At 64.9% G+C, this 57,671-nt stretch carries 43 protein-coding genes, 1 tRNA gene and 1 pseudogene (2 of these 45 cut by a window edge); 32 read left to right on the top strand and 13 right to left on the bottom strand.

All coding sequences use genetic code 11. The annotated features are described in order from the left end of the window. A protein-coding gene (locus tag U4Y88_RS06970) for a DMT family transporter (protein WP_310634305.1) crosses the window boundary here: on the bottom strand, positions 1-867 show its 5' portion. The gene continues 27 nt to the left of window position 1, outside the view; the window shows 867 of its 894 coding nt (coding positions 1-867); the start codon lies at positions 865-867; its stop codon lies beyond the left edge, outside the window. 411 nt (positions 868-1,278) lie between these two features. On the opposite strand from U4Y88_RS06970, the gene acs reads away from it, so the two are divergent. From acs to U4Y88_RS06955, 3 genes are all read left to right on the top strand, one after another. After that, positions 1,279-3,261: an acetate--CoA ligase gene (acs, locus tag U4Y88_RS06965; RefSeq protein ID WP_321783144.1), complete on the top strand. Its 1,983-nt coding sequence runs from the start codon at positions 1,279-1,281 to the stop codon at positions 3,259-3,261. A 164-nt stretch (positions 3,262-3,425) separates the two neighbouring features. Next, the gene (locus U4Y88_RS06960; protein WP_405045160.1) at positions 3,426-3,749 is read left to right on the top strand and encodes a DUF4212 domain-containing protein; all 324 of its coding nucleotides are present in this window, start codon (positions 3,426-3,428) and stop codon (positions 3,747-3,749) included. After that, positions 3,746-5,764 carry a sodium:solute symporter family protein gene (locus tag U4Y88_RS06955; RefSeq protein WP_321783142.1) on the top strand — a complete coding sequence of 673 codons (2,019 nt, stop codon included), beginning with the start codon at positions 3,746-3,748 and terminating at the stop codon, positions 5,762-5,764. Before U4Y88_RS06960 ends, U4Y88_RS06955 begins: the two co-directional genes overlap by 4 nt. A gap of 54 nt (positions 5,765-5,818) precedes the next feature. Here the strand turns inward: U4Y88_RS06955 and U4Y88_RS06950 are convergent, their stop codons facing one another. Further along, positions 5,819-7,375, bottom strand: coding sequence for a tetratricopeptide repeat protein (locus U4Y88_RS06950; protein WP_321783140.1), 1,557 nt, complete (start codon positions 7,373-7,375; stop codon positions 5,819-5,821). Positions 7,376-7,930: 555 nt separating this feature from the next. Continuing rightward, positions 7,931-8,021: transfer RNA gene (locus U4Y88_RS06945), tRNA-Ser, on the bottom strand. 311 nt (positions 8,022-8,332) lie between these two features. Here U4Y88_RS06945 and U4Y88_RS06940 point away from each other — a divergent pair. Continuing rightward, entirely contained in the window at positions 8,333-9,004 is a 672-nt protein-coding gene (locus U4Y88_RS06940; RefSeq protein ID WP_321783138.1) for a nitroreductase, read from the top strand. Positions 9,005-9,112: 108 nt separating this feature from the next. On the opposite strand, the gene U4Y88_RS06935 is transcribed toward U4Y88_RS06940, so the two are convergent. Further along, complete coding sequence (locus U4Y88_RS06935) at positions 9,113-9,529, bottom strand: HIT family protein (RefSeq protein ID WP_224012413.1); 417 nt, start codon at positions 9,527-9,529, stop codon at positions 9,113-9,115. 288 nt (positions 9,530-9,817) lie between these two features. On the opposite strand from U4Y88_RS06935, the gene cfa reads away from it, so the two are divergent. Then, complete coding sequence (gene cfa, locus U4Y88_RS06930; protein WP_224012414.1) at positions 9,818-10,996, top strand: cyclopropane fatty acyl phospholipid synthase; 1,179 nt, start codon at positions 9,818-9,820, stop codon at positions 10,994-10,996. A gap of 128 nt (positions 10,997-11,124) precedes the next feature. Here the strand turns inward: cfa and crcB are convergent, their stop codons facing one another. The 5 genes from crcB to U4Y88_RS06905 form a co-directional block, all read right to left on the bottom strand. After that, on the bottom strand, positions 11,125-11,505 hold the full coding sequence (gene crcB, locus U4Y88_RS06925) for a fluoride efflux transporter CrcB (protein ID WP_224012415.1): 381 nt from the start codon (positions 11,503-11,505) through the stop codon (positions 11,125-11,127). 113 nt (positions 11,506-11,618) lie between these two features. Next, on the bottom strand, positions 11,619-12,377 hold the full coding sequence (locus U4Y88_RS06920) for an SDR family oxidoreductase (RefSeq protein WP_321783136.1): 759 nt from the start codon (positions 12,375-12,377) through the stop codon (positions 11,619-11,621). 181 nt (positions 12,378-12,558) lie between these two features. Next, complete coding sequence (gene styD / locus U4Y88_RS06915) at positions 12,559-14,037, bottom strand: phenylacetaldehyde dehydrogenase StyD (RefSeq protein ID WP_321783134.1); 1,479 nt, start codon at positions 14,035-14,037, stop codon at positions 12,559-12,561. Positions 14,038-14,063: 26 nt separating this feature from the next. Next, entirely contained in the window at positions 14,064-15,113 is a 1,050-nt protein-coding gene (locus tag U4Y88_RS06910) for a hypothetical protein (protein ID WP_321783133.1), read from the bottom strand. Next, the gene (locus U4Y88_RS06905) at positions 15,058-17,037 is read right to left on the bottom strand and encodes a primary-amine oxidase (protein WP_321783131.1); all 1,980 of its coding nucleotides are present in this window, start codon (positions 17,035-17,037) and stop codon (positions 15,058-15,060) included. Before U4Y88_RS06905 ends, U4Y88_RS06910 begins: the two co-directional genes overlap by 56 nt. A 228-nt stretch (positions 17,038-17,265) precedes the next feature. Between U4Y88_RS06905 and U4Y88_RS06900 the strand changes: the two genes are divergently transcribed. The 9 genes and pseudogenes from U4Y88_RS06900 to U4Y88_RS06860 all read left to right on the top strand — a co-directional run. Beyond that, positions 17,266-18,276, top strand: a complete 1,011-nt coding sequence (locus tag U4Y88_RS06900; RefSeq protein WP_321783129.1) for an AraC family transcriptional regulator — start codon at positions 17,266-17,268, stop codon at positions 18,274-18,276. Positions 18,277-18,617: 341 nt separating this feature from the next. Beyond that, on the top strand, positions 18,618-20,084 hold the full coding sequence (locus U4Y88_RS06895; RefSeq protein WP_321783127.1) for an APC family permease: 1,467 nt from the start codon (positions 18,618-18,620) through the stop codon (positions 20,082-20,084). Positions 20,085-20,253: 169 nt separating this feature from the next. Next, complete coding sequence (locus tag U4Y88_RS06890) at positions 20,254-21,468, top strand: porin (protein ID WP_321783125.1); 1,215 nt, start codon at positions 20,254-20,256, stop codon at positions 21,466-21,468. A 147-nt stretch (positions 21,469-21,615) separates the two neighbouring features. Further along, complete coding sequence (locus tag U4Y88_RS06885) at positions 21,616-22,359, top strand: (Fe-S)-binding protein (protein WP_224012423.1); 744 nt, start codon at positions 21,616-21,618, stop codon at positions 22,357-22,359. Then, on the top strand, positions 22,356-23,825 hold the full coding sequence (locus U4Y88_RS06880; RefSeq protein WP_321783123.1) for a lactate utilization protein B: 1,470 nt from the start codon (positions 22,356-22,358) through the stop codon (positions 23,823-23,825). The genes U4Y88_RS06885 and U4Y88_RS06880 overlap by 4 nt, the downstream gene beginning before the upstream one ends. Further along, entirely contained in the window at positions 23,812-24,399 is a 588-nt protein-coding gene (locus U4Y88_RS06875) for a LutC/YkgG family protein (RefSeq protein WP_321783121.1), read from the top strand. The genes U4Y88_RS06880 and U4Y88_RS06875 overlap by 14 nt, the downstream gene beginning before the upstream one ends. A 67-nt stretch (positions 24,400-24,466) precedes the next feature. Continuing rightward, positions 24,467-26,764, top strand: a complete 2,298-nt coding sequence (locus U4Y88_RS06870; RefSeq protein ID WP_321783119.1) for a cation:proton antiporter — start codon at positions 24,467-24,469, stop codon at positions 26,762-26,764. After that, entirely contained in the window at positions 26,761-27,594 is an 834-nt protein-coding gene (locus U4Y88_RS06865; protein WP_321783117.1) for a hypothetical protein, read from the top strand. Before U4Y88_RS06870 ends, U4Y88_RS06865 begins: the two co-directional genes overlap by 4 nt. A 59-nt stretch (positions 27,595-27,653) precedes the next feature. Next, a pseudogene (locus U4Y88_RS06860) lies at positions 27,654-27,905 on the top strand (hypothetical protein); the annotation flags it as partial. Between the two features lie 240 nt (positions 27,906-28,145). Here the strand turns inward: U4Y88_RS06860 and U4Y88_RS06855 are convergent. Beyond that, positions 28,146-29,630: an NYN domain-containing protein gene (locus tag U4Y88_RS06855; RefSeq protein ID WP_321783115.1), complete on the bottom strand. Its 1,485-nt coding sequence runs from the start codon at positions 29,628-29,630 to the stop codon at positions 28,146-28,148. A gap of 387 nt (positions 29,631-30,017) precedes the next feature. On the opposite strand from U4Y88_RS06855, the gene U4Y88_RS06850 reads away from it, so the two are divergent. Then, positions 30,018-31,313 (top strand): alkaline phosphatase family protein, encoded by a 1,296-nt coding sequence (locus U4Y88_RS06850; protein ID WP_224012429.1) that lies wholly within the window; start codon positions 30,018-30,020, stop codon positions 31,311-31,313. Between the two features lie 4 nt (positions 31,314-31,317). After that, complete coding sequence (locus U4Y88_RS06845) at positions 31,318-32,649, top strand: cytochrome-c peroxidase (protein WP_321783113.1); 1,332 nt, start codon at positions 31,318-31,320, stop codon at positions 32,647-32,649. Positions 32,650-32,734: 85 nt separating this feature from the next. Here U4Y88_RS06845 and U4Y88_RS06840 read toward each other — a convergent pair whose 3' ends face one another. Continuing rightward, complete coding sequence (locus U4Y88_RS06840) at positions 32,735-33,655, bottom strand: IclR family transcriptional regulator (protein ID WP_321783111.1); 921 nt, start codon at positions 33,653-33,655, stop codon at positions 32,735-32,737. Between the two features lie 143 nt (positions 33,656-33,798). On the opposite strand from U4Y88_RS06840, the gene U4Y88_RS06835 reads away from it, so the two are divergent. The 4 genes from U4Y88_RS06835 to U4Y88_RS06820 all read left to right on the top strand — a co-directional run bounded on the left by U4Y88_RS06835 (position 33,799) and on the right by U4Y88_RS06820 (position 40,646). Continuing rightward, positions 33,799-36,162 carry a cytochrome P450/oxidoreductase gene (locus tag U4Y88_RS06835; protein ID WP_321783109.1) on the top strand — a complete coding sequence of 788 codons (2,364 nt, stop codon included), beginning with the start codon at positions 33,799-33,801 and terminating at the stop codon, positions 36,160-36,162. A 69-nt stretch (positions 36,163-36,231) separates the two neighbouring features. Continuing rightward, positions 36,232-37,599, top strand: a complete 1,368-nt coding sequence (locus U4Y88_RS06830) for an MFS transporter (RefSeq protein WP_321783107.1) — start codon at positions 36,232-36,234, stop codon at positions 37,597-37,599. Between the two features lie 313 nt (positions 37,600-37,912). After that, a complete protein-coding gene (locus U4Y88_RS06825; protein ID WP_321783105.1) occupies positions 37,913-39,442 on the top strand; it encodes a class I adenylate-forming enzyme family protein in 1,530 nt (509 codons plus the stop codon). Positions 39,443-39,488: 46 nt separating this feature from the next. Then, positions 39,489-40,646, top strand: a complete 1,158-nt coding sequence (locus U4Y88_RS06820; RefSeq protein WP_321783102.1) for an acyl-CoA dehydrogenase family protein — start codon at positions 39,489-39,491, stop codon at positions 40,644-40,646. Between the two features lie 75 nt (positions 40,647-40,721). On the opposite strand, the gene U4Y88_RS06815 is transcribed toward U4Y88_RS06820, so the two are convergent. Next, positions 40,722-41,624, bottom strand: a complete 903-nt coding sequence (locus U4Y88_RS06815; RefSeq protein ID WP_224012436.1) for a LysR substrate-binding domain-containing protein — start codon at positions 41,622-41,624, stop codon at positions 40,722-40,724. 316 nt (positions 41,625-41,940) lie between these two features. Between U4Y88_RS06815 and U4Y88_RS06810 the strand changes: the two genes are divergently transcribed. The 10 genes from U4Y88_RS06810 (at position 41,941) to U4Y88_RS06765 (ending at position 52,791) form a co-directional block, all read left to right on the top strand. Continuing rightward, a complete protein-coding gene (locus tag U4Y88_RS06810) occupies positions 41,941-42,846 on the top strand; it encodes an SDR family NAD(P)-dependent oxidoreductase (RefSeq protein WP_321783406.1) in 906 nt (301 codons plus the stop codon). Next, positions 42,846-44,147, top strand: a complete 1,302-nt coding sequence (locus U4Y88_RS06805) for an acetyl-CoA hydrolase/transferase family protein (protein ID WP_321783100.1) — start codon at positions 42,846-42,848, stop codon at positions 44,145-44,147. The genes U4Y88_RS06810 and U4Y88_RS06805 overlap by 1 nt, the downstream gene beginning before the upstream one ends. Positions 44,148-44,204: 57 nt before the next feature. Beyond that, positions 44,205-45,404, top strand: a complete 1,200-nt coding sequence (locus U4Y88_RS06800) for an acetyl-CoA C-acetyltransferase (RefSeq protein WP_321783098.1) — start codon at positions 44,205-44,207, stop codon at positions 45,402-45,404. A 39-nt stretch (positions 45,405-45,443) separates the two neighbouring features. Further along, positions 45,444-46,628 carry a phenylacetate--CoA ligase family protein gene (locus tag U4Y88_RS06795; protein ID WP_321783096.1) on the top strand — a complete coding sequence of 395 codons (1,185 nt, stop codon included), beginning with the start codon at positions 45,444-45,446 and terminating at the stop codon, positions 46,626-46,628. Continuing rightward, positions 46,625-47,794, top strand: coding sequence for a lipoyl protein ligase domain-containing protein (locus tag U4Y88_RS06790; RefSeq protein ID WP_321783094.1), 1,170 nt, complete (start codon positions 46,625-46,627; stop codon positions 47,792-47,794). Before U4Y88_RS06795 ends, U4Y88_RS06790 begins: the two co-directional genes overlap by 4 nt. Further along, positions 47,791-48,591, top strand: coding sequence for an enoyl-CoA hydratase/isomerase family protein (locus U4Y88_RS06785; RefSeq protein ID WP_321783092.1), 801 nt, complete (start codon positions 47,791-47,793; stop codon positions 48,589-48,591). The genes U4Y88_RS06790 and U4Y88_RS06785 overlap by 4 nt, the downstream gene beginning before the upstream one ends. A gap of 65 nt (positions 48,592-48,656) precedes the next feature. Next, positions 48,657-49,526, top strand: coding sequence for a MaoC/PaaZ C-terminal domain-containing protein (locus tag U4Y88_RS06780; protein ID WP_321783090.1), 870 nt, complete (start codon positions 48,657-48,659; stop codon positions 49,524-49,526). 56 nt (positions 49,527-49,582) lie between these two features. Continuing rightward, on the top strand, positions 49,583-50,371 hold the full coding sequence (locus U4Y88_RS06775) for a citryl-CoA lyase (protein ID WP_224012443.1): 789 nt from the start codon (positions 49,583-49,585) through the stop codon (positions 50,369-50,371). A 144-nt stretch (positions 50,372-50,515) separates the two neighbouring features. After that, positions 50,516-51,361 (top strand): FAS1-like dehydratase domain-containing protein, encoded by an 846-nt coding sequence (locus U4Y88_RS06770; protein ID WP_321783088.1) that lies wholly within the window; start codon positions 50,516-50,518, stop codon positions 51,359-51,361. Between the two features lie 41 nt (positions 51,362-51,402). Then, the gene (locus U4Y88_RS06765) at positions 51,403-52,791 is read left to right on the top strand and encodes an MmgE/PrpD family protein (protein WP_321783086.1); all 1,389 of its coding nucleotides are present in this window, start codon (positions 51,403-51,405) and stop codon (positions 52,789-52,791) included. Positions 52,792-52,869: 78 nt separating this feature from the next. On the opposite strand, the gene U4Y88_RS06760 is transcribed toward U4Y88_RS06765, so the two are convergent. Continuing rightward, positions 52,870-53,862: a ferritin-like domain-containing protein gene (locus tag U4Y88_RS06760; protein ID WP_321783084.1), complete on the bottom strand. Its 993-nt coding sequence runs from the start codon at positions 53,860-53,862 to the stop codon at positions 52,870-52,872. 592 nt (positions 53,863-54,454) lie between these two features. On the opposite strand from U4Y88_RS06760, the gene wecB reads away from it, so the two are divergent. Beyond that, entirely contained in the window at positions 54,455-55,648 is a 1,194-nt protein-coding gene (gene wecB / locus U4Y88_RS06755) for a non-hydrolyzing UDP-N-acetylglucosamine 2-epimerase (protein ID WP_321783082.1), read from the top strand. A 153-nt stretch (positions 55,649-55,801) separates the two neighbouring features. After that, positions 55,802-57,671, top strand: the 5' portion of a protein-coding gene (locus U4Y88_RS06750) for a cellulose synthase (protein ID WP_321783080.1). The gene runs 452 nt beyond the window's last position; 1,870 of the gene's 2,322 nt are visible here — the first part of the coding sequence; it begins with the start codon at positions 55,802-55,804; its stop codon lies off the right edge, out of view.

Genomic DNA, 57,671 nt, shown 5'->3' with positions numbered 1-57,671 from the left:
CGTCTTGACGCTCGCGAGCGCGATGCCCGCGATCACGCAGGCGAGCGCGACGCCGTGCGCGGGCGTCGGCCGCTCGCCGAGGAAGACCATGCCGTAGAGCGCGGCGGCCACCGGCAGCACGGCCGTGAACACGCCCGCGATGCTGCCGGGCACGTGACGGATGCCCATCATCCAGAGCACGAACGAGAACACGCTCGCCGAGAGCCCGTACCAGATCACGAGGCCCCAGACGCCCGCAGGCACGCTCGCGTAGTCGAACGAGAACGCGCCGGCCAGCCCCACGGGCAGCATCAGAAAGAAGCCGAACAGATGGGTGTACGCGCAGATTTCGAGCGGCGCGAGCGTCTGCGTGAGACGGCGCGAGAGGATCACGTAGAGCGATTCGCAGCAGACCGCGCCGAGCACCATCAGATTGCCCGCGAACGAGCCGGGATTGTGCGCGTCGGCGTCCGCGTGCGCGAGATTGACCACGGCGATGCCCGCGATGGCGAGCACGATCGACGCGAAGGCGCGCGCGTCGGGACGCTCGCGCAGGAACAGCCACGCGAACAGCGCGACCACGGCCGGAATCGTGCTCGTGATGACGCCCGCGGCGACGGCGCTCGTGCGATGCACGCCGCCGAGCATCAGCAGCGTAAACCCGAATGTACCGAAGAGGGCCTGAAGGAACAGATTGATCCATTCGTCGCGCTTCACGCGGCGCATGCGCGCGAGGCGCAGCAGGGGCCAGAGCACGGCGAGCGCGATCACGAAGCGCAGCAGCGCGAACAGCGGAACAGGCAAATAGGCGACGATCGACTTGCCGATGCCGACGTTACTGCCGACCAGCAGCATGGCGGCGACGAGAAAAAATGAATGGCGGTTCAAGCTGGAATCCGGGCGCAGAGATCAGTTAGCATTCTAAATGCCCGCTTAATGCCTCGCCAGGGTGGCCGGTGAAGGCAGCGAGGTGTGCCACAAGGCGATGCGGCGCGCGACGCCTTGGGGCAAACCCCTGCGACGCGCAGGGCCGCACGTAAGTAGCGGGTAAGTTGCCACGCTTAACCTTTGAACGCATGGGCCTCGCGCGCGGGCCCGTGCAAACCGCCGGCTGCGAAGTTCGTGCGCGTTTCACGCGCCCCGGCTTCGCCGCTTCGAGCGGTAGTAAACAACGCGCCGCCGCGCGTCCAGGCTTGCCTGGATCGCAGCGCGGCGGCACATGGAGACGGCGCGTGCAGGCATCGAAGATGCTGGGCGCGTCCACGAGTTTGACGTTTCATCTTCACCAAGGGGTTGTCGATGTCTGCGATTGAATCGGTTCTTCAGGAACATCGTGTGTTTGCGCCGTCCGCGCAAACGGTGGCGGACGCTACGGTGTCCGGCATGGAGGCTTACAAGGCGCTGTGCGCCGAAGCCGAACGCGATTACGAGGGTTTCTGGGCGCGCCTCGCGCGCGAAACGCTGACCTGGCAAAAGCCCTTCACGAAGGTGCTCGACGAGTCGAAGGCGCCGTTCTACACCTGGTTCGAGGACGGCGAACTCAACGCCTCGTACAACAGCCTCGACCGTCACGTGGAAGCGGGTAACGGCGAGCGTGTCGCCATCGTCTTCGAAGCCGACGACGGCACCGTCACCAACATCACGTATCAAGACCTGCTCACGCGCGTCTCGCGCTTCGCGAACGCGCTCAAGAAGCGCGGCGTGAAGAAGGGCGACCGCGTGGTCATCTATATGCCGATGTCGGTCGAAGGCGTCGTGGCGATGCAGGCCTGCGCGCGCATCGGCGCGACGCATTCGGTGGTGTTCGGCGGCTTCTCGTCGAAGTCGCTCAACGAACGCATGGTCGACGTGGGCGCGGTCGCGCTCATCACCGCCGACGAGCAGATGCGCGGCGGCAAGGCGCTGCCGCTCAAGAACATCGCCGACGAAGCCATCGCCATGGGCGGCTGCGACGCGGTGAAAACCGTGATCGTCTATCAGCGCACCGGCGGCAAGGTTGCCTGGCACGAAGGCCGCGACCTCTGGATGCACGAAGTCTCCGCGGCGGAAAGCGACGTCTGCGCGCCGGAACCGGTCGGCGCCGAGCATCCGCTTTTCATCCTCTATACGTCGGGCTCGACGGGCAAGCCCAAGGGCGTGCAACACAGCACGGGCGGCTATCTGCTGTGGGCCGCGCAGTCGATGAAGTGGACCTTCGACTGGAAGCCCAGCGACGTGTTCTGGTGCACCGCCGACATCGGCTGGATCACGGGCCACAGCTATATCGCCTACGGCCCGCTCACGATCGGCGCGACCCAGGTCGTGTTCGAGGGCGTGCCCACCTACCCGAACGCGGGCCGCTTCTGGGACATGATCGCGCGCCACAAGGTCAGCGTGTTCTACACGGCGCCCACGGCCATCCGCTCGCTGATCAAGGCCTCGGAAGCCGACGCCAAGGTGCATCCGAAGAGTTATGACCTCTCGTCGCTGCGCATACTCGGCACGGTCGGCGAGCCGATCAATCCGGAAGCGTGGATGTGGTACTACGAGAACGTCGGCGGCAAGCGCTGCCCGATCGTCGACACCTGGTGGCAGACCGAAACCGGCGGCCACATGATCACGCCGCTGCCGGGCGCCACGCCGCTCGTGCCGGGTTCGTGCACGCTGCCGCTGCCGGGCATCATGGCCGCGATCGTCGACGAAACCGGCCAGGACGTGCCGAACGGGCAGGGCGGCATTCTGGTCGTCAAGCGTCCGTGGCCGTCGATGATCCGCAACGTCTGGGGCCAGCCCGAGCGCTACAAGTCGGGCTACTTCCCCGAGGAACTCGGCGGCAAGCTCTATCTCGCCGGCGACGGCAGCGTGCGCGACAAGGAAACCGGCTACTTCACGATCATGGGCCGCATCGACGACGTGCTGAACGTCTCGGGCCACCGTCTGGGCACGATGGAAATCGAGTCGGCGCTGGTGGCCAATCCGCTCGTGGCCGAAGCGGCCGTGGTGGGCCGCCCCGACGACACGACCGGCGAAGCCGTGGTGGCGTTCGTGGTGCTCAAGGCCAACCGTCCGCATGGCGACGACGCCGTGAAGCTCGCCAACGATCTGCGCGCCTGGGTGGGCAAGGAGATCGGGCCGATCGCCAAACCGAAGGACATCCGCTTCGGCGAGAACTTGCCGAAGACGCGCTCGGGCAAGATCATGCGCCGCCTGCTGCGCTCGCTCGCGAAGGGCGAGGCGATCACGCAGGACGTTTCCACGCTGGAGAACCCGGCGATTCTCGATCAGCTCGGCGAGTCGCTTTAAGCTCACAGAAGGCGCGCGGCGGCCCGCTTCGACCCGCTTCGACGGGCCGCCCGCAACGCTTCCCCCGGTCGCACCGAGTTGCCCCCAATTGCCGGTCATGCGCCTTTTTGCTACACAGGCGCATGGCCGCGCCACACACCACTCCCCGGAACAACGTCAATCCCTTGCCTGAGCCGCCCGCGGTCAGCGAGGCGATGGCGCACGCGCATCGGCGCTACTGGCGTTTCAATCTCGCGCTGATCGCCGTGCTCATGACGATCGGCTTCGCGGTCTCGTTCGTCGCGCCGCTGTTCGCGCGCACGCTCGACGGACTGCGCTTCGCCGGCTTCAGCTTGCCGTTCTACCTCGGCGCGCAAGGGGCGATTCTGATCTACGTGGCGCTCGTCGTCGTTTATATCGTGCTGATGCAGCGCGCCGACCGCGTGCTGCAAGCCGCGCGCGAAGCCGACCTGGCCATCCGCCAGGCCAGCCAGGCGCCGCAACGATGAAGCTCGCGCACCGGCTTATCCGCTCCTACGCGCTCTATACGCTCGGCTTTCTCGCCTTCGTCTTCGTGATGGGGCGCATCGAGCGCGTGACCGGGCCGGGCATGTGGATCGGCTACGTGTTCCTGTTCGTGCCGATCGCCGTCTATGCCGTGATCGGTCTGCTCTCGCGCACCTCGGACCTCGTCGAATACTACGTCGCGGGACGCCGCGTGCCCTCGGTCTTCAACGGCATGGCGACGGCGGCCGACTGGCTCTCGGCGGCCTCGTTCATCGGCCTCGCGGGCTCGCTCTACGCGACCGGCTACGACGGCCTCGCGTACCTGATGGGCTGGACCGGCGGCTACTGCCTCGTCGCCTTCCTGCTCGCGCCGTACGTGCGCAAGCTCGCGCGCTACACCATCGCCGATTTTCTGGGCACGCGCTTTTCGAGCAACCTCGTGCGCGCGCTCGCCGTGCTGGCGACGATCCTGTGCTCGTTCGTCTATCTCGTCGCGCAGATCCAGGGCGTGGGGCTGATCGCGGTGCGCTTTATCGGCGTGGACTTCGCCATCGGCATCTTCTGCGGACTCGCGGGCATTCTCGTGTGCTCGTTCCTCGGCGGCATGCGCGCGGTGACGTGGACGCAGGTCGCGCAATACATCATCCTGATCGCGGCGATCCTGATTCCCATCTCGCTGATCGCGCATCGCGACGGACTCGGCTGGGTGCCGCAACTCAATTACGGCAACGTGATGCAGCGCGTGGAAACGCTCGAACGCGACGTGCGCGCGTCGAGCGCCGAGGCCAATGTGCGCGACGAATACGAGCGGCGCGCGGCGCTGTGGCAATCGCGCATCGATGCGCTGCCGGGTTCCTATGTCGAGGAGAAATCGCGCCTCGTCGATGCGCTCGTGGATCTGCGCCGCCATAACGGTCCGCTGCGCGATATCGATTCGCTGGAGCGCGAGGTCGCGCGCTTTCCGCGCGACGCCGAGGCCGCGCGCATGGCGTGGACGCGCGCGCGCGACGACCTGCTCGCGCTGGCGACGCCGCCCGTGCCGATGCACGAAGCGTTTCCCGCCGAAAGCGACGAAGCGCGGCGCGTGCATCAGCGCAATTTTCTGTCGCTGCTGCTGTGTCTTTCGCTGGGCACGGCGAGCCTGCCGCACATTCTCACGCGCTACAACACGACGACTTCGGTGGCGTCGGCGCGGCGCTCGGTCGGCTGGACGCTGTTCTTCGTCGCGCTGTTTTATCTGACCGTGCCGGTGCTGGCGGTGCTGATGAAGTACGAGATTCTTTCGCATCTCGTCGGGCAGCATTTTTCGGATCTGCCGCATTGGGTGATGCAGTGGCGGCGCGTGGAGCCGTCGATGATCAGCGTGAGCGACGTGAACGGCGACGGCATCGTGCATTGGGGCGACATTCAGATGCAGGCCGATATGGTCGTGCTCGCGGCGCCCGAGATCGCGGGGCTGCCGTATGTGATGTCGGGATTGATTGCATCGGGCGCGCTCGCGGCCGCGCTGTCGACCGCCGATGGCTTGCTGCTCACGATTTCCAACGTGCTTTCGCACGATGTCTACTACCACATGGTCGATCCGAATGCGTCGAGCCAGCGGCGCGTGACGATGTCGAAGATCCTGCTGCTGGGCGTGGCGTTGTTTGCTTCGTGGGTCGCTTCGCTGAACGCGGGGAATATTCTGTTTCTGGTGGGCGCGGCGTTTTCGCTGGCGGCGTCGAGTTTATTTCCGGTGTTGGTGCTGGGCGTGTTCTGGAAGCGCACGACGCGGCTCGGCGCGGTGGCGGGGATGATCGCCGGGCTGGTCGTGTGCGTGTATTACATCGTCTCGACGTATCCGTTTTTCACGCAGTTGACCGGGTTCGAAGGCACAAGGTGGTTCGGCATCGACGCGATTTCTTCAGGCGTGTTCGGCGTGCCGGCCGGGTTTCTGGTCGCGATCTTAGTGAGTCTTGTCGATCGGAAGCCGGATGAGTATATGGTCGCGCTGGTGGATTATATTCGGCATCCTTAGGAGTTGATGGTCCGGCAAATCGAAGCGACGCGGAGCGAACGCGCCACGTCCGATTCATCGAGCCGCTGCGGAATCGTTCCTAAGCTCCATCAACGCTTGATGGACTCGCTCCATTAACTCCTCCCAATTTCCTGCTTCCCGCTGCCGGAAAATACGTGCGCTCGGATACCACGGCGAATCATCGCGCTCAAGCAGCCAGCGCCAACAGGAATCGTGGCGAGACAGAATCCAGACGGGTTTATTCAATGCGCCCGCGAGGTGCGCAACCGAGGTATCGACGGTTATGACCAAATCCAGACACTCGATGATTGCCGCCGTTTCGGCGAAATCAGATACGTCCCGCATCACGTCCAATGGCCGTATCTCTTCGGGAAGCTCGTAAATTTGTTTCTCTGCCGATTCGCCTTTTTGCAAACTGAAGAAGTTCACATTGTCGATACCTAGCATCGATGAAAATAAGGCAAGGCGCATGGATCGGCGCTTGTCGACTGCATGGCAATGGGGCTCATTCGGCCGGGGATCGCCACTCCATACAATCCCAACATTCAACTCGTTCGATGGAATTTTCGATTTCCAGAATCCAACCCGATCACGCGGCGCTCGCAGATACGGCGTGTGATTCGGGATCGTTTCAATCGTCGTATGGCAATTGAACGGCAAGCTCATGATCCAGCACCAGTAATCATGCGCTGAGATGGTCCCTTTGCCATCTAACGCAAATACTTCGTCAACGCCATCGAGACTTTCGAAGAGTCTTTTCTGTGACGGTGCGCAGGCAATATCGACCCGACTGGCGCCGCGCTCCTTCAAAACCCGTGCGTAGCGACAAAACTGGATGATGTCGCCAAAGCCGTGTTCCGGCCAAATGAGCAAGGATTTACCCGCCAACGATTCACCATTCCAATGAGGATAAGGGAACGCGGGTGGGCCGCCGCGGCTGCCCGGCTTCCGATCGCGAAGGCGATATTCGAAGTGCGCAAATCCACGAGCATAGTCGCCAAGACTTAGCAGCGCAGACGCCATGTGCTGATTGGCATTGAGATGCTCTCGCTCGATCGCCAGCGCGGATTCGAGCATTGGAATACTTTCACGCACTCGATGTTGGCGCAACATCGCCGCCGCAATGTTGGCAGCGATGTCGGCCGAACCTGGGTTGTGAATCAACGCTTGGCGAAACAAGGATTCGGACTCGGCAATAGCGTCCCGCTCATACAGCATCAAGCCGAGATTAGTCGCTGCCAGCCAGTTCCTGCTGTCACTTTCCATAATGGAGCGAAATTCAATCTCTGCTTCTTGAATGCGTTCTGTTTTCCAGTAAAGGACGGCTAGATTGTTCCGGGCCGCGTTATATGATGGCAATGCCGCCGTTGCGCGAAGAAAATATTCCTCGGCTTCGTCAAAACGCCCCATGTCTCTCAAGACCAATCCAAGGTCATTCAAGGCGGGCGGCCATTCGTCTTTGATATGAAGTGCGTCGCGAAATGCGTGTTCGGCCGCATGTAGATCATGGCTCGCATATCGTTTGTATCCATATTCCAGATGACGATCAGCCAAGGCATCCACGCCCGCTTTCGATATGTCCAGAAAAGTAGGGAAGTCGGGTGGCGTCATTGATATATCCCCCTCACGCTTACATTGAATTCAAGATCTGGAGCCGCGTAGGTTCAAATTTCTTGTGTACGCGCCGCACGCGCGAAAGTTAATGCTTTCAGCGGAAGAGGGATGCTTGCGCGCTTCTTCAGAGCCAAACATCAGATACGTCTGAATTGAGGCGTGAGTGATTCGTAGCGCATTCGTGATGAAGCGCGGTTTGATGTTTGGCAATGCGCCAGCAGGGGGAAGGGGGTTCAGATCGAGGCTTGGTGGCTCGGTGCTTCGATTGATAGGCAGATGCCCGTGGCGCGCGGTTGGCGGCGCAATTAACCGTTTGCTTTGGCTTCGCGCTCGACGCGGGTCGCTGCGATGATCGTCGGCCATTCTTTGCCGGTCATCGCCCTGTAGTTGGCAGGCGCGGCTTCCAGCTTGCCGTTCACCTCGGCGCGCTGGGTCGGCTTACTGCGGACGCGATGGGCGGCAAGCCTGTGCCCGTTGATGGGCAAATTGGCCGGCCGGAAAAAACAAAAACCCCGCAAGTCCTTGAACTTACGGGGTTTCGGGAATTTTTCCTGGCGGAGAGAGGGGGATTCGAACCCCCGATAGGCTATTAACCTATACACGCTTTCCAGGCGTGCGACTTAAACCGCTCATCCATCTCTCCGGCGGGACGCGAATTATAGCAGAGTCTGGACGGCGGGGGGAGGGCGTCGCCGGGGCGTCGAAATTTGCCCTTCGCGATCCCGTCAAAACAACGAGGAACCCACAACAATCGCGCTCACCTTCTGCAACGCATTGAGGAATGGCTTTGTCCCGCAGCGACTTCGGGCTGAACTCGTCCACCGATACGCCGACGCTCACCGTCGTCGCCATCCGCCACACCTTCTGACGTCCTATACAAGCACCGCCGAGGCGCTCAGCACGCGCGCGGCGCTTCGTCGATAATGCTTCGTCGATCCATCGAGGAGTCCGCGCGTGAAGGTCAGCGAAGCCGTCAACAGCCGCAAATCGGTGCGTCAGTTCTTGCCCGATCCCGTCGATCCGCAGGTGATTCGCGCCGTGCTCGCCACCGCGTCGCGCGCGCCGTCCGGCGGCAATCTGCAGCCGTGGCACATTCACGTCGTGGGTGGCGAGAGGCTCGCGGCGTTCAAGTCGATCATGGCCGCGCGTATCGCCGAAGCGCCCGAGGGCGAGCGCGGCGAGTACGACGTCTATCCGCGCGAACTCACGCCGCCGTACCGCGACCGGCGTTATCAGGTGGGCGAAGATCTCTATCGCAGCATCGGCATCGCGCGCGACGACCGGCCAGGCAGGCTGCGTCAGTTCGCGCGCAATTTCGCGTTCTTCGACGCGCCGCTCGCGCTCTTTTGCAGCGTCGACCGGCAGATGGGGCCGCCGCAGTGGTCCGATCTCGGCATGTTCCTGCAGACGGTCATGCTGCTGCTGCGCGAAGCCGGCCTGCATAGCTGCGCGCAGGAATGCTGGGCGCGCTATGCGCGGACGGTCGGCGACTTTCTCGCGCTGCCGGATGAGCGCATGCTGTTTAGCGGCATGGCGATCGGCCACGAGGATGTCGCGGCGCCGATCAACCAGTGGCGCTCGGCGCGCGTGCCGCTCGACGCGTTCGTCCAGTTCGACGGCATCTGAACGTCGCGAACCGCCGCGCAATACCGCGATTTAAGCTATTTGAAAGCTGATTGCGTCACGGCGTGACGCAATGCCTGTTTTCGGTGCGTCAGGGCGCGGATGATGCGATCAAAGCGCCGCGCGGATGCGTTCGGCGACCGCTTCCAGTTGCGCCTTGTCGGCCATGTCGCGCGCGTGCATGCGCAGTTCTTCGCCGTTGCGGCGCGGAATCAGGTGGAAATGCACGTGCGGCACGGTCTGGCCGGCAGCCGCGCCGTTGAATTGCGCGATCATCAAACCGTCGGGCGTGAGCGCCTTGCGCAGCGCCGCGGCGAGCGTGTGCACCATCGCCATCGCCGCGTTCAGCGCCTCGGGCGACAGCTCGTAAATCTCTTCCGCGCCTTCCTTCGGCAGCACCAGCACGTGGCCTTCCGATTGCGGCATCACGTCCATGATCGCGACGGCGGCGTCGTTTTCGGCCAGTTTGATGGAGGGAATTTCGCCGCGCAGCAGCTTCGCGAAGATGTTGTTGGTGTCGTATGCCATGGGTTTTCCTCGGGTTTTCTTCGAACGTCTCGTGCGAGCGCGCCGCAGCCGCGCCCGTTTCTCCGGGCCGATCTCTTGGCCGATGCCGCAGCCGATCTCGCGCCCCAGCCGCCGATTATCGCCTGGCCGACGCCCGAAAGCGGGCTGTCCGCGTCCCTGCACTTTTTTTGAAGCGGGTGCATCATAGAGGTTCTCGCAGCGAGCGCGACGACGAAGTCTTGATAGCAACCTCTTGCATGTGGCCGGAGTGAGGCGCAGGGCGCCGGTTCCGGTCTTGACGGAGCACGTATGGCAACGACCGATCTCGAAGCAGCCCAACCCGCCCGCGAGGCCACGGGTTCGGGGGCCTGGCGATTTACCGCCCAACTCCTGGCGCGCGCCGACGTCAAGTTCAACGGCACGCGGCCGTGGGACATGCGCATACACGATCCGCAGGTGCCCGAGCGCGTGCTGGCGCTCGGCAATCTCGGCCTCGGTGAAGCCTATATGGACGGCCAGTGGGATTGCGAGCAGCTCGACGAATTCTTCTCGCATGTGTTGCGCGCGCATCTAGACGACCAGATCGATCCCGCTCGTCTCGTCTTTCACGCGCTCAGGGCGCGCCTCATGAACCGACAGACCGCGCGTCGCGCGTGGAAGGTTGGTCAGCAGCACTACGATATCGGCAATGCGTTTTACGAGGCCATGCTCGACAAGCGCATGACCTACACCTGCGGTTACTGGCAGGGCGGCGCGAAGACCCTCGATGAAGCGCAGGAAGCCAAGCTCGACATGATTTGCCGGAAGCTCGGCCTGCAGCCGGGCATGCGTCTGCTCGACATCGGCTGCGGCTGGGGCAGTCTCATGAAGTTCGCCGCCGAGCACTACGGCGTCTCGTGCGTGGGCGTGACCATTTCGAAGGAGCAGGCCGCGCTGGGCGCAGCCAGTTGCGAAGGGCTGCCGGTGGAGTTCCGGTTGCAGGATTATCGCCTGCTCGACGAGAAGTTCGATCGTGTCGCCAGCGTAGGCATGTTCGAGCACGTCGGGCCGAAAAACTACCGCACGTATATGGAAGTCGCGCATCGCTGTCTCGACAGCGAAGGGCTGTTCCTGCTGCACACGATCGGCAAGAATCGTCGCGACACCACGCCCGATCCGTGGATCGACAGATACATTTTCCCCAACGGTGAATTGCCGACCATCGGCCAGATCGCCGATGCCTCGGGCGGCTTGTTCGTCACCGAGGACCTGCACAATTTCGGCGCCGATTACGACCGCACGCTGATGGCGTGGCACGCGAATTTCGAAGCCGCGTGGCCGCGTTTCGAAGCGGAAATGGGCCAGCGCTTCTATCGCATGTGGCGTTACTATCTGCTGTCCTGCGCGGGTGCATTCCGCGCGCGCGATATTCAACTCTGGCAGTTCGTGCTGTCGCGCAATGGTCGGATGGGCGGTTATGCGCGCCCCGAATTGCCGACGGCGGAGTAATCCGCTACGTGTGAAAAAGGCCTTGTTTCAAGGCCTTTTTCGAATGCAGTCGTTTGAAAGCAAACCGCATGCGCCAATGGCGAGGCGGTTTTTTTTATTCGTCTGAGCGCCGAACACATTGAATGCATTTAACGCATGACAGCCGCGACCGTTGCGATGCCGAGTATCGTCATCAGCACCGAGGCGCACACGTGAATGACGATCTCGCCCGCCGCCCAGCCGAAGCGACCTTCCTGAAGATGCGCGACGACTTCGGCGGAGAAGGTCGAAAACGTCGAGAGGCCGCCCATGCAGCCGGTGATGACGAACAGGCGCCATTGCGGCGAAACCTCGGGCAGACGCATGAACGCCGCGACCGCCACGCCGATCACGTAACCGGCGATCACGTTGGACGCGAGCGTGCCGAGCGGCAGCGAGGGAAAGAGCGCGTTCAGCCGCAGGCCGAGCACCCAGCGCAGCAGCGAACCGAGCGCGCCGCCGATGCCGACGGCGAGTATGGACAGATACATGTCAGGGGTCGTGGTGAGCGCAATGAACGGCGCGCACGGCGTAGCGGCGCGCTCCGGCCTGGACCCCAAAGTGTAGCAGCGCGGCTCTGCCGCCGTGCGTGCCGTGTGCCGCGTCAGACGAGCCCGCCGTTGGCGCGCAGCGTCTGGCCGTCGACCCAGCCGCTGTCCGGGCCCGCGAGGAACGACACGACCGAGGCGATGTCCTCGGGTTGGCCGAGGCGTTCGAGCGGCGGCATGCTCGCGAAATGGCGAATCTGTTCCTCGGTCTTGCCTTCGAGAAAGAGGGCGGTGGCGACCGGCCCTGGCGCGACCGCGTTCACCGTGATGCCGCGTCCGCGCAGTTCCTTCGCGAACACGCGCGTGAGCGCTTCGACCGCGCCCTTGGTGGCGTTGTAGATGCCGTAGCCGGGCAGATTGAGCGCGAGCGCCGTGGTCGAAAAGTTGATGACGCGTCCGCCGTTCGCGAGTTTCGTGGCGGCTTCGCGCATCGTGTTCAGCGTGCCGCGCACGTTGATGTCGAACATTTCGTCGTAGAGCGCGTCGGCCGAATCGGCGAGCGTGGCGATCTTCATCACGCCCGCATTGTTGACGAGCACCGTGGGCTGGCCGAGTTGCGCGAGTGTCGTCTCGAACAGCGCGCGCACTTCGTCGGACTTCGCGATATTGGCTTTCACGGCGATCGCGCGGCCGCCCGCCGCCGTGATCGACGCGACCAGGGCGTCGGCTTCGCGTGCGCTCGACGCATAGTTGACGACGACCGCATGGCCGTCGCGGGCCAGCCGCGCGGCCACGGCGGCGCCAATGCCGCGCGACGCGCCGGTGACGATGGCCACGCCGCGCGCGGTGGTGGAGTTTGTGGTTGCGGTGTTCATGCTCGATCTCCATTCGATGGGTGTCCGCCGCAGCGGGAATGGAGTCGATCATGCGGGAATTCGCGCCGCCGGTCATTGCGCGGCGGCGGGTTTCATCATTCCATTTCGATTAACAATCGACCGGGCGCACGCGAAGGTTAGTGAACATTGAATCTGCCTGCACACGCGCCCGCGTCGAAGTTCAATACGCGATGCAGACCGATTTCGTCTCGGTGTAGGCGTCGATGATCGCGCGGCCATGTTCGCGGCCGATGCCCGACGACTTGAAGCCGCCGAACGGCAGCGCCGGGTCGACCATGTTGTGCGTATTCACCCAGACCGTGCCCGCCTGCACGCCATCGACCACACGCAGCGCGCGATCGAGCTGATTGGTCCACACGCTCGCACCCAATCCGTACTCCGAAGCATTGGCGGCCGCGATCGCTTCCTCGACGTCGTCATACGGCATCGCCACGAGCACGGGGCCGAACACTTCCTCGCGCACGACCGTGAGCGGCCGGTTGCCGGCGTTCGCGATCACGGTCGGCTCGACGAAGAAGCCCGCGCGCTGACCATCGCCGCCGCCCGCGAGAATCTCGCCGCCTTCCGCGCGGCCCTGCGCGATCATGCCCGCCACCTTGTCGCGATGGCGCGCGGACACGAGCGGCCCCATCTGCGTGGCCGCATCGAAACCGGAACCGAGTACCGTATTGCGCGCGACGGCCGCGATGCCGCCGACGATCTCATCGAAGCGCGCACGCGGCACATAAAGGCGCGAGCCCGCGGTGCAGACCTGACCGTGATTGAAAAAGATCGCGCCTGCCGCACCTTCGATCGCGCGTTGCGGATCGCAGTCGTCGAGCACGATCACGGGGCTCTTGCCGCCGAGTTCGAGCGAGACGCGCTTCAGATCGCTCGCGCACTGCTTGCCGATGATGCGGCCCACTTCGGTCGAGCCGGTGAACGTGACCTTGTCCACTTGCGGATGACGCACGAGCGCTGCGCCCGCCGTCTCGCCCTGGCCCGTGACGACGTTGAACACGCCTGGCGGAAAGCCCGCTTCGTGCGCGAGTTCGGCGAGGCGGATTGCGGTGAGCGGTGTTTCCTCGGCCGGTTTGAGCACGACGGTGCAGCCGCAGGCGAGCGCGGGCGCGATCTTCCACACGGCCATCAGCAGCGGGAAATTCCACGGCACGATCGCGGCGACCACACCGGCAGGCACGCGCCGCGTGGACGCGTTGTAGCGCACGCCCGGCGGAAACGCGAGCGAGAGATCGACGGTGCTGCCTTCGATCTTGGTCGCCCAGCCCGCCATGTAACGCAGCCATTGCACGCTGCCGCCCACTTCGAGCATTTTCGAAAAGCCGAGCAACTTGCCTTGATTGAGCGTTTCGAGCGCGGCGAGTTCGTCGCCATTTTGCTCGACGAGATCGGCGAGCTTGAGCAGCAGACGCTCGCGCGCGGCGGGCGGCAGACGTCGCCATGTATCGGCTTCGAAGGCGCGGCGCGCGGCGCCGACTGCTGCGTCGATGTCGGCATCGCTGGCGTCGGGCACCTGCGCGATTTCATTGCCGCTGGCCGGATTGAAAACGGCGAAGCTGCGGCCGTTGCCGCTCTCGACGAAGCGTCCGTCGACGAACATCTGCGTGCGGATCGTATGCGTGAAATCCTGGCGGTCCATCTTGTCTCCTTGATTCGTTGATGGGTTCAGCGAAGTTCGATTGCGCCGCGCGTGGCGAGCGCGGATGGCGTGACGTAATGCGTGCTGGCGGCGCGACGGTTGGCGAGTGCATAGGCACAGGCGAGGTTGAGCGCGGCGCCGAGCAGATAGAGCGTGTAGAAGCCCTGGCTAAAACCCCAGGATGTGGTGGCGAGCGCGGTGCCCGCAAGCATGCCGCCGTGATGAACGATTCCTGGACAGCCTGCGTGCGCGGCGCGTCGCAGACGCGACGAGCGGATCAGCGCGGGCAGCGTGAGCGCGTCGAGCAGCGCGAAAGCTGGCGCCGCGAAGATCGCCCAGGTCGAAAGCGCGTCGAGCGTGAGCGCGGCGAGCAACAGGCCGCGCAAGATAAAGAGCGCAAGCAGCGCATGCCGATGGTCGACGCGATCCGCGATCCAACCCAACGCGATGACGATGCCGAACGAAGCGGCTGCATGCGAAAGCGAAAACGGCCCGGCGGCGCAGATCGAAAAGAGTTGAAAGCGCGCGAGCACGCCGCTCGATAAACCGGCGACCAGGGCGGCGGCGAGCATGGCCGCATTGCCGCCCAATGCGATAGTCAAATCACGGCGTTCAATTGAACGATTGGGAATCCTTTGCAAATGCTTCGCTCGCAAATCATTCCACGTTGGAATCAGCGACGCGACGCCTATCAAAACCAGCATCGCGGCAAACGCGATCGAGATGGCATTCGCTTGCGCCGATGCCGCGCTCATCGCGATCATCGTCGTAATGAGCGCGGCGGCGATGGGCGTGACCGGTCGCGATGCGAATCGCCGTGCAAGTACCGCAGGCAGCAAGGCCATGGCCGCGAGCGCAAGTGCGCTGGCGGCGAGCGCGCCGACATGCGCGCCCGCGTGCATCGCTATCACCATCACGCCCGCCGCCAACGAGGCAGCGCCGCCCATCACCGCGCACCATGCGCACGCGTCGGCGAGTGTGCCGCGAACGCTCATGAATGAGAGACGGCGCATGGCTCGCTTACTTCTTGCTGCCGCAGCAGGTGGGAGCGCTGTCGGGCGCGCCGTCCTGCACACTATGCGGATCGCGTCCGCCCGGCAGATCCATCGCCGGATTGCCGTCGAAGAAGTTATTCGGCTTGAGCATGAAGCCCGCGTATTCCACCGGCATCACCGGGAAATCTTCAGGCTTGCACACATGCGTATGACCGAAGCTGTGCCACAGCACGATGTCCTCATTCTCGACATTGCGATTCGCCTCGATATAGCGCGGCAGACCGTCGCCGCCCGCATGCTGATTCGGATAGTCGCCGCTCGCATAGCGCTGCGTGGTGTCGTACGGCGTGACCCACACATGACGCGTCGCGAAGCCGCCGCGCTGGCGCACCTTCGAGTTCGGATCAGCGAGCATCAGCGGCGAGTCGTTGACGATGAGCTTGTAGCCCGGATTCGCGCCCACGCGATTCTTCACATTCGGATTCACGACTTTCCAGAAGCGGCCGGTCTGACCGTTCGCATTGCGCGCCGCTTCCTGCTCGGTCTTGAGCACGCGCTTCGTGGTGTCGAACACGTTGCCGTACGGATTGCCTTCGCCCATCGGACGCGGCACGAATTCATGCTCCGTGACCGCATTCTTCTCGCCGTCGACCATCATGTGCAGACGCGCGTTGAAGAAGTGCTGATGCGTCGGGCCGCCGAGATTCTCGGTCACCATGCCGCCCCACGGATACGCGCCGCCATCGGCGACAGCCGAGGTCTGGATAATGCCCGTGAGCTTGCATTCCAGTTGGATCGTGCCGTCCTGATAGAAGTACCAGTAAAAGCCGTAATCGTAATTGCCGACCGTCGCGAAGAACGAAATCACGAGACGGCGCGAGCGGCGCATTTCGAAAACGCCGGTACGAAATTCATAATGCTTCCAGAGCGTGCCGTAATCTTCTTCGTGCAGGCACACGGCGTTTTTCATCGTGAAGCTATTGCCGAAATCGTCGGCGGACGGAATGTCGAAATAGCGGATCGTGCCCAGACAATCGCAGCCGAGTTCAAGTTGATTCGCGAGTTTGCCGAGCCCGTATTCGCCCGCATCGAACGCGCTTTTCCAGTAGTGATTCGTCGTGGGATCGGAGTAGGGCACGCACATCTCCGTCACGCTCGCGCGATAGATGATGGGGCGCGGTGCGTTCTTGCCATCGTCCCAGGTGATCTGGTTCAGCACGAGGCCTTCGCGCGGCGTGAAGCCCACGCGGAAGCTCCAGTTCTGCCATTTCACCTGCCAGCCGTCGATCGTGAAGCTCGGCCCTTCGGGCTGGCTGATCGAGAGCGGCTTCACCGTGTCGCGCGGCTCGCCGAGACTCGGCGTGTCGTAGTTGTGCTTTGCGCGCGGAATCGGAATGATGCGGCCATCGTCGACGAGTTCGATCACCTTCTGTTCGAGCAGATCGACCACGGCGACCACGCCTTCGATCGGATGCGCATAGCCGTTGTCGGTCACGTGCTCGCGGTAATAGCTCACGCAGCGCACGAGACGACGGCCGCCTTCGTTGGGCCGGTCGAACGCGCCCGCCGAAAACGGGTCCACCTGCACGCGTTCGAGATCGTCTTCGGTGAGGCCGCGCTTGAGCACGGCTGCGCGCCATGCCGGATCTTCTTTCACGATACGCTCGGCATTGATGAAGTCTTCGATCATCACGGGCGGCTGGCCGAACGGCGCGCTTTGCAGCGAGAGCGGCGTGCGCGATTCCACTTTTTTCTCGCGCAGATCGACGACGAATTCAATCGTTTGCGAACGCGTGCGATCGATGGCGATCACGAATGCACAGCGCGAAAAATAATCGCCTTGCCGCCAGGCGAGCACTTCGGCCTTGGGCGGATCGCGCAATTCGGTCACGGGAAAGCGGCCAAATTCGTCGAGCTGTTCGGCGGCCTTCACGATGTCACAGGCGAGCTGCATTTCAGCGAGACTCAGTGGGTCGAGCGGATGCGAATTCGAGGTCGTGTTCATAAGCATTTCGTAAGGATGTCGTTGAGCCGGAACAGCGCCGTTTGCGTCGCGTGCATTCGTGTATGAAGCACTGAATGCAGGGTGATTCGTTGTGCGAGGCCATGGGCGATGTCGTGCATCCATCGTAGAAACGCCGTATTTTTTTCGCGCTTGCAGAACGCGCCAAAGGGGCGATAGAGTGCGCCATACGTAGAGCGAACGAGAGCCGTCAGGCGAACGGAGCGAGACATGAAAAGAGTGCCTGTGAATAGCGGTTTTCCGATGATTCGCGGCGCCGTGATGGGCCCCATCGTGCGTGCGCTCGACGCCGCCGGCGCCCCTTGCGACGCGCTGCTCGGCGAGTTCGGACTGAGCCGCCGCCAGTTGTCGGACCCTTATGAAATCCTGCCGCTCGGGCGCTATGTCGAGGTGTTCGAACGCGCCGCGCAGGTGCTCGACGAACCGTGGCTTGGCCTGCGTCTGGGCAACGAATTGCAGCTCACGGAACTCGGTCCGGCCGGGCTCGTGTTCATGTCTTCGCCCACGCTCGGCTCCGCAATCCGTAGATTCACCGATGCGCTCGCTTCATGGCAAAGCGCGACGCTCGTCGACCTCGTCAGCGACAACGAATGGCCGATCTGGAGCTATCGCATCGCGCACGCGAACATCTGGCCGCGTCGTCAGGATGCCGAATACAGCGTGAGCGCGATGTGCCACATGATCCGCCTCGTGCGCGGCGCGCAATGGACGCCGGTCGAGATCCATTTCGAGCACGCCGCGCCCGCCGATATCAAGCCCTATATGCGGATTTTCCGCGTGCCGGTGCGGTTTCAGCAGCCGTCGAGCGGGGTGATCCTGCATCCGCACGACCTCGACGCGCCGCTCAAAAGCGCGGACAACCAGCTCGCGCGCCTGATGGAGCGCCACGCCACCGACCTCATTTCGCGCGATACCGTGCCCCACAATCTCGTCGATCAGGTGCGCGATCTCGTCACGCGGCGGCTCGCGCGCGAGAAGCTCGTGGTCGCCGACATCGCGCGCGATCTCGGTCTCTCGAACCGTTCCTTGCAACGCCATCTCGCGGAAGCGGGCACGTCGGTGCGCGAGATCATTCGCGACGAGCGCCAGCGCAACGTGGCCGTGCTGCGCGATCAGGATGGCATGACGAACGCGGCGGTCGCGCGCGCGGTGGGTTACGCCGACGCCACCGTGCTCTGGCGCGCCACGCGCAACTGGGCGCGGCCGGACAAATCACGCTGAATTGCCGGCTTCACGCCCTGTTTACAAATAGAAAGCTGACGCGCCTGTACGCGCGCGTCGATGTTTCCGTTCATTGATTCGTCATCCGAATCAAATTCGGTATTTTTGCCTCGTTAAGTAAAAACCCGCAGGTGCGTTGGCGCACTTTATCGAAAATTTGGCGCGGAAGGCCAGGTCGCCATATTTTTTAGCTGCCTACCATGCGCTCCAATCGAATCGAAAAATGAATCCCGGATGCAATCCGGGTTCAATCGGCGAGCTTCGATTCGACGAGCGCCAGGGCACACGGTTTTCATCGTGTCGTATGGCGAATATCAGACCAGACACCCGCAGAGGCAACGATGAATGAACCGTTTTCAACCGCCGGCCTCGTCGGCGACGACGCCGCTGACGCCGCTGACGCCTCGGCGCCCCAGCGCAGCCGCCTCGGCCTGTGGCAGATCGTGTTTCTCGTGATTTCGGCGGCCGCGCCGCTCACTGGCATGCTCGGCGCAGTGCCGCCCGCCATCAGCCTCGGCAATGGCGCGGGCATTCCAGGCGCCTTCGTGATCGCGGGCGTGGTGCTGCTCGTGTTCAGCGTGGGTTTCGCTTCGATGAGCCGTCACATCGTGCGCGCCGGCGCGTTCTACGCCTACATCACGGCGGGCCTCGGCCGTCCGCTCGGCATGGCGGGCGCGCTCGTCGCGCTGCTGTCGTACACCTGCATCCAGATTGCGCTGTACGGCCTGTTCGGCTTCTTCTGTACCGTCGTGTTCGGCCCGATGCTGCATAGCGCGCTGCCGTGGTACGCGTATTCGCTCGCGTGCCTCGCCATCGTGCAGATCACGGGTTTGCGCGGCATCGATCTCAACAGCCGTCTGCTCGGCGTGCTGATGTGCCTCGAAATGGGCATTCTGCTGGTGCTCTCGCTCGCCATCGTGATCCATCACGGCGGCCCCGACGGCCTCACGCTCGCGCCGTTCGCGCCGCAACACGTGTTCAGCGGCCACATGGGCATTGCCGTGATGTTCGCGCTCGCGTCGTTCATCGGTTTCGAAGCGACAGCGATTTACGGCAAGGAGTGCCGCGATCCGAAAGTGACGGTGCCGCGCGCGACCTATGTGTCGGTCTCGCTGATTCTGGTGTTCTTCGCGTTCGTCACGTGGGCAATCGTGTGCGCCTATGGCCTGAAAGACGTGGCCGATGTCGCGACCAAACAGCCCGGTGATTTCTGGTTCATGCAGTCGGCGAAATATCTCGGCGGCACCATGACCACGGCGATGAGCCTGCTGCTGCTCTCCAGCATCTTCGCGAGCCTGCTGTCGTTTCACAACACGATCGTGCGCTACATTCACGCGCTCTCGGTGGAAGGCCTGCTGCCCGCGAAGCTCGACCGCCTGCACCCGAAGTACGGCTCGCCGTATCTCGCGAGCTATCTGCAAACGCTTTCCGTGCTGGTGCCGATCGGCGTCTTCGTGCTCGTGGGCGCGGACCCGTTCAATATCGTCTTTAGCTGCACCTCGGCGCTGGGCACCATCGGCATCGTCATGTTGCAGGCGGTGACGAGCTTCGCCGTGGTCGCGTACTTTCGCGCCACGAAAAAGGACACGCGCTTCTGGCACGCGTTCGCGGCGCCGGTGCTCGGCGGTATCGGCCTCTTGTGGATCGGCTTCGTGCTGATCGGCAATCTCGACGCGCTCTCAGGCTCCGATAGCGCCGTCGTGCGCGCATTCCCGTGGATCGTGCTCGCGGTCGCCGTGCTCGGTATCGCGCTGGCCTTTGCGCTCAAGCGCGCGCGGCCCAACATCTACGCACGCTTCGGGCAGTAGGGCGCGTCGGTCTCTTCACACGCTTCGTCAACGCTTCATCCAGCACTACCTCCAGCAGTCAACACTGGCAGCAGCTACGCGGGCGGCGCGTGCGAACGACGCGCGCCGTAGCCCGGTCGCGTCCGGCGCATGACGGCCCGCGCGATCTCTCACTTCAAAAGACAACGACATGGCAGATATTTTCGTCAAGCGCACGGCGCTGGCGCTGGCTTCGTGCACCCTCGCGATCGGCGCGCACGCGCAGTCCACGGTCACGCTCTACGGCACCGTGGACGCCGGCATCGTCTATTCGTCGAACCAGCAAACCACGCACGCCGACGGCAGCACCGACGGTCATTCGAACTGGCAACTGGGCGGCGGCAATCTCGTGCCGTCGCGTTGGGGCCTCACGGGCAGCGAAGACATCGGCGGCGGCACCACGGTGAATTTCACGCTGGAAAACAGCCTGTTTACGCAGAACGGCGCGATGCTGCAAAGCGGCACGCTGTTCAACCGCAACGCGTGGGTCGGCGTCGCGAATGCAAACTACGGCACGCTCACGCTGGGGCGCCAATACGATCCGTTTTCCGATTACCTCGGCGCGTATGCGTCGAGCAATAACTGGGCGACGCTCTACGGCTCGCATTTCGGCGACGTCGATAACCTCAACGAAGCGTTCAACTTCAATAACTCGATCAAGTATCTGAGCCCGAGTTTCGGCGGCCTGACCGTGGGCGGCCTGTTCAGCCTCGGCGGTGTGGCCGGCGACTTCTCGAAGAATCGCGGCTGGTCGATCGCCGCGAATTACACGCACGGGCCGCTTTCGCTTTCAGCGGGCTATCTGCAATTGCATAATCCATTGCAGGCCGCGTTGGGCGGCGAGAGCGGCTATATCGGCGACTTCAGTTGCGCGAATGCCGATGCATCGTACTGCGAACTACAGAATGCGGAGAAAATCGACATCTGGGGCGCGGGCGGCTCGTATGTCGTCGGTCCGGTGACGCTGGCGCTGAGCTACACGCACACGCGTCTGTCGCAGAGCCAATACTTCGCGAGCACCGCTCAGCCGCAGGGCGCGAATATCTCGTTCGATATCGCCGAACTGAATACGATGTGGCAATACTCGCCCGCGCTGCAATTCGGCTTCGCCTATATTTTCAACGACGCACACCCAGGCGACAGCTCGTCGACGCGCATCCATCAGATCAACCTCGGCGCGGTCTATAACCTCTCGAAGCGGACCGCGCTCTATGCGGTCGCGATCGGCCAGAAGTCGACGGGCGCGGGACTCGGGATCGACGCATCGAGCGGGGCGACGCGCAACCTCGCGCAGATCCCGAATCTCGTGAACTCGGACAGCGACAAGCAACTGGCGGTGATCGCCGGGATTCGCCACAACTTCTGAGCGAGACGGCAGGCGGCGGGAGAAGAGGGCGCCGCCTCGCGTTGCACTGCGCCAGACGGCGCGCGCGGCGGCGCCTGGCCGCTTCGCGCGCCGGGCCGGCGGATCGGCGCTAGAATGGTCCGGTCCGCTTTCCGCGTGAGCCCTCGCATGAAAGTTGCCCTGTTCGTCCCGTGTTTCATCGACGCGTTCTACCCCGAAGTGGGGATCGCGACGCTCGAATTGCTGGAGCGGCTCGGCTGCGAGGTCGAGTATCCGCTGGAGCAGACCTGCTGCGGGCAGCCGATGGCCAACAGCGGCGCACAGGCCGACGCGGCGGGCGCGGAGCGCGTGTTCGTGCGCGCCTTTGCGGGCTACGATCATATCGTCGGGCCCTCGGCGAGCTGCGTGAACCACGTGCGCGACCACCTCACCGCCATCGAGCAGACCGACGAAGTGCGCCACGTGCGCGCCAACACGTATGAACTGGTCGAATTCCTGCACGACGTACTCGGCGCGCGCGATTTTCCGTGGGCCGAATTCCCGTGGCGCGTGGGCCTGCACAATAGCTGTAGCGCGCTGCGCCATCTGCACGAAGCGTCGATATCCGAGATCGCCGGCGCGCCGTTTTCCAAACCGCTCGCGCTGCTGCAACACGTAAAGGGCATCGAATTCGTGCAGCCCAAACGGCCCGACGAATGCTGCGGATTCGGCGGCACGTTCGCCGTGACGGAAGAAGCGGTGTCGGTGCGCATGGGCCAGGACAAGATCGTCGATCATGTGAGCGCGGGCGCGCAGTACATCGTCTCCGGCGACATGTCGTGCCTCATGCACCAGCAGGGCTGCGCGGAGCGCATGAAAGCCGACGTGCGCTTCATTCACATTGCGCAGGTGCTCAACGGAGCGCGCGCATGAGTGCCGATCCCGCCACGAAATCGAACGCGAGCGCGCCCGACACGCCGCGTCAAGCCAATGCAAATACGGGAAAGCGCGTCGAGCACGCGAAGCTCGCGGGCTCGTTTCTCGCGCATCCCGAACACGTCGACTTTCACGACAAACGCCTTTGGGATTTGCGTACGAAACGCGACGCGCAGGCGCACGCGATACCGGAATGGGAAACGTTGCGCACGCTCGCTTCGCAGATCAAGGCGCACACGCTTTCGCATCTGGCCGATTATCTCGACCAGTTCACGCGCGTGGCCGAAGCGAATGGTGTGAAAGTGCATTTCGCCGATACGGCGGGCGAGCACAACGAAACGGTTTTCCGTATCCTGAACGAGCGCGGCATCACGGCGCTGGTCAAGAGCAAATCGATGCTCACCGACGAATGCGACATGCGCCCTTATCTGGAGCAGCGCGGCATCGCGGTGATGGAAACCGATCTCGGCGAACGCATCCAGCAGCTCGACAAGCAGCCGCCGAGTCATATCGTCGTGCCCGCCGTGCATAAATTGCGCGACGACGTGGCTCAGGTGTTCGGCCGCACCATCGGCACCGACCCGCAGAACAACGACATTCATTATCTGGCCGAAAGCCAGCGCATGAACACGCGTCCATGGTTCGTGCGCGACCGCACGGCGGGCATGACGGGCTGCAATTTCGCAGTGGCGGAGACCGGCACCGTGGTGGTCTGCACGAACGAAGGCAACGCCGATCTCTCGGCCAACGTGCCGCCCATTCATATCGTGTCGATGGGCATCGAAAAACTCATTCCGCGCCTTTCCGATCTGGGCGTATTCATTCGCATGCTCTCGCGCAGCGCGCTCGGTTCGCCGATCACGCAATACACCTCGCATTTCCGCGCGCCGCGCGAAGGCGCGGAACTGCATTTCGTGCTCGTCGATAACGGCCGCAGCGCGCGGCTCGCGATGCCCGACTTCTGGTACTCGCTCAAGTGCATCCGTTGCGGCGCGTGCATGAATACGTGCCCGGTTTATCGGCGCAGCGGCGGGTTGTCGTATGGCAGCACCTATGCGGGTCCGATTGGCGCGATCATCAATCCGACCTTCGATCTGAAGCGATTCAGCGCGCTGCCGTTCGCGTCCACGCTCAATGGCAGTTGCACCAATGTGTGCCCCGTGAAGATCAATATTCACGAGCAGATTTATCAATGGCGCGAGGTCATCGCCGCGCAGCATGCGGTGCCGTTCGTCAAGCAGGAAGTGCTGAAGATGGCGGGCAAGCTGCTCGGGAGTCCGAAGCTCTATCGCGCGGCGGTGAGTTCGCTCGACGGCGCGCTGCGGCGGCTGCCGAATTTCGTGCTCTATAACCCGCTGAATATCTGGGGCCGTCAACGCACGCTGCCGCAGGCGCCGTCCACGACGTTCCATGCGTGGTATCGCAAACACCGCGGCAAGGGAGGCGGCGATGGCCAGCCGTGAGAGCTTTCTCGCGCGCGTGCGCGCCGCGCAACCGGCTGCGGAGCCGCTGCCCGACGTGCCGCTTTTCGACGCGCCGCCCGGCGACATTCGCGAGCGCTTCACCGCCGGTCTCACGCTGATGGGCGGAAAGACAGCGCAGGCCGCATCGGGCGGCGACGTGCGCGCGCTGATTCACGAACGCTTCGGCGCGCAGGTGTCGATCGTGTCGAGCACGCCCGAGGTGCCGGGCACGCGTGCGATCGATGCGCAGACGCCGCCCGCGTCGCTCGAAGACGTGCAGGTGGGCGTCGTGCGCGCGCGCTTCGGCGTGGCGGAAACGGGTTCGGTCTGGCTGAGCGAACGCGAGTACGGCGTGAACGCGCTCGGCTATCTCGTGCAGCATCTTTACGTGCTGCTCGATCCCGCCGCTATCGTGGCGGGTTTGCAGGACGCGTATCGGCGCGACGATTTTCGTCACGCGCGCTACGCGGTGCTGGTCACGGGGCCGTCCGCGACCGCCGATATCGAGGGCGTGCTGATTCAGGGCGCGCAAGGGGTGAGATCGCTGACCGTCGTATGGCTGCCCGCGCACTGAATCGCGCCGGGCCGCGCGCGCACGACATCGACGCGATCTTGCAGGCCGGGCAGTCACGCGAGCGACGATGGTCATCCACATTCTTCTACTGAGCGGTTTTCTGCTGGCGAGTATCGCGCTGGTGCAGGCCGTGAGCCTGCGTTTCGCGCTGTCCGAGTCGGTGCTGCTCGCGGCCTGGGGTTTCGCGCTGGGCGGCATCTATATGCTGAGCGGCGATCTGTGGCCGCAACTCGCGTCGAGTGTCGTCACGCCCACGTTTGCGCCGCGCCTGCCGCCCGAAGCCTATCTCTGGATCTTCCTGCCGCTGCTGCTGTTCCAGGCCGCGCTCAGCGTGAACGTGCGCGAGATGCTCGGCGACGCCGCGCCCATTCTGCTGCTCGCGGTCGTGGCCGTGTTCGTGGCGACGGCGATGGTCGGCGGCAGCATCGGCCTCACGGGACTCGGGCCGGTCACCGACGGCCTGCTGCTCGGCGCGATGGTCGCCACCACCGATCCATCGGCGGTGCTCGCGGTGTTCCGTGAAGTGGGCGCGCCCGCGCGCCTCGTGCGGCTCGTGGAAGGCGAGAGCCTGCTCAACGACGCGGCGGCGATCGCCATCGCGAGCGTGCTGATCGCGGCCATCACCGGCGATGTCGCCGCGGCCACGGCAGGCGCGGCGCTGCGCACGCTCGCCATCGAACTCGTCGGCGGCCTCGCGTTGGGCGCACTGGCCGGACGCGCGATCGCGTATCTGCTGCCGAATCTGGGCGGCGAGGGCAAGGCCGAAATTTCGCTGAGCTTTGCGCTGCCGTATCCGCTCTATCTGCTCGCCGACCAGGTGCTGCACGTCTCGGGCGTGGTGGCGGTGGTGGCGGCGGGCCTCGTCATCAGCGGGCTCGGGCGCACGCGTCTGTCGCCGCGTAACTGGGAGCATCTGCAATTGATCTGGGAGCAGGTCGCGGCGATGGCGGGCGCGGCGATCTTCTTGCTCGCGGCCATGCAGATTCCCGCGACATTGAGCGCGGCGCACTGGGGCGATCTGCTCGCGCTCGTCGTGGTGGTGGTCGCGGCACTGCTGGCGCGTCTGGTGGTCGCGTTCGGCATGCTGCCGCTATTGAGCAAGCTGAAGCTCACCGAGCCCGTGAGCGCCGCCTACAAACTCGTGATCGCGTGGGGCGGGTTGCGCGGCGCGGTCACGCTCGTGCTCGCGCTCGGCCTCGCGCAGAACGAGGCGCTGCCCGAGAGCACGCGCCGCTTCGTGGCGATCCTCGCCACCGGCTTCGTGCTCGTGAGCCTGATCGTGAACGGCTCGTCGCTGAAGCTGTTGATCAAGCGCCTGAAGCTCGATCTGCTGTCGCCGCAAGAGGCCGCGCTTCAGCAGCAGGCGGTGCAGTTGTCGTCGATCCGCGTGTCGGAGGAAGTGCACGCGGCGGCGCGCACGTTCCGCATTGCCGATGCCATCGCCGAGGAAGCGTGCAGCACCTTTCGCCGCAGCATCGACCTGTGCGCGACGGCGTTCGATATCGAGGTCGCGCTGTCCGAGCGCGAGCGGCTCGCGATCGGTCTCGTCACGCTGGCTTCGAAGGAGCGCGATCTGATTCCGCGCTATGGCAGCGGCATCATCACCGTGCGCAATCTCGACGCGATGATGCAGAACACCGACGCCATGATCGAGGAGTCGCGCGTGGCGGGCCGCATCGGCTATCAGCGCGCGGCGGCGCGCATTCTCGAAGACACGCCGGGCCTGCGCCTTGGGCGCTTTCTCGCGCGCTGGCTGCATATTACGCAGCCGTATTCGGATGCGCTCGCCGATCGTTTCGAACTCCTGATGTGTCGCCGCGTGGTGCTGCACGAGCTTTACGGGTTTTCGGAAACGAGCCTCACGCCGCTGCTCGGCGCGCGGCTCGCGAAACTGCTCGGCACCATTTTGAAAGGGCGTATCGAAGCGGTGGAGCGCGGGCTCGACGACGTGCGCCGTTGCTTTGGCCACGGCGCGGACGTGCTGGAGCGCCGCATGATGCTGCTCTATGCGTTGCGTGAAGGACGCGCGCGCGTGGTCGATATGTACGAGGACCGCTCGATCTCGAAGGAGATTTACGACTCGATCCGCCGCGAACTGGATGTGGCGTGGAAGCTTGCGGTGCCGCGCGCGCATCCGGGCGTGCTGCTGCCCTCGGGCGGGGCGCTCGCGCACGAGGACGCCGCGCCGGTGCCGATCGACGAAGCGGATGCTGTGCGCGATGCCGCCGCCGCTGCTGCGCCAAGCGAGCCCGTCGCGCAAGTGTCGGGCGACGAAAATACGAACGAAGTCGTGAACGCAAGCGCGCAGGAAAGCACGCAGGAAAGCACGACGACAAGCGCCGCCGAACCGCGAGCCGAGCCATGACCGAACTCGGCTCCGCTGCGCTCGTCTTCGTGCTGCTGCTTGGCGGCGCCGGGCTCGGCGTGTTGCTCAAGCCGTTGTTGCCTGAGGAGCATCGCAAGCACGAGACCGTGCAGCTCGTGCAACTGGTGGTCGGCATGCTGGTGACGTTCGCGGCGCTCGTGCTGAGCTTGCTGACCGCGTCGGCGAAAACGAGCTACGACACCGCCACCGACGACATGCGCGCCTACGCGGCGGAACTTATCCAGCTCGATTCGCGTCTGCGTGACTATGGCGAAGGCGCGGATGCCGCACGCAAGGCGCTGCGCATCTACACGGCGGCGGCGATCGCGTCGACATGGCCGCAGGAGAGCGCGCCGCCGGGCAACTATTATCCGCGCGTGCCGGCCGCGCGCGCAGACGAACTGGAGAGCACGCAGCTCGGCGCGATGCTGAACACGGTCGCGCATCAGATTGCGCTGTTCGAGCCACACGACCGTTATCAGGCGGCGCTGGCGACGCGGCTCGGCGACCTGTTCGCGCGCGTGCGCGACACGCGATGGCGATTGATCGAGGAGGCGCACGGCACGATTTCGCGACCGTTTTTCGCGATGCTCACGCTCTGGCTCATCCTGATCTTCCTGAGCTTCGGGCTGGTCGCGCCGCATAACTCGCTGGCCGCCGCGATGATCGTGCTGGGCGCGGTGTCGATTTCGTCGTCGGTGTATGTGATCGTCGATCTCGACACGCCGTTTTCAGGGCAGATCATCATCGAGAGCGACGCGATGCGCGACGCGCTCCGGCATATGGATGTGCCGCGCGAACCGGGTGTGCTGTTGCCGCGTGCGCAATGATACGCGGCGTTGCGCTAGACTCGCGCGCATCGATTGGAATCAGGAACAGGAGGTCACCGATGCCGCGCAAGACACTCAACGCATCGCGTTTGCAGGACGAAGTGAAGCGCCGCCTTCAGCGCTTGCAGGAAGTGGTGGAGGACGGCGTGAAGATCGTCGTGCCGCGCCCGCAATGGCAAGCCGCTGACCGCGCGGGCTGCAACTGGACGATGAAGCATTTCGGCAACGCGGCCGGTTTCGAGGCGAGTATCGCCAGCGTGCTCGCGCAGGTGCAGGCGGAGTACAACCTCGCGGCGGAAGGCGAGGAGACGGACGACGACGAGGAGGCTTCGCGCCGCGCGGCTGCCGATCCGTTCGGCGGCGCGGGCGCGTCGAATGCGCCGGTCAATCCGTTTGGCGAGACGACGCGCGCCGCGAAGGCGAATCCGTTCGGTGAGGCGGCTTCCGCGAAATCGGACGACGATCCGTTCGGCGCGCCGTCGAGTTCCGACGACAGCACGAACGAGCCGCCGCGCAAGCGCCCGGCGAACCCGTTCGGCGACTGACGCCGCTTAACTCTCCGGCGTGGCCGCCTTGCGCGGACGGCGCGGGCGGGCCGGGGTTTTCTTCGGCGCTTTCTTCTTCTTGGGCGCGTCCGCTTCGGCCGCTGGGGATTCGGCGGACTCGGCCGTCACCCTGGCTTGCGGCGCGGCGTGGTCCGTCACAGGCGCTTCGGCGTGCGCGCCTTCATGGGCGCCGTCGTGCGCGATCTCGGCGGCAGGCTTGGCGGCCTTCTTGCGCGCGGTGCTCTTGCGCGAGGCGGTCTTGCGGGCGCGGCGGGGCGCTTCGGGTTCCGTTTCGGCCGGAGTGTGCGATTCGGCTTCGGCTGCGCCGGACGCGTCGCTGTCGAACGGCGGCGTCTCGAACAGCGGCATCGCCGCGTCGTCCTCGCGCGTGTCGGCGAACAGATCGCCGTGACGCGTCCCGGACTCGAACACCTGCACGTCTTCGTGCTCGCTCGCCTCGAACGCCACCGTGGCGTCGTTCGATTCATGCGATGCGCGTGACTCGTCGGCCTGCGTCTGCGCGTTGCGGCCGTTGCGGCGGCCCTTGCGGCGCGAGCGCGATTCGTCGTTGCGCGGCGCGGGCGTTTCCTCGGCGGCGGCCGTCGCAGAAGCCGGCGCGTCAGTAGCGGTGGAAGTCGCGGCGGCAGCGGGCGCGCTCGTGCGCGTCACATAGGTGCCCGACTTCTCGTCGCGGCCCACTTCGAGCAGGCCGCGCGCCTGCGCTTCCTCAAGCAGATTGCCGAACGCGCGAAAGCCGTAGCGCGCCTCGTTGAAGTCGGGACGGCGGCGCTTGATCGCGCTCTTGAGCACCGACGCCCAGATCTTGCCGCTGTCGCCGCGCTCGTAACCGAGCGCATCGAGCGTTTCCACGGCGAGCGCGATGGCCTTGGCCTTGCGCTCCTCGCCGCGGTCCTCGGCGTTGTCGGTCTTGGCCTGACGCTCGTCGCCGCCCTGGCGTTTCGCGTTCGCGCCGCCGTCGCGGCCCTTGCCGCGCGACTGCTGCTCGCGCACGAGTTCGCGCACCAGGTCGTCGTAGAAAATGAATTCGTCGCAATTCGCGACCAGCAGATCGGAGGTGGAGTGCCGCACGCCCACGCCGATCACCTTCTTCGCGTTCTCGCGCAGCTTCGAGACGAGCGGCGAGAAGTCGGAGTCGCCGCTCACGATCACGAAGGTGTCGACGTGCGATTTCGTGTAGCAGAGATCGAGCGCATCCACGACGAGGCGGATATCGGCGGAATTCTTGCCGGACTGGCGCACGTGCGGGATTTCGATCAGCTCGAAACTCGCTTCGTGCATCGAGGCCTTGAAGCCCTTGTAGCGTTCCCAGTCGCAATAAGCCTTTTTCACGACGATGCTGCCCTTGAGCAGCAGGCGTTCGAGCACCGGCTTGATATCGAAGCGGTCGATCTTCGCGTCGCGCACGCCGAGCGCGACGTTCTCGAAGTCGCAGAACACCGCCATGCTGACGTTTTCCTGAGGGGAGGCCATGTGATTCGTTTGTTCCATCTACGGTACGAACGCACATGATAGCCCCTCGCGCGCAGGCGGGCGAAAAACCGGCGATGGGCCGTGCGCAATCGAGACGATTTCGGTATCAATCTGCGATATCGATTCGATATCAATCGGCGGCGTTGATCCGCTATCACTCCGCTGTTCGGCGGGCCATATCAGTTCATCTATGAAACGACGCGGGACGTTCAATCCGTTGCGCGCGCAAGCATGATGCTTTTCTGTGGTTTTTGCACGACCGTGCCTGAAAGCCCGCATTTTTCATGGATTCGTCATACACCTTACTTAAGCTTTCGCGGCCCATTCGGTCTGCATCGGATGGGTACCAATAAAACCGATAACGACTCGACACAACAGAGGACTCCCATGGCTGTTTGCTTCAAGGGCAAATTCGGCGCGTTCTGCGCGACCGTCTTCGCCGCGCTATTCGTTGCGCTTTTCGTGAGCGCGTGTGGCTCGTCGGTGAATTCCAGCGTCGCGGGCACGACCCAGCAGATCCGCCACGTTTTCGTGATCACGCTCGAAAACGAGAACTACACGACGACGTTCAACGCGAGCACCAAGGCGCCGTATCTGGCGAATACGCTGACCTCGCAGGGCGCGCTCGTGCAGCAGTATTACGGCACGGGTCACGTCAGCCTCGACAACTACATTTCGATGATCAGCGGCCAGGCGCCGACGCTGCAGACCGACAACGACTGCACGACCTATGAGGACTTCAACCTCACGGGCATGACCTCGGACGGCCAGGCGATCGGCACGGGCTGCGTGTATCCCGCAAGCGTGAAGACGCTCGCCGACCAGCTCACGGCCGCGAACCTCACATGGAAGGGCTACGAAGGCGACATGGGCAACGACCCGGCGCGCGAAGCGGCCACCTGCGGTCACCCGACGCTGAACACGACCGACCTGACCAACACCCAGGAAGCGCCGAACGCGACCGTGCCGCTCGGTGATTCGTATGCCACGCGTCACAACCCGTTCATGTATTTCCACTCGATCATCGACTCGCCGGACTGCGAGAAGAACGTGGTGAACCTGGACAACCTGACGACCGACCTCAAGACGGTCGCGACCACGGCGAACTTCAACCTCATCACGCCGAGCACCTGTGACGACGGCCACGATTCGCCGTGCGCGAACGGCGCGACGGGCGGCCTCGTTTCGGCTGATGCGTTCCTGCAAAAGTGGGTGCCCATCATCATGGCGTCGCCGGCTTATCAACAGGACGGCCTGCTGATCATCAATTTCGACGAGAGCAGCTACGCGTCGGTGAGCATGCCGAGTTCGACCGAGGTGGACTTCACCTTCGCGGGCGACACCTGCTGTAGCCAGCAGGAAGGTCCGAACCTCGGCACGTTCCCGCAATCGGCGACGATGGGCACGGTGCCCGCCGCGTATCTGACTAAGCTCGGCATGACCGTGCCGTCGGGCGTGACCGGCAACATCGACCTCGTGCTCACGAAGACGAGCTACGGCGGCGACCGCACGGGCGCGGTGATGCTCTCGAAGTTCATCAAGCCGGGCACGGTGTCGACGGTGCAGTACAACCATTATTCGATGCTCAAGAGCATCGAGGACATGTTCGGTCTGAGCCACCTCGGCTATGCGGGGCAGTCGGGGCTGGTCGGTTTCGGCAAGGACATTTTCACGAGCCTCTAAGCCGATGACCGTTTTCCACGCACGTCAGGCGGCGCGTCGCGCCGTCGCGACTGCGCTGGCCGCCGGCGCTACCGCGCTGGCGGCTTTTGCTGCACCGGGTACCGGTGTAGCGCACGCGCAGTCTTCGCACTCCCAGTCTTCGCAATCGCAGCCCGCGCTCAGCGACGTTGCATCGCTCGGCAAGCTCATCTTCAACGATCCGTCGCTGTCCGCGTCGGGCCGCATGTCGTGCGCGAGCTGCCACAGTCCCGCGCATGCCTACGGTCCGCCCAATGGGCTCGCCGCGCAACTCGGCGGCAGCGACCTGCGCTCGCAGGGCTCGCGCGCCGTGCCCACGCTCGGCTACGTGCTCAATCGCACGCCGGTATGGACACACGTGCAGGCCGCGAGCGTGTTCGAGCGTCTGACCGATGCCGACAGCCCGCCCGCCGGCGGCTTCGCATGGGACGGCCGCTACAACACGCTGCACGATCAGGCGCTGTTCCCGCTGTTCAATCCGAACGAGATGGCGAATCGCGACACCGCGGACGTCGCGGCGAAACTCGAACGCGCGCCGTATGCCGCGCGTTTCAAACAACTGTTCGGCGAGACGATTTTCGTCTCGAAGGATGCGGCCGTGCATCAGGCGATGCAGGCGGTCGAGCGCTTCGAGCTTGAGGAGCCGGGCTTCCATTCGTACACGAGCAAGTTCGACGCGTATCTCGACGGCAAGGCCGAATTCACCGCGAGCGAAATGCGCGGCAAGAAGCTGTTCGACGATCCGAACGGCGGCAATTGCGCGTCGTGTCATATCGATCAGGTGGGCGCGAACGGCGCGCATCCGCTCTTTACCGATTTCCAGTTCGAAGCGCTCGGCGTGCCGCGCAATCCCGAACTGCGCGCGAACCGCGATCCGAAGTATTACGACAAAGGCCTGTGCGGTCCGGTGCGCACCGACGTGTCGAGCAACAAGAATTACTGCGGCCTCTTCAAGACGCCCACGCTGCGCAACGTCGCTACGCGCGGCGTGTTCTTTCACAACGGGCGCTTTCATACGCTGCGCGACGCGCTGCGCTTTTACGTGGAGCGCGATACGAATCCCGAGAAATGGTATCCGAAGGATCGCCAGGGCCATGTCGTGAAGTTCGACGATCTGCCCGTGGCCGAGCGTGTGAATGTCGATACCGTGGACGAGCCGCTGACGCGCAAGCCGGGCGGCAAGCCCGCGTGGAATGCGCGCGATATCGACGATGTGATCGCGTTCCTCAAGACGCTCGACGATGGCTATCTGCCGAGCAATCCGCCGACGGCAGGCGCGCGGTTCGTGAAGGTGAGCGCGCCGATCAAGCGGCAATAACGTTTGCGGGCGCGCGTGAAGACTCGCGGCGCGCGCATTGAAAAAATGCGCGCCGCGATTCAAACAAACTTCAATCTAACTTCATTCAGACGGCGGGCGCGATATAACCGAGCAGGGCGCTGGCGGCGGCCGCTTCGTCGCGCAGCGCGCGCCCGATCGGACCATCGGGCGCGGCGTCGAAACCGCCCGTCGCGCCGAGCGCCGTGAGCACCGCGCAGAGCTTGCCGGTGTGATCGAACAGCGGCGCGGACACCGCGCTGATCCCCTTGAGATTCGTATCCTTCACGCTCGCGCAGTGCGCGCGTTGCACGGCGCTGCGCAGCGTGCCGATGGGATCGCGCGCATCGAGTTGCGCGAGCAGATCGGCGTCGGCGTGCGCGAGTTCTTCCTGCGCCTGCGCGAGCACGCGCGAATCGTCGAGCAAGCCGAGAAAGACGCGTCCCGTCGACGACCATAGCAGCGACATCACCGAGCCCACGCGCACGTTCACCGTCACGGGCAGACCGGGTTCCTCGAAGCGGATGATCGTCGGCCCCTTGTTGCCCATCACCGCGACGAACGACGTGACTTCGAGCGATGCACGCAGCCGCACGAGCGCGGGCTCGACGATACGCACAGGATCGGCCTGACGCATCGCGGCCACGCCGATCATCATCGCTTCAGGCCCGAGCTGATATTGCTGCGTGGCGCTGTCCTGCGCGACCAGTCCTTCCTCGATCAGACTCACGAGATAGCGATGCACTTTCGCGGGACTCTCGTTCACGAACGCGGCGAGCCCCGAAAGACTCGCGCGGCCGCCAAGGCGCGCGAGGCCCTTGAGCACGGCCATGCCGGTTTGCGCGGACTGCACGCGCTGGCGGCGTTCGCGCGTGGCGGGCGCGGCGCTCGTTTCGCTCTCTACGTTCGTTTTTGAGGCGGACGAAGCGGGGGCGGCGCGCGATGCTTTGCGTCGCGCGGGAGCGCTCGCGGCGGAAACAGCGGGCGTGGACGTTGCGGTTTTTTTCATACGGCGATTCTAGTGTCAGGGCCGCTTCGCGCGAATGGCGACGTGGGCCGAGGTTAACCCCTATCTCGCAATTACGCAATGCGTACTAGAGTTACGCAAAACGCAATCAACATGATTCGACGCTTTCAGCAGGAGGCAGGACGATGAGCGAGACACCTTCACAAACGTCCGGGCGCTGCCCGTTTCCGCACGCGGCGCTGGCCGCACAATCCCCACAATCCACGCCGGACGCCGCGCGCTGTCCGATGCACGCGGTGAGCGCGAACGCCGCCGCATTCGACCCTTTCAGCGACGGCTATCAGCAGGACCCGCCCGACTACGTGCGCTGGGCGCGCGAGCAGGAGCCGGTGTTTTACAGCCCGCAACTGGGCTATTGGGTGGTCACGCGCTACGACGACATCAAGTCGATCTTTCGCGACAACCTCACGTTCTCGCCGTCGATCGCGCTCGAAAAAATCACGCCGACCGGACCGGAAGCGAATGCGGTGCTCGCGTCGTACGGCTATGCGATGAACCGCACGCTCGTGAACGAGGACGAGCCCGCGCACATGCCGCGCCGCCGTGCGCTGATGGAGCCGTTCACGCCCGGGCATCTCAAGCATCACGAGCCGATGGTGCGCCGTCTCACGCGCGAGTACGTCGATCGTTTCATCGACTCGGGCCGCGCCGATCTCGTCGATCAGATGTTGTGGGAAGTGCCGCTCACGGTGGCGCTGCATTTTCTCGGCGTGCCCGAAGAGGACATGGATCTGCTGCGCCAGTATTCGATCGCACACACGGTCAATACGTGGGGACGTCCGCGCCCTGACGAGCAGGTCGCCGTCGCGCACGCGGTGGGCAACTTCTGGCAGTTCGCGGGCAAGGTGCTTGAGAAGATGCGCCAGAATCCCGACGGCCCCGGCTGGATGCAGTACGGTATCCGCAAGCAACAGGAGCACCCGGACGTCGTCACCGATTCATATCTGCATTCGATGATGATGGCGGGCATCGTGGCCGCGCACGAAACCACCGCGAACGCCACGGCCAACGCGATGAAGCTGCTGTTGCAGCATCCGCATGCGTGGCGCGAGATCTGCGAGGACCCGAGCCTGATTCCGAACGCGGTGGAGGAGTGCCTGCGCCACAACGGTTCGGTGGCCGCATGGCGGCGGCTCGCGACGAAGGACGTGCGGATCGGCGGCATCGATATTCCGGCGGGCGCGAAGCTGTTGATCGTGACCTCGTCCGCGAATCACGACGAACGTCATTTCGCCGATGCCGATCTGTTCGATATCCGCCGCGACAATGCGAGCGATCACGTCACCTTCGGCTATGGTTCGCATCAGTGCATGGGCAAGAATCTCGCGCGCATGGAGATGCAGATCTTTCTGGAAGAGTTCACGCGACGCTTGCCGCATATGCGTCTCGCCGAGCAGTCATTTAGCTATGTGCCGAACACATCGTTTCGGGGTCCGGAACATGTGTGGGTCGAATGGGATCCGCGTGACAATCCCGAGCGCGCGAATCCGGCGCTGCTGGGCGCGCACGTGCCGGTGCGCATCGGCGAGCCGTCGGCGCATGCATTGAGCCGTCCCGTCGTGGTCGAACGCGTGGAGCGCGTGGCGGACGATATCGTGCGCCTGCGTCTGGTCGCGCCCGATGGCGGCGCGCTGCCGCGCTGGGCGGCGGGCGCGCATATCGACGTGGAATGCGGCGAAACCGGCGTCTCGCGCCAGTATTCGCTGTGCGGCGATCCGGCCGACGCGGGCGCGTTCGAGATCGCCGTGCTGCGCGAAGCCGCAAGCCGTGGCGGTTCCGCCTGGGTCCACGACACGCTGCGCGAGGGCATGCGCCTGAAGATTCGCGGTCCGCGCAATCACTTCCGGCTCGACGAGGAAGGACGGCGCGCGATCTTTATCGCGGGCGGCATCGGCATCACGCCGGTCAGTGCGATGGCGCGCCGCGCGCGCGAACTCGGCATCGACTATGAACTGCATTACAGCGGCCGCTCGCGCGCGGGCATGGCGCTCGTCGACGAACTGAAGTCGCTGCACGGCGACAGGCTGCATCTGCATGTCTCCGAGGAGGGCACGCGCAACGACTTCGGCGCGCTGCGCGTGGATGCGCACACGCGCGTCTATGCGTGCGGGCCGGCGCGCATGTTGGACGCGCTCGAAGCCGCGAGCGCGGCGTGGCCCGAAGACGCGCTGCGTGTCGAGCACTTCGCGGCAAGCGTGGGCAAGCTCGATCCGGCCAATGAACACGCCTTCGAAGTCGAACTCAAGGATTCGGGACTCGTGTTGCCCGTGGCCGCCGATCAGACCGTGCTGGACGCGCTGCGCCGCGCCAATATCGACGTGCAGAGCGACTGCGAGGAAGGACTGTGCGGCTCGTGCGAAGTGCGCGTGCTGGCGGGCGAGATTGATCACCGCGATGTCGTGCTCACGCGCGCCGAACGCGAGACGCAGACGCGCATGATGGCCTGCTGCTCGCGCGCGAAGGGGCAGCGTATCGTGCTCGAACTTTAGCCGCGCCCAGGATTGCCGCGCGAGCGAGACCGCATCAAGACTAAAAAGATATCGATTGGAGACAGCAGCATGAGCAAGACCGTGGAGGTGACGGGCGTCGTCGACGCGAGCCGGTTCGGCCCGTATCAGTTACTGGTGGTGGCGCTCTGCGCGCTGTGTCTCGTGATGGACGGCTTCGACGTCCAGTCGATGGGCTATGTCGCGCCGGTCGTGATCCGCGAATGGGGCATCGCCAAGGAAACGCTCGCCCCCGTGTTCGGCGCGGGTTTGTTCGGCATGCTGGTGGGTTCGCTCACGTTCAGCGCGCTTGCCGACAAGATTGGCCGTCGTCCCGTGCTGATCGGCGCGACGCTGTTTTTCTCGGTCTGCATGATCGCCACCGGCTTTGCACAGACGATTCCGCAGTTGATCGTGTGGCGCTTCCTGGCCGGACTCGGCCTCGGCTGCATCATGCCGAACGCGATGGCGCTCGCGGGTGAGTACAGCCCGCGCCGTATGCGCGTCACGCTGATGATGATCGTCTCGTGCGGCTTCACGCTCGGCGGCGTGGTGGGCGGCCTCATCACCGCCGCGCTGATTCCGGCCTTCGGATGGCGCGCGGTGTTCTTCGTGGGCGGCGCGATTCCGCTCGCGATGGGCGTGCTCATGTGGCTCGCGCTGCCCGAGTCGATCCAGTTCCTGCTGTTCCGCCAGAACCGCAACGCGCGCGGCGCGGCCCGCGTGCGCCAGCAACTGGCGCGCATCGCGCCCACGCTCGCACTGCCCGACGACACCGTGTTCACGAGCGCCGAAACACGCTCGCGCGGCCTGCCGTTCGTCGAGTTGTTCAAGGAGGGCCGCGCGCGCGTTACGGTGCTGCTCTGGATCGTGAACTTCGCGAATCTGCTCGATATGTATTTCCTCTCGAACTGGCTGCCGACCGTGATCCGCGACGCCGGTTACTCGACCCAGACCGCCGTGCTCGCGGGCACGGCGCTGTGGGGCGGCGGCGTGATCGGCACGCTGCTGCTCGGACGCATCATCGACGTGGCCGGTTTTACGCGCGTGCTGGCCAGCACCTTCCTGATCGCCATCGTGGCGACGGCGGCGATCGGCAATCCGGCGGTGATGGTCTCGGTGGTGGCGATGTTCGTGGCGATCTTCCTCACGGGCTTTTCGATCATCGGCGGCCAGCCCGCGCTCAACGCGCTGGCCGCGACCTACTATCCGACCTCGCTGCGTTCGACCGGCATCGGCTGGAGTCTCGGCGTGGGGCGCATCGGCTCGGTGGTCGGTCCGGTTCTGGGCGGTGCGCTGCTGCATCTGAACTGGTCGTCGTCGGCGCTGTTCGTGGCGGCGGCCGTGCCGGCCTGCGTTTCGCTGATCGGCATTGTGGCGATCCATCGCGCGAGCGGCAGCGAAGCCGGCGCGCGGAGCACGGCGGTGCACGCGGAATGAGGCGCCGCGTTGTACATCGGGTTCGTGCAGAGGATTCGCGCACGCAATTGATGCATCGCGATTAATCCTCACCCGATTAATCGCGCACGATCGAGACGTTTTTCGTCTCGATCGGACCCCGCCAGTGAACCTTCGCCCGCGCACGCATGCGGGTTTCTCCGCACCCACTCCGGGCGAATGCCGACTTCCGGCCAGACGAATGCCGGCTTCTTCGAAAACGAATTGTTGGCCACGCGCTGCTCCACCACACTGGTGCCTGTCGCGACGCGGTGCGAGATGACGCCGCGCGCAGAAAACAAGGCAAAAAGAGGAGGTGACGGTGGAGAGGCGAGCGGCGCGCAAGATCAGCGACATCGCACGGCACTGGGCGCAAACGACGCCCGCTGCCACGGCGATACGCGAAGAGGGCCGGGAAACCGGCTTCGGCCAGCTCTGGCACAACGTGGAGTCGGCCGAGCGTTTCCTGCGCGAGCAGGGCGTGGGCACCGGCGACCGCGTGATGGTGGTCGCCGAAAACTGTTCCGCCGTGATCGCGCTGCTGTTCGCGCTTTCGGAGATCGGCGCGTGGCCGGCCATCGTCAACGCGCGGCTGTCCGAGCGTGAAATCGAAACCATCCGCGCGCACTGCGGCCCGCGCCTCGTGCTGTTTACGCATGCCGCGTCGCCCGACGCGCTGCGTCACGGCGTGCGCTACCGCGCGAAGGAAATCGCGCCTGAAGGTCTCGGCCCGCTGATGATGGCCGACCCCGATCCCGCCGCCACGCGCGAGCCCGAAGCGCTCGCTCACGAAGTCGCGCTGCTGATCTACACCTCGGGCACGACCGGCCAGCCCAAGGGCGTGATGGCCACGCATCGCGGCTTGCTGCATTTCGCGCGCGTCTCGGCCACATCGCGCGACATGAGCCCCGCCGACTGCGCTTACGCGGTCATGCCGATGTCGCATATCTTCGGCCTCGCCACGCTGCTGCTCGCGACCTTCGAAGCGGGCGCGAGCCTGCATCTGGCCGCGCGCTTTTCCGCCGAGGAAGTGGTGCGCGCGCTCACGGCCGCCGAAATCTCCATCCTGCAAGGCGTGCCGACGATGTTCACGCGCATCGTCGCCTACGTGCGCGAGCATGGCGGCGCCGTGAACGCACCGCGTCAGCGTTATCTCTACACGGGCGGCGGTCCGCTCGATCCCACGCTCAAGCAGCAGGTCGAAACGCTGTTCGGCATGCCGCTGCATCACGGCTACGGCATGACCGAATATGCGGGCTCGCTGTTCATCACGCGCATGGACCGGCCGCGCAAGGATGTGTCGTCGGGGCAGATTGTCGAAGGCGCGGAACTGCGCGTGGTCGGTCCCGATGGCCGAGATGTCCCGCGCGGCGAAGCCGGCGAACTGTGGGTGCGCGGTCCCGGCGTGATGAAAGGCTACTACCGCGAACCGCGTCTGACCGAGGAAGCCATCGACGCCGAAGGCTGGCTCAAGACCGGCGACCTCGGTCGTCTCGAAGCCGACGGCGCGCTCTTTATCGTTGGCAGATCGAAGGATCTGATTATCCGCTCGGGCTTCAACGTCTATCCGATCGAAGTCGAGTCGGTGATCAACACTTACGACGCGGTGCGTTTGTGCGCCGTGGTGGGCCGCACCGACGCCGAGGGCAACGAAGAAGTGGTGGCCTTCGTCGAGCCGAAGGAAGGCGCGACGCTCGATATCGACGCGCTGCAACGCTATATCGGCGAGCGGCTTTCGCCCTACAAGCGGCCCGCGCAGATCGTGCCCATCGATATGATTCCCACCACGGCGAGCGGCAAGCTGCAAAAGCAGCCGCTGCGCGAACTCGCCGCGCGCCGGCGTTGAACGCACGCCCATCCCATTCAAGCACGCAAACTCAGGACCGACAATAATGATTCGCGACCAGGAAACGATGAACGTTCTGCTCGATAACGTCGCGCGCTTCGTGCGCGAGCGTCTCGTGCCGAACGAGGAACGCGTGGCGGAAACCGATGAAATTCCCGCCGACATCGTCAACGACATGAAGGAAATGGGCCTGTTCGGCCTGACGATTCCCGAAACCTACGGCGGCCTCGACCTGACGATGGAAGAGGAAGTGCTGGTGATGTTCGAACTCGGCAAGACTTCGCCCGCGTTCCGCTCGATCATCGGCACGACGGTGGGCATCGGCTCGCAGGGCATCGTGATCGACGGCACCGAAGAACAGAAGGCCACGTGGCTGCCGAAGCTGGCGACGGGCGAAGTGATCGCGAGTTTCGCGCTGACCGAGCCGGGTTCGGGTTCGGACGCGGCCTCGCTCAAGACGCGCGCCGAACGCCGCGGCGATCATTACGTGGTGAACGGCACCAAGCGCTTCATCACGAACGCGCCGCAAGCGGGCATGTTCACGCTGATGGCGCGCACCAATCCCGAGGAACCGCGCGCAGGCGGCATTACGGCTTTTATCGTCGATGCGAAAACGCCGGGCATCAGTTTCGGCCGCCGCGATCGCAAGATGGGCCAGAAGGGCGCGCATACCTGCGACGTGATTTTCGAAGACGTGAAAGTGCCCGCGCAAAATATCATCGGCGGGAAAGAGGGCGTGGGCTTCAAGACGGCGATGAAAGTGCTCGACAAGGGCCGCATTCATATTGCCGCGATCTGCGTGGCCGTGGCGCAGCGCATGCTCGACGACGCGCTGCGCTATGCCATGGAGCGCGAGCAGTTCGGTCAGGCGATCGGCGAATTCCAGCTCGTGCAGGCCATGCTCGCCGATAGTCAGGCCGAACTTTACGCCGCGCGCTGCATGGTGCTCGACGCCGCGCGCCGCCGCGACGAAGGCAAGAATGTGAGCACCGAAGCCGCGTGCGCGAAACTGTTCGCTTCGGAAATGTGCGGGCGCGTGGCGGATCGCGCGGTGCAGATTTTTGGCGGCGCGGGTTATATGGCGGAATACGGCATCGAGCGTTTCTATCGCGACGTGCGTCTGTTCCGCATTTACGAAGGCACGAGCCAGATTCAGCAGATCGTTATCGCGCGCAATATGATGCGTGAGGCGGGCGGTCGGTGAATTGAAGTGATTTGAAATAGAAAACGGCGGCGCCATTCAAATGCGCCGCCGTTTTTTTTTCTAAAACGAAGCGCGTTATTCGAGCCGGCCAATGCCATCCGCGACCAGCAGATCGACGAGCTTGCGCGCGAACAGCGGCAGCGCGTCGCGATCGTTCACGCAGATTTGCAGCTTGCGCACGGCCCATTCGTCGGTGAGCGGCACGATCTTGAGCGCCATGGTTTGCGCATGGCGGCGCGCGCTGCCTTCGGGCAACACGCCAATGCCGATATTCGCCTCGATCATGCGGCACGCCGCTTCGAAATTCCCCACCTGAATACGCCAGCGAATCGTGCGCTGCAAATCTGATGAGGCGCGTTTCAGAAACGCAAAGATCGCGCTTTCGTCGGGCGGCCCGACGAAATCGTAATCGAGCGTGTTGGCAAATGCCGTTTCACTGGCCTGCGCAAGCGGATGCGAAAGCGCGGTCACGAGCACGAGACGATCGCGCCGATAAGGCATGACCTGCAAACCTTCGGTGCGAATCTCGCCCGCCACGATGCCGATATCGATGGTGCCGTCCTGCACCGCACGCACGATATCCGGGCTCAGGCGCTCGTGAATATCCACATACACATCGGGATGATTGATCAGATAGGTGCGCAATACGGCGGGCAGGAATTCGCTCATCGCCGTGGTATTGGCGAAAACGCGCACGTGGCCTTTCACGCCCTGCGAATATTCCTGTAGATCACCGCTCAATTGTTCGAGTTGCTTGAGCACGCGGCGCGCGTGTGCGAGCAGCGTTTCGCCGGGCGCGGTGAGCGTCACGCCCTGGCTCGTGCGCGACAGCAGCTTGACGCCAACCTGTTCCTCGAGATTCTTGATGCGCGTGCTCGCCGCCGGCAGCGACAGGTGCGCGCGTTCCGCGCCGCGCGTGAGGCTGCTGGCCTCCGCGACGTGCGTAAAGAGCTTCAGGTCGACTAGATCGAAATGCATTGCTCCGCCTGGATGGTGACAGTGCGCGCGTCGATTCGTAGTACGCGTGCCCATGCGCGGGGCATCGGCGCGCATCGACGCACACTGACCATTATTGCGCCGCATTGCAACATGCGCCATTAGCGAAATCACGGGTTAATCGTGGACGAAATGGGCATTCGGCATATCCAAATTGTGCGTGCGCGCGCGTTGCGTCAAGCTGCAAAACACACTGTGCGCGGCCGGTTACGCCCAAAGCGCGCATTCAATGGCGATCATTCGAATAACGCCCCGTGCAAGGCGGGCTGGAGGAAGACAAAAGATGACGACGCAACGGATGCTGGACGGCAAGGTGGTGGTGGTGACGGGCTCGGGCGGCGGCATCGGCCGCGATATCGCGCTCGCGATGGCGCGTCAGGGCGCGAAGGTCGTGATCAACGACGTGGGCGCGTCGCTGGCGGGTGAGGGCCATAACGACGGCCCCGCGCAGGCCGTGGTCAACGAGATCCAGGCGTTCGACGGCCAGGCGACCGCGAACACGGATAGCGTCGCCGACCCGCAAGGCGCGGCGCGCATCGTGCAGAACGCGCTCGACGTGTTCGGCCGTATCGACTGCGTGGTCAATAACGCGGGCATTCTGCGCGACCGCTTCTTCCACAAGATGAGCGAAGAGGAATTCGACGCCGTCGTGAAAGTGCATCTGTACGGCTCGTATTACGTGTCGCGCGCGGCCGCCGATCATTTCAAGGAACAGCGCAGCGGTGCGTTCGTGCATATGACGTCGACCTCGGGGCTGATCGGCAATCTCGCGCAGGCCAATTACAGCGCAGCGAAATTGGGTATTGCGGGCCTGTCGAAATCGATCGCGCTCGATTTGCAGAAGTTCGGCGTGCGTTCGAACTGCATCGCGCCGTTCGCGTGGAGCCGCATGATCAATTCGATCAAGATCGATTCGGCCGAACAGGAAGCGCGCGTCGAAAAGATCAAGCAGATGACGCCCGCGAAGATCGCGCCGCTCGCCGTGTTTCTCGCGAGCGAGGAGGCCGCCGACGTCACGGGCCAGATCTTCGCGGTACGCAACAACGAAATTTTCCTGATGAGCCAGCCGCGTCCGGTGCGCTCGGTGCATCGCGGCGAAGGCTGGACGCCGCAGAGCATCGCCGAACATGCGATGCCCGCGCTGCGCCAATCGTTCCATACGCTCGACGTGTCCGCCGACGTATTCAGCTGGGACCCGATCTGATGTCGCGCGCGGCGCGCGTGATCGACGCGGACCAGCTCGATCTCGCGCAGTACGTGCGCCCCGGCGATACGGTGGCGTGGGGGCAGTGCGGTGCGGAGCCGCTTGCGCTCACGACGCGGCTGATGGCGCAGCGTCACGCCATTGCCAGGCGCACGGAATCGGGCGGACGTTTTCGCGTGTTCGTCGGCGCGACGTGGTCCGACGTGCTCGATCCCGCGTGCGCGGACGTGGTCGATTTTCTGAGCTACGGCGGCGCGGCTGCGAATCGTGCGCTCGAACGCGCGGGCGTGCTCGACATTCTGCCGGTTCACTATTCGCAGTTTCGCGAGACGCTCACGCGCGGGCCGAATCGCGTCGATGTCCTATTGCTTCAAGTCGCGCCCGCGGATGAAGCGGGTCGCTACAGCCTCTCGGTCGCGCACGAATATCTGGTGCCGCTGATCGACAGCGCGCGCGTGGTGATCGCCGAAGTCAATGCGGCTGCGCCGTGGACGCACGGCGAGCGCGTGCTGCTCTCGCACGACTTCGACGCACTGATCCACACCGAGCGGATGCCGTTCGAAGCGCCGCTCGCGCTCGCAGGCGAGGTGGAAGCGCGCATCGCCGCGCACGTCGCTGCATTGGTCGAAGATGGATCGACGTTGCAACTCGGCCTCGGTGCGCTGCCCGAAACGATTGCCGCGCGCCTGCGCGACCGTCGCAATCTGGGCGTGCATACGGGGGCATTCGGCGACGCGCTCGCCGATCTGATGGAAGCGGGCGTGGTGACGAACGCACGCAAGACACGCGACGCGGGCGTGAGCATCGCAGGCACGCTGATGGGCACGCGTCGCACTTATCGCTACGCGCATCGGAATGCGAAGGTGCAGTTTCGCTCGACGGCCTATACGCACGATATCGACGTGCTCGGCAGCATCGACCGTTTCGTGGCGATCAATTCGGCGCTCGAAGTCGATCTGACCGGCCAGGTGAACGCGGAGGTCGCGGCGGGCCGCTATGTGGGCGCGGTCGGCGGCGCGCTCGATTTCATGCGCGGCGCGGCGCGTTCGCGCGGCGGCATGGCGATCGTCGCGCTCGCCTCGAGCACGCGCCATGGCAGCCGCATCGTCGCGCGGCTCAACGGTCCAGTGAGCACGCCGCGCAGCGACGCCGCGATCATCGTCACGGAGCACGGCGTGGCCGATCTGCGTGGACTCACGCTCGCGCAGCGCGTCGCACGCATGCTGGAGATTGCGCCGCCCGAGCATCGCGAGGCGCTGGCCGCCGCGCACCACGCGCAGCGCGAGGCTATCGCGGCCTGAGACCCGAACAAAGAAAGATGAACGTCGGTAACCGAAATTAATAACAAGGATTCCGAAATGAGACGAGCAGCAATCGTAGCGCCCGTGCGCACGCCGGTCGGCACCTTCGGCGGCAGTCTGCGCCCCGTGAGCGTGGAGGCGCTGGCCGCCACCGTGCTGCGCGAGACCATCGCGCGCAGCGGCATCGACGCCGCGCGTATCGAGGATGTGGTGTTCGCCCAGTCGTACGCGAACAGCGAGACGCCGTGCATTGGTCGCTGGGCCGCGCTCGAAGCAGGCTTGCCCGTGGAAGTGCCGGGCATGCAGCTCGACCGCCGTTGCGGCGGCGGCCTGCAAGCGGTCGTGACTGCCGCGATGATGGTGCAAAGCGGCGCCGCCGACGTCGTGGTGGCGGGCGGTGTGGAGAGCATGAGCAACATCGAGTACTACACCACCGATATGCGCTGGGGCGCGCGCGCCGGATCGGTGCGCATGCACGACCGGCTCGAACGCGGCCGCGAGCGCTCGCAGCCCGAGGCGCGCTTCGGCTACATCTCGGGGATGATCGAGACGGCGGAGAACCTCGCGAAGCAATACGGCATCACGCGCGAGGAAGCCGACGCTTATGCGGTGCGCAGCCATCAACGCGCGGCGGCCGCATGGGAGTCGGGGCGCTTCGCGGAAGAGGTCGTGACGGTGTCGGTGCCGCAACGCAAGGGCGATCCTCTTCAGTTCGCGCGCGACGAAGGCGTGCGCGCCAACGCGAGCGAGGCCTCGCTCGCGAAGCTCAAGCCGCTCATCAAAGGGGGCACGGTGACGGCCGGCAACGCGAGCCAGCAGAACGATGCCGCCGCCGCGTGCCTGATCGTTGCTGAAGACCAGCTCGACAAGCTCGGTCTCACGCCGCTCGGTTATCTGACCGGCTGGGCCGCATCGGGTTGCGAGCCGGCGACGATGGGCATCGGTCCGGTGCCGGCCGTCAAGAAGCTGCTGCAAAAGACCGGCCTCACGTTCGATCATCTCGATCTCGTCGAACTGAACGAAGCATTCGCGTGCCAGGTGCTCGCCGTGCTCAAGGGTTGGGGCTGGCACGACGAGTCGCGTCTGAATGTGAACGGCTCGGGCATTTCGCTCGGTCATCCGATCGGCGCGACCGGCGTGCGCATGCTCACCACGCTGCTCTACGAATTGCAGCGCCGCAAGGGCCGCTATGGGCTCGAAACGATGTGCGTGGGCGGCGGGCAAGGGATCGCGGCTATCTTCGAGCGCGCGGTCTGACGCAGACGGGCGCGGCCCGATCACAAGGAGGAGACAACCATGCTGGACCGGCTCAATGCGCAGCTCGAACGTCTGCACGCGCATCCGTTCTACGCGGGGCGTTTGCCGCGCAAGGTCGCGAACGCCGCTGAATTCGCCGAGCGTGTGCCGCTGATGTCGCGCGCGCAACTCGTCGCCGAAATGGCGAAGCCTGGCTATGGCGCGTTCGCGCCTGCGCCGTCCACGCCGCCCGTGCGCGTGCATTTGACGCCGATGGGCGCGTCGCTCGTGCCGATCCTGCACAGCGCCGCCGATCTGCGCACGATCGAAGCGGCCTGCGGCCAGCATCTCGATGCGTGCGGGATCGGTCCCGGCGATGTCTGCATGGTCACGTTCGGCTATCACCTGTTCGTCGCGGGACTGTTCTATCAAAGTCAGATGGAGGCGCGCGGCGTCGCGTGCATTCCGCACGGCCCGGGTGAAACCGAGCGCGCCGTACAGGTCGCGCGCCAATGCGGCGTGACGGTGCTCGCAGGCAACCCGTCGCACGTGCTGAAACTGATCGAAGCGGGTTGCCCGATTCCGCGCGTGTTCTTCGCGGGCGGCGAGGCGTTCAGCGGCAACGCGGAGTTGTATGCGCGCGTGCGCGCGGCGATGCCCGATACGCTGCTGATCGACAGTTATTCGTTGTCCGAATGTTTGCCCGTCGCGCGAACGTTCCCGAGCGATGGCGACAGGAAAGGCGTGCATGTATTCGACGAACTGCTTTACGCCGAAGTGATCGACCCCGATAGCGGCGCGGTGCTGCCAGACGGCGAGCGCGGCGAACTCGTCCTCACGCATCTGAAGAAGGAGTTGCAGCCACTCGTGCGTTATCGCACCGGCGATCTGACCGTGCTCGAACGCACGCCGCCCGTGCACGGCCGCACCGTTTCGTTGCCGCGCGTCGTGTTCGGCCGCGTCGATTCGATGGTGAAGGTCAAGGGCGTGAAGGTCTATCCGTCCGAACTGAAAACGGTGCTGCTCGGCGTGCCGGGCGCAACGGGCGCGTATCGCCTCGTGCTGAGCCGCAAGGCGCACGGCGGCGACCATCTCACGCTGCTCGTGGAAGGCGCGCCCAACGATCTGCAAGCCGTCGCCGAGCGCTTCAAGCGCCAGACGCTTATCCATGCCGACGCGATCGAAGTCGTCGAGAAGCTCGACGGCCCCGCGCTCGTCGAAGACAACAGGAGAGAGACAGCATGAACGCAAAGACAGCCACGTCGCCGTGGCGCTACGTGGTGGGCGGCCATAGTTACGCCGACTTCTCGACCTCGATATCGCCCGCCGTCGAACGCGCGGTGGCCGAGCGGCGCGCGCCGCCCACGGTGCTGCTGAACGTGTTCAACAGCGACAGCATCACGGTGGGCGTGAACGAAGATCCGAACCAGGTGCTCGATCTGCCGTTCTGCCGCGAGAACAACGTGCTGGTGCGTCGGCGCGTGAGCAGCGGCGGCGCGATTTACGCGGGTAGCGGCTCGGCGTTTCTCGCGCTCTATCTGCCGGTCGATTTGCCCGGCGTGCCCGCGACGGCGGCGCAGGCGTTTCCCACGGTGCTCGGTCATGTGGCCGAGGCGCTGCGCGAAGTGTTTGGTCTCGCCGCCGCGTACCGACCGCTCAACGATGTGGAAATCGACGGACGCAAGCTTGTCGCGACGTCGCTGAAAATCGAGAGCGGCGTGCTGACGTTCCGCATTCTGCTGAACGTGAAGGCAATCGACACGGCCATCGCCGCGCGCGCGATGCCGATGGCGCCCGAAAAAGTGAAGGACAAGAAGCACAAGGATCTCGGCTCGCGCTACACGTATCTGGAGCAGGAGTTGGGCCGGGCGGTGAGCGAGGCGGAATTGCGCGCGTGGGTGGAGGCGTGCGTGCGGCGCATCTTCGGCGATATCGCGCTCGAATCCGGCGATCTGAACGCCGACGAACGCACTTACGCGCAGCAATACGAAAGCGAACTGATCGATGAGGCGTGGTTCCATCAGAAAAGCGAAGCCACGCGCTACGGTCCGCACGCGCGCGAAGGCGATCGTGTCGTGCGCGGACGTGAGAAAGCACCGGCGGGTTTGATCTGGCTGAGTCTGCTGGTGCGCGGCGGTGTGGTGCAGCGCGCGATCGTGAACGGCGACTGGCATCCGCGTCCTTTGCGCTCGGTCGATTGGCTCGAAGACGGCTTCGCGGGGCTCGCCGCCACGCGCGATGCATGTGGTCAGCATATCGAATCATTTCTCGCACGCGAGGACGTGGAATTCGCGGGCGTCGAACCCGTGCATCTGCTGACGGCGCTCGACAAGGCGCTGGCCGAGTTGGCCAGGTCGGCCGAGTCGGCAAATCACCGCGCGCAAGCCGGTTCGGCGGGAGCCGCAGCATGAGCGATCACCTGGAAAACACGACGCTGCGGTTCACGCAAGACGACGGCGTGGCGACGCTCTCGTTCAATCGTCCTGAAGCGAAGAACGCGCTGAACACCGAGATGCGCAACGCGCTGCATGACGCCGTGGTGCGCATTCGCGCGGACCGCTCGATACGCGCAGTGGTGCTGCGCGGCGAGGGCGGCGACTTCTGCTCGGGCGGCGACGTGCGCGGCATGAACGTGACGAGCGCGCAAGCGGGCCGCGAGCGCATCGACGATCTGCATGGCTGGGTCAGCATGCTGATCGATCTCGACCGTCCGGTGATCGCTGCGGTCGATGGCGTCTGCTATGGCGCGGGCTTCAGTCTCGCGCTGGCCGCCGACTTCGTGATCGCGAGCGAACGCGCGCGCTTTTGCATGCCGTTCATGAAAGTAGGCCTCGTGCCCGATTGCGGCGCGTTCTACACGCTGCCGCGCGTGGTCGGACTCGCGCGCGCGAAAGACCTTGTGTTCACGGCGCGCGAGATGCGAGCGGCCGAAGCGAAGGAAGCGGGCGCGGTGCTCGAAGTCGTCGCGGCGGAGCAGTTGCACGCGCGGGCCGCGCAGATTGCGGCGTGTCTCGCGAATGCGTCGCCGGTCGCGTTCGGGCTCGCGAAGCGCGCGCTCAATCAATCGCTCGGCAGCGACTTGCGCGCGATGCTCGAAATCGAAGCCGCCGCGCAAGGCATCGCGTTCACCACCGAGTTTCATCGCGAGGCCGTGAGGCGTTTTCGCGAGAAGGAAACGCCGCTTTTTCAGTGGCCGGCCAGCACGTAAGCAAACACCAGCAAACGCTCGCTTTTGCCCAATCACTTCACGCCATTCACGTTAATCGCACCGTCATGACGATCGACTATCACACGCTGCGCAACTGGCCGTTCCAGGACGTCGAGCAGACTTACACCGCGCGCGACGCGATGTTCTACAGCCTCGCGGTGGGCTACGGCGCGAATCCTGTCGATGCCGACGATCTCGCGTTCGTCTACGAAAAGGAACTGCGCGTGCCGCCCACGTTCGCCGTCGTACTCGGCTTTCCTGGCTTCTGGGCGCGCGATCCGAAAAGCGGCATCGACTGGGTGCGGCTGCTGCACGGCGAGCAGGGCATCGAGATTCACCGGCCGCTGCCGCGTGAAGCCACGGTGATCGGACGCTCGCGTATCACGCGCGTGGTCGACAAGGGCGAGGGCAAGGGCGCGCTGCTCGAAATCGAACGCAGCCTCACCGACAAGGCCACGGGCGAGCGCTACGCCACGCTGCGCCAACTCACGTTCTGCCGTGGCGACGGCGGCTTCAGCGCGCAGGGCGGTCCGAGCGACGAAGCGCCGCCCGCGCCGCCCGCCGTGCCCGATCGCGAAGCCGATTATGTTTGCGAACTGCCGACGCGTCCCGAAACCGCGCTGCTCTATCGACTCTGCGGCGACGACAATGCCTTGCACGCTGATCCACACGTCGCGCACGCGGCCGGCTTCGAACGGCCGATCCTGCATGGCCTCGCGACCTGGGCCGTGGCGGCGCACGCCGTGCTCAGGACGCTGTGCGCGAGCGATCCCGCGCGCCTCGTGCGCTTTCACGCGCGCTTCACGGCGCCGGTCTATCCGGGCGAAACGATTCGCACCGAAATCTGGCGCGACGGCAACGCGGTCAGCTTCCGCGCGCGCGTCGTCGAGCGCAATATCATCGTGTTGAACAACGGCACGGCGACGCTGCGCTGACGTTCGCGCCACGCCTCGTTCGTCCACCTCCATTTGAATTCCAAGGAACCGCAGTCATGGCCCGTCAACCCAAACCGCTGGTGCGCTCCGATATTGCGTACAGCACGCCCGATCGCATCGTCGTACGCGGCAAGAGCCTGCCCGATGAAGTGCTCGGCCATATGAATCTCGGCGATTTCGCGTTTCTGCAACTGACCGGCAAGGCCGCCACGCCGCAGCAATCGGCGATGTTCAACGCCATCGTTATCACGCTCGTCGAGCACGGCATGACGCCGAGCGCGATCGCGGCGCGCATGACCTATGCGGGCGCGCCCGAGTCGCTACAGGCCGCCGTGGCCGCGGGGCTCTGCGGGCTCGGCTCGGTGTTCGTCGGCAGCATGGAGGGCGCATGTCGTATGTTGTCCGAAGTATTGCCCTATGGCACGCAATGCGATGATCTCGACAAGCTCGCCGTCGAGACCGTGGCCGCGTGGCGCGCGCGCGGCACGCCGATTCCCGGTCTCGGTCATCCGCTGCACAAGCCTATCGATCCGCGCACGCCGCGCCTGTTCGAACTCGCGGCGCAAAACGGTTTGTCGGGCGACTACGTGAAGCTCATGCAGTTGATCGGCAAGGAAGCGGAGCGCGTGTCCGGCAAGGCGCTGCCGATCAACGCGACGGGCGCAATCGGCGCGATCTGCTGCGAGTTCGGTTTCCCGTGGCGCATTGTGCGCGGCTTCGGTGTGATGGCGCGCGCGATTGGTCTCGTCGGTCATTTGCTCGAAGAGGGCGAGCGGCCCATGTCGTTCGAGTTGTGGCAGCGCGTGGAAGATGAAGCCTCGGCGCATTTGCGCGGCGAGGTGTGATGAACGATGCGCGGACGGTGAAATAACGAAAGCCGGCTGCAAGCGTTAAGCAACGCGGAAGGGCCGATTCGGCAAAGCCAACTTCGCGAAACGGCGCGCGCGCGGCATAGTAGCCGCATTGCCGCTGCCGCAGGGAGGAACACCGTGTCCGATTTATCCACGCCACCGCTCGACGCGTGGCTCGACAAGACCGAAACGCTCAGCGACGATATCACGTCGTTTCCGTTGCGCGCGCTTGCCGCCACGCTCGATCGCGAGCCGCCCGGCGAGTGCGTGCCGCCGCTCTGGCACTGGCTCTATTTCCTGCCGGTCGCGCCGCTCGCGCAAGTGGGCGCGGACGGCCATCCGCAGCGCGGTGGTTTTCTGCCGCCGGTCGCGCTGCCGCGCCGCATGTGGGCGGGCGGTCGCCTCACGTTTCACGCGCCGCTGCGTGCGGGGCAACGCGCGCAACGCACGTCGACGATTGCGAACATCGAGGACAAAACCGGCCGCAGCGGCCGCCTCGTGTTCGTCACGGTGCAGCATCGTTATGAAGCGGCGGACGAACTCTGTATCGAGGAGGAGCACGACATCGTCTATCGCGACGCGCCGCAACCGGGCGCGAGCGCACCGAAGCCCGTGCCTGCGCCAACGGGCGAAACGTGGTCGCGCACGCTGAGCGCCGATGCCGTGATGCTGTTCCGCTATTCGGCGCTGACCTTCAACGGTCATCGCATTCACTACGATTTTCCGTATGTGACGCAGGAAGAGGGCTATCCGGGGCTGATCGTGCACGGTCCGCTGATCGCCACGCTGCTGCTCGATCTCGTGCATCGCGAGCGGCCCGACGCGACTGTCGCGACCTTCGCGTTTCGCGCGGTACGTCCCACGTTTGCGGGCAATACGTTCACGCTGTGCGGCCAGCCCGCGGCGGACGGCCGCTCGGTCGAACTCTGGGCCAAAGACCACGACGGCTATCTGACGATGCAGGCCACGGCCACTTTCGCCTGATCGCCGCTATTCACTCACGCAACTTCCACGCAGACAGACTCATGACTGATCATCCCAGCCGCACGCTCGCGGCGTTCGCGGCCACGCTCGACTATCGCGCGATTCCTGCGCACGTCGTCGAGCGCACCGTCAATCTTTACGTCGACTGGCTCGGTTCCGCGCTCGGCGGCAAGGGCGCGCGGCCGGTCGAAACCCTCGCGCGTTTCGCCCGCACGGCGCGCGGCGCGCACAGCGCCGACGATGCGTGCGAGGTGGTGATCGACCGCACACGCACCACGCCGTATTTCGCGGCGATGGTCAACGGCGCGGCCTCGCATTTCGTCGAGCAGGACGACGTGCATAACGGCTCCGTGCTGCATCCGGCGACCGTGGTGTTTCCGGTGACGCTCGCGTTGGCGCAGGCGCTCGGCGCGTCGGGCGCGGAGTTCATCGCGGCGTCGGTGGCGGGCTATGAAGTCGGCATTCGCGTCGGCGAATTCATGGGACGTTCGCACTACAAAATATTTCACACAACAGGCACGGTCGGCACGATTGCGGCGGCCGCAGCAGCGGGGCGTCTGCTCAAGCTCACGCCCGACCAGATGCTCGACGCGTTTGGCTCGGCGGGCACGCAGGCGAGCGGGCTGTGGGAATTCCTGCGCGACGCGGCCGATTCCAAGCAACTGCACACGGCGATGGCGGCGGCCAACGGCTTGATGGCGGCGCAGCTCGCGGCCGACGGCTTTCGCGGCGCGCAGCGCATTCTCGAAGGCGCGCAAGGCATGGCAGCCGGCATGTCGAGCGACGCCGATCCCGCGAAGCTCGTCGATCGTCTCGGTGAACGCTGGGCCACCGTCGAGACCTCGTTCAAGTATCACGCGGCCTGCCGCCACACGCATCCGGCCGCCGACGCCTTGCTCGCGGTGATGGCCGAGCATCGGCTCACGCCCTCCGATATCGCGGCCGTGACCGCGCACGTGCATCAGGGCGCCATCGACGTGCTGGGCAACGTGGTGGTGCCTAGCACGGTGCATCAGGCGAAGTTCAATATGGGTACGGTGCTGGGCCTGTGCGCGTATCGCGGCTACGCGGGCGTGAACGAGTTCGAGCACGGTTATGCCGAAGCCGATATTGCCGCGTTCCGCGAGCGCGTGACGATGGCGCTCGACGAGGAAGTGGACCGCGCGTATCCGGCGCGCTGGATCGGCAAGGTGACGGTGACGACGCACGATGGCCGCACGCTGCGAGGACGCGTCGACGAACCGAAGGGCGATCCGGGCAATACGCTCTCGCGCGACGAGATTTCGTCGAAGTTCGTGCGGCTGGCCGCGTTCTCGCACGCGGCGGGCGAGCAGGAGGCGCGTGCTTTGCTCGATGATGCCTGGTCGATTGCGGATTGCGCGCGCGTGGGCGCGTTATTCGATTCGATCGAGTCGAAGGCGATGGCCTAAGCGCGCTTCGTCGAATCGATCGCAACGCATAAAAAACGCCGGGTTTTCCGGCGTTTTTTTATAGGCGAGACACGTGTCTCAACGCCGTTTATCGCGCACAAACCGCAAGGCGAAGCGCACGAGTTTCGGCATCGTTTCGGGCCGTAGCAAACGCGTGTCGTAGCCCGAAAAACGCCGGTCGTTTTCCGCCAGGCACAAACGCATGAGTTCCGGCACGCTGATATCGACATCGGTTACCGACTGCGCGCCGTTCATCGTGAAGTTATTGTCGTGCTGATGCTCATTGCCGTCGGCGTCCATCGCGCGCGCGAGGCCCACGCGCTCCCAGCCCAGAAACACCCAGACCGCAGCCACGCGTAACTCGAAGCCGATGCGCTGCCACCACGACAGCCGCGCGCGATGCCAGCCGATCCAGTTCGCGAACAGCAGGATATGGCGGCACTCTTCCTGCATCACCGGTTCGAAGGTGTCGATCAGTTCGGGCGGGAAGAGGCCCGAGCGCTTCGCGACTTCGAACAGGCCGAAGGCGAAGAAGCTGTCCACGCATTCGCTGTAGCCGGTGACGAGATAGGCCCATTCGGCGTCCTTCGGGAACACATAGGGCGGCTCGCTCGCGAGCGCGATGCCGTATGCCGCCACGAGGCGCGAGAGCACGTCCTTGTGGCGGTTTTCTTCCCAGGCGTTGAGCGCGAGGGCGGCGCGCATGTCGGGGTCGTCGAGCGAGGCGGCGTAGGCGGCCATGCGCAGCCGCGCCTTGCCCTCGGTCTGCACCGCGATGTCCCAGATCGGCAACTCGACGATGCGTTTGAGCGCGGCCGGTTCGAGCGTCGGCCATTCGAGCACGGCAGGGCGGTACGGATTGAAGGTTTCGCGAAACATGCGGCAGGTTTCGCTGCGATGCAGATCGGAGCCGGGTGTGAGCGGGCCGCTCGCCTTGCTGGTCCAGTGTCGGGTGGCGTAGTCCGCGGCGTCGAGCGCGCCACGGTCCGGGCGATGCTTCGGCAAGGGCGGCGCGCTGAAACCCGGAATGAGTTGCGCGGTGTCGAAGCTGTCGATGACCTGATCGTCCATCTGAAAGCGGCTCCAGGTTGGGCGGAATACGGCAATGACGCAAACACAAAATAAATGCGCGCTGAATACGGTATGAATGCGTGTGCCGGTTATTGCCGGTCATTCGGAGGCTGCCGCAATTCATGCCGATCATGATCGGTAATTGTGTCACTGATCGGCACTTGGTGTGCGTAAAGAGACCCGATTCAGATCACTGGATTCGGCTTGTATGCAGCGGGTAAATCGCCTATGCGCGTGGCGCGAAGTTTGTCCCTGTTTTTAGGGTGAAAACCGCATGCGACAGGTGTCGATCGTTTCGCTTTTGTGAACGATTGTTCTAGTCATTTCGATAAAAAGCATCATGGCAGCGCGCCGCTTTATGCCATTTTCATCGCGGCAATCCATGCGAATTACGCTGTGTATTAAATAGCACACGTACAGAGCGCGAGATTCCCATTCGATATAGCCTGTGCCGGAGGTTCGATTCGCCGCCACGCGGCGCATCACCGCTTTTTCGTCGTATGGAAGTCGAAACAGGGGGCGTCGCGCGCGGGCCTTGCCATGTCGGCGGCCTCACGCGGCGCCAGAGCCCGCCCTAACCGGAAGCTAGCCCGTGCGCATCCTGTCGATATTCGGAACGCGGCCCGAAGCCATCAAGATGGCGCCGCTCGTGAAGCGTCTTGAAGCGGAGCCCGGCGTGCAGTCGGTCGTCTGCGTGACCGGACAGCATCAGAGCATGTTGCAGCAGGTGCTCGACCTGTTCGACATCGTGCCGGCGCACAACCTCGCCGCGATGACCACCAACCAGACCTTGAACGGTCTCGCCGCGCGCCTGTTCACCGGCCTCGACGACGTGCTCGCCGCCGAGCAGCCCGAGCGCGTGCTCGTGCATGGCGACACGACCACGAGCATGGCGGGCGCGCTCGCGGCGTTTCATCGGCGCATTCCGGTCGGGCATGTGGAAGCGGGCTTGCGCACCGGCAATCTGTTCGAGCCGTGGCCCGAGGAGATGAACCGGCGCGTGGTGGATGTGGTCAGCGATCTGCTGTTCGCGCCCACCGCGAGTTCGCAGGCCAATCTCGACGCGGAGGCGCTCACCGGGCGCGTGGTCGTCACCGGCAATACGGTGATCGACGCGTTGCGCCTCATGTGTGCGCGGCTCGAAAGCGATACCGCGATGCGCGAGCGCATCGACGCGCAATTTCCCTTTCTCGAACCCGAAGACACGGGCAGGCCGCTGCTGCTCGTCACGGGGCATCGCCGCGAGAGTTTCGGCGCGGGCTTCGAGCACATCTGCGCGGCGCTCGCCGCGCTCGCGCAGACGGACAAGATGCAGATCGTCTATCCCGTGCATCTGAATCCGAATGTGCGCGGCCCCGTGCTCGCCACGCTCGGCAATGCGCCCAACGTGCATCTCACCGATCCGCTCGACTATCCCGAGTTCGTGCGGCTCATGCAGCGCGCGGCGATCGTGCTGACCGATTCGGGCGGCGTGCAGGAAGAAGCGCCCGCGCTCGGCAAGCCGGTGCTCGTGATGCGCGACGTGACCGAGCGGCCCGAAGCGCTCGCGGCGGGCACGGTCAAGCTGATCGGCACCGATCGCGCCGCGATTCAGCGCGCCGTGCTCGACCTCGTCGATAACGAGGACGAGCGCCGTGCGTTTGCGCGCCGCGTGAATCCGTATGGCGATGGGCACGCCTCGGAGCGCATCGTCGCCGCGCTGGTCGGCAAGCCGTTCACGCCGTTCGCGAGCCACGCCTTGCCCGGCTATCTGCATCCGGTGCTGGCCGCGCGTCCCGAAGCGTAGTGCGCTTCGCGTGCGCTTCAGACGCGCTTCGGCCGCTTCGTGCGCGGTCCGCGCCGCGCCGACCACTATGAGGTCCATGACGTGATATCGAATTCGACTTCGCATCGGATGGAGATGGTTGGTGATGCTAAAGAAAATCATCGCGAGCGGGGCTTGACGCATAGACCGATGCGGCGCGGCGGCGCGTATGCAGCCACGCTGCTGGGCACGATCTGCCTCGCATGGTGCGCGGCGGCGCAAGCCGCGCCCGGCGATCTCGCCGCTGCGTTCGCGCAGCTTGGCGCGGGGCGCGTGGAGTCGCGCACGGTGTCGCTCGCGGACCTCGGCGTGCGCGAGCCCGTCGTTTTGCGCGCGCCCGACATGGCGCAGGAACTCTATTTGCCGGTGCCCGCGAATCTGCCGATCGACAACGCCACGCTGCAACTCGATGCCAATTATCTGCGCGGCAACGGCGGCCGCACGACTTTCGTGCTCTCGCTCGATGGCTCGCCCGTGCAGGCGCGCACGCCCGCCGACGCTCACGGCGACGGCTCGCTAAGCATCGGCGTCGACGGCGCACCGCGCGCGTCGGGTTTCGTGCGCGTGGGGCTGCAATGGTCGTCGGTGCTCAACGATACGTTTTGCACGGACCAGACGGCCATCGCCAACCTCTGGCGCGTCGCGCCCACGACGCGGCTCACGTATCAGTTCGACACGTCGAGGATCGAGGACGTGCGCACCGCGTGGAGCGCGCTGCCCGCCAAACCCGTCGTCGCGATCGGCGCGGGTAAGCTCGATTCCGCCGCCTACGACGTGGCATGGCGGCTCGAAGCCTTGCTGATGCGCGGCGGCGCGACGCCCGTCACGCAGATCGTGCCCGCCGTCGGCGACACCGTGCATCTGGGCAGCGTGCAGGTGCCCGCCGCGTTGCAGGCGGTGCCCGCGTTCGCGGCGCTCGCGACGGGCGGCGATCACAAGCTCGCGAATCCTGCCGAACTCGGCGCGTTGATCGCGCTCGCGCCGGCGGGCGTGTTCGCGCCGAACGTCGTGGTCGTCGATGCCGCTTTGCGCGCGCGCACGGCCGAGGCGTTCGACGCGTTGCGTGCGCAGGTGCAAGCGGCGTCCGCCGATGCGAGCGCGGCGTTCGACGCATGGCGGCAGCGCGCGGGCGGCAAATTGCTCTCGGGCGCATCGGAGGGGGAGAAGGGGGAGGTCGCGCTCGCGCATCTGGGCGGACTGCCCGCCGTCGTGGTCGGCGACGACCTCGGTGTGAACGCGCTCTCGCGCGTGTGGAGCGGTATCGACGCGTCGAAGCGGCTCGTCGTGCACGAACTCGCGCCGTCGCCGAATCTGAGCGCGGGCGGCGACAGCGACCGTCTCGCGCTCTCGCTGATCGGCGGCACGCCACGAACGTTAGACGTGCTGACGAGTGCGGCGTGGGAGGCGCATTTCGATCTCGCGGCCGTGAGCGGCAACGGCAAGATCCCGCGCCGTGTGGTGCTCGATCTCGCCGCCGCGCCCGCCGCCGACCGCAACGGCCAGACCGCGTCGATCTTCTTCAACGGCGTACTGATCGGCTCGCATCTGCTCGACACCGACGGGCGCGCCCAGCGCGTGAGCGCCGACATTCCGGTCTACGCGCTCGGCACCACCAACACGCTGCGCGTGCTGTTCCAGCGCCAGCCCGCGGGCGGCTGCCGGCCGCGCGAGCAGGGTTATCCGGCGGCGGTGCTGCCGAGCAGTTATCTGGTGCTCGGCAAGGGGCCGCTCGGCGAGGATTTCACGGGCATGGTCGCGCGCTTCTCGCAGTCGTCGAGCGTGCTCGTGCCGCAAGCGTATCTCGCCGATCCGCTCGCGAGCCTGCCGCGCGTGGCGCGTCTCGCGAATGCGGTCGGCGTGTTGCCCGCGCGCGCGAGCCTTCAGGTCGTCGCCGATGGCCAGGCCGCGCAGCCCTCGGGAGCGTTCCTCGCCGCCGACGTGCCGCTCAATCAGGAGGCAGGCCACGCGAGTTTTGCCGATGGCCGCATCACGCTGAAGGGCCGCG

The organism is Paraburkholderia sp. J94 (assembly GCF_905220285.1).
Lineage (GTDB): Bacteria > Pseudomonadota > Gammaproteobacteria > Burkholderiales > Burkholderiaceae > Paraburkholderia > Paraburkholderia tropica_A.
Note: the sequence above shows the minus strand (reverse complement) of the source record. Positions and strands in the feature narration are given on the sequence as shown.

Excerpts from the sequence above, each read along its gene's own strand:
- acs (WP_321783144.1), top strand. The coding sequence starts at position 1,279 with ATGTCTGCGATTGAATCGGTTCTTCAGGAACATCGTGTGTTTGCGCCG.
- U4Y88_RS06955 (WP_321783142.1), top strand. The coding sequence starts at position 3,746 with ATGAAGCTCGCGCACCGGCTTATCCGCTCCTACGCGCTCTATACGCTC.
- U4Y88_RS06950 (WP_321783140.1), bottom strand. The coding sequence starts at position 7,375 with ATGACGCCACCCGACTTCCCTACTTTTCTGGACATATCGAAAGCGGGC.
- U4Y88_RS06935 (WP_224012413.1), bottom strand. The coding sequence starts at position 9,529 with ATGGCATACGACACCAACAACATCTTCGCGAAGCTGCTGCGCGGCGAA.
- cfa (WP_224012414.1), top strand. The coding sequence starts at position 9,818 with ATGGCAACGACCGATCTCGAAGCAGCCCAACCCGCCCGCGAGGCCACG.
- crcB (WP_224012415.1), bottom strand. The coding sequence starts at position 11,505 with ATGTATCTGTCCATACTCGCCGTCGGCATCGGCGGCGCGCTCGGTTCG.
- U4Y88_RS06920 (WP_321783136.1), bottom strand. The coding sequence starts at position 12,377 with ATGAACACCGCAACCACAAACTCCACCACCGCGCGCGGCGTGGCCATC.
- styD (WP_321783134.1), bottom strand. The coding sequence starts at position 14,037 with ATGGACCGCCAGGATTTCACGCATACGATCCGCACGCAGATGTTCGTC.
- U4Y88_RS06905 (WP_321783131.1), bottom strand. The coding sequence starts at position 17,037 with ATGAACACGACCTCGAATTCGCATCCGCTCGACCCACTGAGTCTCGCT.
- U4Y88_RS06900 (WP_321783129.1), top strand. The coding sequence starts at position 17,266 with ATGAAAAGAGTGCCTGTGAATAGCGGTTTTCCGATGATTCGCGGCGCC.
- U4Y88_RS06895 (WP_321783127.1), top strand. The coding sequence starts at position 18,618 with ATGAATGAACCGTTTTCAACCGCCGGCCTCGTCGGCGACGACGCCGCT.
- U4Y88_RS06890 (WP_321783125.1), top strand. The coding sequence starts at position 20,254 with ATGGCAGATATTTTCGTCAAGCGCACGGCGCTGGCGCTGGCTTCGTGC.
- U4Y88_RS06885 (WP_224012423.1), top strand. The coding sequence starts at position 21,616 with ATGAAAGTTGCCCTGTTCGTCCCGTGTTTCATCGACGCGTTCTACCCC.
- U4Y88_RS06880 (WP_321783123.1), top strand. The coding sequence starts at position 22,356 with ATGAGTGCCGATCCCGCCACGAAATCGAACGCGAGCGCGCCCGACACG.
- U4Y88_RS06875 (WP_321783121.1), top strand. The coding sequence starts at position 23,812 with ATGGCCAGCCGTGAGAGCTTTCTCGCGCGCGTGCGCGCCGCGCAACCG.
- U4Y88_RS06870 (WP_321783119.1), top strand. The coding sequence starts at position 24,467 with ATGGTCATCCACATTCTTCTACTGAGCGGTTTTCTGCTGGCGAGTATC.
- U4Y88_RS06865 (WP_321783117.1), top strand. The coding sequence starts at position 26,761 with ATGACCGAACTCGGCTCCGCTGCGCTCGTCTTCGTGCTGCTGCTTGGC.
- U4Y88_RS06855 (WP_321783115.1), bottom strand. The coding sequence starts at position 29,630 with ATGGCCTCCCCTCAGGAAAACGTCAGCATGGCGGTGTTCTGCGACTTC.
- U4Y88_RS06850 (WP_224012429.1), top strand. The coding sequence starts at position 30,018 with ATGGCTGTTTGCTTCAAGGGCAAATTCGGCGCGTTCTGCGCGACCGTC.
- U4Y88_RS06845 (WP_321783113.1), top strand. The coding sequence starts at position 31,318 with ATGACCGTTTTCCACGCACGTCAGGCGGCGCGTCGCGCCGTCGCGACT.
- U4Y88_RS06840 (WP_321783111.1), bottom strand. The coding sequence starts at position 33,655 with ATGAAAAAAACCGCAACGTCCACGCCCGCTGTTTCCGCCGCGAGCGCT.
- U4Y88_RS06835 (WP_321783109.1), top strand. The coding sequence starts at position 33,799 with ATGAGCGAGACACCTTCACAAACGTCCGGGCGCTGCCCGTTTCCGCAC.
- U4Y88_RS06830 (WP_321783107.1), top strand. The coding sequence starts at position 36,232 with ATGAGCAAGACCGTGGAGGTGACGGGCGTCGTCGACGCGAGCCGGTTC.
- U4Y88_RS06820 (WP_321783102.1), top strand. The coding sequence starts at position 39,489 with ATGATTCGCGACCAGGAAACGATGAACGTTCTGCTCGATAACGTCGCG.
- U4Y88_RS06815 (WP_224012436.1), bottom strand. The coding sequence starts at position 41,624 with ATGCATTTCGATCTAGTCGACCTGAAGCTCTTTACGCACGTCGCGGAG.
- U4Y88_RS06810 (WP_321783406.1), top strand. The coding sequence starts at position 41,941 with ATGCTGGACGGCAAGGTGGTGGTGGTGACGGGCTCGGGCGGCGGCATC.
- U4Y88_RS06805 (WP_321783100.1), top strand. The coding sequence starts at position 42,846 with ATGTCGCGCGCGGCGCGCGTGATCGACGCGGACCAGCTCGATCTCGCG.
- U4Y88_RS06800 (WP_321783098.1), top strand. The coding sequence starts at position 44,205 with ATGAGACGAGCAGCAATCGTAGCGCCCGTGCGCACGCCGGTCGGCACC.
- U4Y88_RS06795 (WP_321783096.1), top strand. The coding sequence starts at position 45,444 with ATGCTGGACCGGCTCAATGCGCAGCTCGAACGTCTGCACGCGCATCCG.
- U4Y88_RS06790 (WP_321783094.1), top strand. The coding sequence starts at position 46,625 with ATGAACGCAAAGACAGCCACGTCGCCGTGGCGCTACGTGGTGGGCGGC.
- U4Y88_RS06785 (WP_321783092.1), top strand. The coding sequence starts at position 47,791 with ATGAGCGATCACCTGGAAAACACGACGCTGCGGTTCACGCAAGACGAC.
- U4Y88_RS06780 (WP_321783090.1), top strand. The coding sequence starts at position 48,657 with ATGACGATCGACTATCACACGCTGCGCAACTGGCCGTTCCAGGACGTC.
- U4Y88_RS06775 (WP_224012443.1), top strand. The coding sequence starts at position 49,583 with ATGGCCCGTCAACCCAAACCGCTGGTGCGCTCCGATATTGCGTACAGC.
- U4Y88_RS06765 (WP_321783086.1), top strand. The coding sequence starts at position 51,403 with ATGACTGATCATCCCAGCCGCACGCTCGCGGCGTTCGCGGCCACGCTC.
- U4Y88_RS06760 (WP_321783084.1), bottom strand. The coding sequence starts at position 53,862 with ATGGACGATCAGGTCATCGACAGCTTCGACACCGCGCAACTCATTCCG.